This window comes from Pseudoalteromonas sp. 2CM36K, from assembly GCF_023161865.1.
Taxonomy (GTDB): Bacteria; Pseudomonadota; Gammaproteobacteria; order Enterobacterales; family Alteromonadaceae; genus Pseudoalteromonas; species Pseudoalteromonas tetraodonis.
The window spans coordinates 56,989-106,529 of sequence record NZ_JALNTK010000017.1 but is presented as its reverse complement, the minus strand read 5'-3'; the positions used below and the strand labels follow the sequence as shown (position 1 = coordinate 106,529).

The window sequence follows — 49,541 nt, the reverse complement described above, 5'->3', positions numbered from 1 at the left end:
GTATTAGCAGTCGTTTCCAACTGTTGTCCCCCACCTCAAGGCATGTTCCCAAGCATTACTCACCCGTCCGCCGCTCGTCAGCAAAGTAGCAAGCTACTCTCTGTTACCGCTCGACTTGCATGTGTTAGGCCTGCCGCCAGCGTTCAATCTGAGCCATGATCAAACTCTTCAATTAAAAAGTTTTATGTCTTTCGACAGCTCAATGAATTCTGAATTTATTTAATATCTTTCGATATTGAATTGACTGTGCTGAATAACTACCTAAGTAATTATTCTGTTGGTCACTCAGTTTCAATTGAGACTCTAAATTTGTTTGCCTCACTTAGTAAACTAAGCTTGGCTGTTAGAACTCAATCTGTACGAGTGCCCACACAGATGATTGCTTTATATTGTTAAAGAACGTTGCGATTAAAGCGTTTAACTTTATCTCGCTAGGGCTGCGCATATTACGCTTTCCTATTTTTTTGTCAACACTTAATTTTGTTAAACTTGAAAGTTCTCAAAACTAAGTTTTACTCGACTCACTGAGTAGCTCGTGCCTCGCTATGCGTTGCGCTCTGCCGTCTCAGTGGGGTCGCATTATAGGGAGATCCGAAAACAGATCAACCCTTTTTTGAAGAAAACTTGAAATAAATGACTGTTCGCTGGATATTTAGACTAAACGCTTAAAAAGGCAACTGAACCTAATCATATTTCGCCTTTAAAGCTGTAAAAACTTATTTTTTGGAAAATCTTTTCATAGTTATTATAGCAATTACCAAGAAAACAAATTGTTTAGCTTTATATGGCCATTTAGATTAGTGGCGAATAAGTACATCAGCAAGGGCTCTACTATATAAAGTTAATGAGCTATTGGTGGGTATCAACTATTACGAACTTTTTTATATTAATAACTATAAACTGTAAAAGTCGTTACATGGTCATATATTTATTAGTCTAAATAGCTTTACTTATAAATATAAAGATAGCAGTCCTAAACGCTCGCATTATGATTCGTCGATTCTAGTTAGGCTATTTTATTAGATGAAAGGAATGAGAAAAAATTTGCTATTAATAATAGAGCTAAAAGCTTTATTCATTTTGTGTGAATTTTAGATATTAAAAAGCCGAGCATAAGCTCGGCTTTTTGGTGTCTCTTTAAGACTTACTCTGCAGACTGCGCGTCTTCTTGAACTTCTTCGCTCGCCGCTGGGCGACCAACTAGTTCAATATAAGCCATTGGTGCATTATCACCAGCACGGAAGCCACACTTAAGAATACGAGTGTAACCACCTGGACGATCCGCATTACGAGGACCGATTTCACTGAATAACTTACCAACTACTTCATTATCACGCGTGCGAGCAAACGCTAAACGGCGATTTGCTACACTGTCAGTCTTAGCCAGTGTGATTAAAGGTTCAATTACACGGCGTAACTCTTTCGCTTTAGGCAAAGTAGTTTTGATGATTTCATGTTTCACCAAAGAACCTGCCATATTGCTGAACATCGCTTTACGATGGCTACTGTTACGGTTTAATTGACGACCACTCTTACGATGGCGCATGACCCTATCCTTCTAACTAAACTAATATAGTGATTTAGATTATTCAGCTAGGCTTGCAGGCGGCCAATTTTCTAGGCGCATGCCTAGAGAAAGACCACGTGAAGCTAGCACGTCTTTTATTTCAGTTAGAGACTTCTTACCTAGATTAGGCGTTTTAAGAAGCTCAACTTCAGTGCGCTGAACTAAATCACCGATATATTGAATTTGCTCGGCTTTCAAACAGTTTGCTGAACGTACTGTTAATTCAAGATCATCAACTGGACGAAGTAGAATAGGATCGAATTCTGGCTTCTCTTCTTTCTCTTCTGGCTCAGTTACATCACGTAAATCTACGAATGCATCTAATTGCTCAGCTAAGATAGTAGACGCACGGCGGATCGCTTCTTCAGGATCTAAGGTACCGTTTGTTTCCATATCAATGATTAACTTGTCTAAATCTGTACGTTGCTCAACACGGGCTGATTCAACCGAGTACGCAATACGTTCAACTGGGCTGAATGATGCATCAAGCAGCAATCGACCAATTGGACGCTCATCGTCATCAGAGGATAAACGACTAGATGCCGGCACATAACCACGACCACGCTCAACACGAATACGCATGCTGATCTCGCTGTTATTTGTTGTTAAATTACAAATAACATGATCTGGGTTAGCAATTGTTACATCGCCATCGTGCTGAATATCTGCCGCAGTCACAGGGCCTACACCAGATTTAGTCAGGGTCAGAAAAACTTCATCTTTGCCTTCTAACGTTACCGCTAGACCTTTAAGGTTTAGTAGTATTTCAATGATGTCTTCTTGTACGCCTTCTTTCGCGCTGTACTCATGCAATACACCGTCGATTTCAACTTCAGTTACTGCACATCCAGGCATAGATGATAACAGTATACGGCGTAAGGCATTACCCAAAGTGTGACCAAAGCCACGCTCGAGTGGTTCTAAAACTACTTTAGAACGCGTTGGGTTGATAGCGTCGATATCGACTAACCTTGGTTTTAGAAATTCTGTAACAGAACCCTGCATTTTATCCTCTCTTAACTCTTAACTTTACTTAGAGTAAAGTTCGACGATTAGTTGTTCATTAATGTCCGCAGACAGATCTGAACGCTCAGGTAGGCGCTTGAAGCTACCTTCCAATTTCTTACCGTCAACTTCAACCCAAGTCGGCTTTTCACGTTGCTCAGCCAACTCTAGAGCAGCGATGATACGTGCTTGTGTTTTAGACTTCTCACGGATTACAACAGTATCTTCTGGAGTAATTACGTATGAAGGAATATTCACAACACGACCATTAACTAGAATCGCTTTGTGGCTTACTAACTGACGTGCTTCAGCGCGTGTGCTAGCAAAACCCATGCGATATACAACATTGTCTAAACGTTGCTCTAAAAGCTGTAACAAGTTTTCACCTGTGTTGCCTTTAAGGCGAGCAGCTTCTTTGTAGTAGTTACGGAATTGCTTTTCTAATACACCGTAGATACGACGTACTTTTTGCTTTTCACGTAATTGTAAACCGTAATCAGATAAGCGTCCTTTACGAGCGCCGTGCTGACCAGGTGCAGTCTCAAGTTTACACTTAGAGTCGATAGCTCTTACGCCGCTCTTAAGGAACAGGTCAGTACCTTCACGACGACTCAGCTTGAGCTTAGGGCCCAAATATCTTGCCATGTTATTTCTCCTAACCTATTGTTAAACGCGACGTTTCTTCGGTGGACGACAACCATTATGTGGTATTGGCGTCACGTCAGTAATGTTGGTGATACGGTAACCAGCAGCATTCAAAGCACGTACAGCAGATTCACGACCTGGACCTGGACCTTTGATGAAAACTTCTAGATTTTTTAAACCGTATTCTTGAGCAGCAGTACCTGCACGCTCTGCAGCAACCTGAGCAGCGAATGGAGTAGATTTACGTGAACCACGGAAACCTGAACCACCGGCAGTAGCCCATGATAGTGCATTACCTTGACGGTCGGTAATCGTTACAATAGTGTTGTTGAAAGACGCATGAACATGAGCCATACCATCAGCAACTTGCTTTTTAACCTTTTTACGACGAATTGGTGTCTTAGCCATTTTACTATCCCCTTATCGCTTAATAGGCTTACGAGGACCCTTACGGGTACGCGCGTTAGTCTTTGTTCTTTGACCACGAAGTGGTAAAGAGCGACGGTGACGTAGGCCACGGAAACAACCAAGGTCCATAAGGCGCTTGATATTCAAAGTAACTTCACGACGAAGGTCACCTTCTACAGTGTACTTGCCAACTGCTTCACGCAGTACGTCAAGTGTTTCGTCTGAAAGTTCACCGATTTTTGTGGTCTCGGCGATACCAGTCGCTTCTAAGATAGCCTTAGAGCGAGTCTTACCTATGCCATAAATAGCTGTTAAACCAATAACTGCATGTTTATGATCAGGGACGTTAATGCCAGCGATACGGGCCACTAACACATCTCCTATATTTGAATTTGGTAATCATCTGTTTGAAAAGCCCGTAAGGATACTCAAACGAAGACCAAATCACAACTAAAAACACAGGCCGAGAAACCTCAGCCTGCACGACTGTTTACTTAGCCTTGCCTTTGCTTATGCTTAGGCTCACTGCAAATTACGCGTACTACACCAGCACGTTTAATAACTTTACAGTTACGGCATATTTTCTTAACGGAAGCACGTACTTTCATTGCTCAACTCCGTAAACTGACCTTATCGACCGTAGCCTTTAAGGTTCGCTTTTTTCAGCACAGAATCATACTGATGTGACATCAGATGCGTCTGTACTTGTGCCATAAAGTCCATGATTACAACAACGATAATCAAAATTGATGTACCGCCGAAATAGAATGGCGTTTGCCATGCCATAGTCATGAATTCGGGCACCAGACAGATAAAGGTTATATACAAAGCACCTGCCAATGTCAGGCGTGTCATCACTTTATCAATGTATTTAGATGTCTGCTCACCTGGACGAATACCTGGGATAAATGCGCCAGATTTTTTCAGGTTGTCTGCTGTTTCACGCGGGTTAAAAACCAACGCTGTGTAGAAAAAGCAGAAGAAGATGATAGCCGCAGCTAAAACCATTGCATACAAAGGCTGACCTGGAGTCAACGTTGTAGCAATTGCTTGTAGCACATCAGCAACCGGACCTTCACCCTGGCCGAACCAGCTTGCAATTGTACCAGGGAACAGAATTATACTGCTAGCAAAGATTGGTGGAATAACACCCGCCATATTTACTTTCAGAGGTAAATGCGTGCTTTGAGCAGCAAATACTTGACGACCTTGTTGACGTTTGGCGTAGTTAACAACGATACGTCGTTGACCACGTTCAAAGAATACAACAAGATAAGTAACAGCGAATACTATAACCGCAACCATCAACAGTACAAAAACATTCAAATCACCTTGGCGCGCCATTTCGGCTGTCGAACCAATAGCAGACGGCAGGTTAGCTACAATACCAACAAATATTAGAACTGAGATACCGTTACCGATACCACGTTCTGTTATCTGTTCGCCCAACCACATAAGGAACATAGTGCCGGTTACTAAACTCACCACAGCGGTGAAGTAGAATCCCATACCTGGGTTAACAACTAACCCGTTCATCATGCCCGGTAAGCTTGTAGCAATACCGATTGATTGGATAGTAGCAAGCACAAGCGTGCCGTAGCGTGTGTACTGGCTTATCTTTTTACGCCCTTGCTCACCTTCTTTCTTAAGCTCTATAAACGGCGGATACATATGCGTTAATAGTTGCGTAATAATCGAAGCCGAGATATACGGCATGATACCCAGTGCTAACACTGAAGCTCGCTCAAGCGCACCACCGCTAAACATGTTGAACATCTCAACAATGGTGCCCTTTTGTTGCTCGAAGAAATCGGCAAGTACAGCGGCGTCAATCCCAGGGATCGGCACAAATGAACCTAGACGGTAAATTATGATAGCACCCAATACGAAGAGTAATCGGCGCTTCAATTCCGAAAGTCCACCTTGTGCACTTTGTGTATCTTGACCTGGTTTAGCCATTAGTACTTCCTTAGTCTTCTACCTTGCCTCCGGCAGCTTCGATAGCTTCGCGTGCACCTTTAGTAGCCTTAAGACCTTTAACGGTAACAGCGCGTGAAACTTCGCCAGATTTAACAACTTTAACGAACTGAACGTTCTTTTTAACTAGACCAGCTGCTTGTAACGCGCTTAGGTCTACCACATCGCCTTCAACTTTAGCGATTTCGTATAGGTTAATTTCTGCAGATACTAATGATTTGCGAGAAGTGAAACCGAACTTAGGTAGACGACGTTGCATAGGCATTTGACCGCCTTCGAAACCAACGCGTACTTTACCGCCAGAACGTGATTTTTGACCTTTGTGACCACGGCCACCAGTCTTACCAAGACCAGAACCTATACCACGACCAACACGTTTTGGAGCAGTTTTTGAACCTGCAGCAGGTGAAAGTGTATTCAAATGCATCGAATTACCCCTCTACCTTAACCATGTAATAAACCTGGTTAATCATACCACGTACACATGCTGTGTCTTCTAACTCAACAGTGTGATTGATACGACGTAAACCAAGACCGCGTAATGTAGCTTTATGCTTCGGTAAACGACCGATAGAGCTTTTTACTTGTGTTACTTTTACAGTTTTATTAGCCATGGTTTACCCCAAAATCTCATCTACTCGAAGACCACGTTTTGCAGCGATCGACTGAGGAGAATTCATGTTCTCAAGAGCTGAGATCGTTGCACGTACAACGTTGATCGGGTTAGTAGAACCGTAACATTTAGAAAGTACGTTCTGAACACCAGTCACTTCAAGTACTGCACGCATAGCACCACCTGCAATGATACCAGTACCTTCAGATGCTGGTTTCATAAACACTTGTGAGCCAGCATGACGTCCTTTAACAGGATGCTGTAATGTGTTGCCATTTAGGTCTACGTTGATCATGTTACGACGTGCTTTTTCCATTGCTTTTTGAATAGCAGCTGGAACTTCACGTGCTTTACCATAACCGAAACCTACTTTACCTGCGCCATCACCAACTACAGTTAGTGCAGTAAAGCTAAAGATACGACCACCTTTAACTACTTTAGACACACGGTTCACCGCGATTAGCTTTTCAGCTAAATCAGGCTGTTGTTGCTTTGCTTCTACGTTAGCCATTGTCTACTCCTAGAATTGCAAACCGGCTTCACGCGCAGCATCAGCTAGCGCCTTCACACGGCCGTGATATTTAAAGCCACTGCGATCAAAAGCAAGCTTTTCGATGCCTTTGTCAGCCGCACGTTCAGCAACCGCTTTACCAACTGCTTGTGCAGCTGCAATGTTGCCTGTGCCTTTAACTGTTTCGCTAATCGCTTTCTCAACAGTAGAAGCAGCAGCCAGTACATTACCCTCAGCGTTTACAACTTGAGCGTAAATGTGACGTGGCGTGCGGTGGATAACAAGACGCGTTGTGCCTTGTTCAATATAATTTCTACGAGTGCGTTTAGCACGACGTAGACGAGCTGTTTTTTTATCCATCGTCTTACCTTACTTCTTCTTAGCCTCTTTACGGCGTACATTCTCATCTGAATAACGAACACCTTTACCTTTATAAGGCTCAGGTTTACGGTATGCACGAATGTTAGCAGCTGTTTGACCAACTAACTGCTTATCTACGCCCTTAACTAGAACTTCTGTTTGGCTTGGAGTTTCAATCGTAATTCCTTCAGGAACTGCGAAATTAACTGGGTGCGAGAAACCAAGAGTTAAGTCTAAAACTTTGCCCTTAGCTGCAGCACGGTAACCAACACCTACTAACTGAAGTTTCTTCTCGTAACCTTCATGCGTACCAACAACCATGTTGTTGATTAGAGCGCGAGCAGTACCTGCTTGTGCCCATGCATTGGCTACGCCTTCACGAGGTAAAGTTGTAATAACGTTGTCGTTAACTTGTACTTCAACTGCATCGTTGATAGTACGAGTAAGTTCACCGTTTTTGCCTTTAACTGTGATTTCCTGGCCTTTTAATGTAACTTCTACACCGGCAGGAACGTTTATTGGTGCCTTTGCTATGCGAGACATAGTTCCCCTCCGATTAAGCTACAAAACCAATGATTTCACCACCAACGCCTGCACTACGTGCTGCGCGGTCTGTCATTAGGCCTTTAGAAGTTGATACGATAGCGATACCTAAACCACCCATTACCTTTGGTAATTCGTCACGTCTCTTATAGATACGTAGACCAGGGCGACTTACACGCTGGATATTTTCAATAACAGCTTTGCCTTCGAAGTACTTTAACTCGATAGAAAGCTCAGGTTTTACATCACCACTTACTGAGAAGTCTGCGATGTAACCTTCATTTTTTAATACATTAGCTACTGCTACTTTCAGTTTCGAATTAGGCATCGTTACAGATACTTTCTTCGCTGACTGACCGTTACGGATTCGTGTAAATAAATCCGCGATAGGATCTTGCAAGCTCATAGTCTTACTCCCATGATTCTATTACCAGCTAGCCTTTTTAAGGCCAGGAATTTCACCGCGCATAGCTGCTTCGCGAACTTTAATACGGCTCATGCCGAATTTGCGAAGGAAACCATGTGGGCGGCCCGTAATGTTACAACGATTACGTTGACGTGCAGGGCTAGAATCACGAGGTAAAGCTTGTAGCTTAAGTACCGCGTCCCAACGATCATCTTCAGATGTATTAACATCACTGATGATAGCTTTTAGTGCTGCACGCTTTTCAGCGTACTGAGCAACTAGTTTAGTGCGCTTTGCTTCGCGCGCTTTCATAGAATTCTTTGCCATAACCCTACCCTTATTTCTTGAATGGGAAGTTAAACGCTTCTAACAACGCACGGCCTTCCTCATCTGATTTCGCAGATGTAGTGATTGTGATATCCATACCGCGTACACGGTCTACTTTATCATAATCAATTTCTGGGAAGATGATTTGTTCACGTACGCCCATGCTGTAGTTACCGCGTCCATCAAAAGACTTAGCACTCACACCACGGAAGTCACGGATACGTGGGATAGCGATTGAAACCAAACGCTCAAAAAAGTCCCACATACGCTCGCCGCGTAAGGTTACTTTACAACCAATCGGGTAACCTTCACGCACTTTGAAGCCAGCAACAGATTTGCGTGCTTTAGTGATTAAAGGTTTCTGACCAGAAATAGCTTCTAGATCCGCAACAGCGTTATCTAAAATCTTCTTGTCAGCTAAGGCTTCGCCCACACCCATGTTTAATGTGATCTTTTCGATCTGAGGGACTTGCATGACAGAGCTGAAACCAAACTTCTCTTGAAGTTCAGCAACTACTTTGTCTTTATATACTTCATGCAGTTTCGCCATCATTCTACTCCAACTATTAGATAGTTTTACCAGTAGATTTAAAGATACGTAATTTCTTACCATCTTCAATCTTGAAACCTACACGATCTGCTTTGCTCGTTTCCGAGTTGTAGATCGCAACGTTTGATACGTCGATAGACGCTTCTTTCTCAACAATACCGCCAGCTTGGTTCAACTGTGGAACCGGCTTTTGGTGTTTCTTGATTAAGTTAATGCCTTCGACAAATACTCGACCAGACTCGGTTACAACTGAAAGCACTTTGCCGCGCTTACCTTTGTCTTTACCTGCTAGTACGATTACTTCGTCATCACGACGGATTTTTGCTGCCATGATAGACTCCTTACAGTACTTCTGGGGCTAGTGAAACGATTTTCATGAACTTTTCATTACGAAGTTCGCGAGTCACAGGGCCGAAAATACGAGTACCAATAGGCTGCAAGTTATCATTTAAGATAACAGCCGCATTGCTGTCGAAACGGATCAATGAACCGTCTGGACGACGAACGCCTTTTTTGGTACGCACAACTACCGCGTTTTTAACATCACCTTTCTTCACTTTACCGCGAGGAATCGCTTCTTTTACAGAAACTTTAATGATATCGCCAATCGCTGCATAGCGACGGTGTGAACCACCAAGGACTTTTATACACTGCACTTTGCGAGCGCCGCTGTTATCAGCAACTTCCAGCTGAGTTTGCATTTGGATCATGTTAATGACCTCCGGTGTAGTAATTACAACTTGTCTTAAATTTGTTTAAAATCAAGACATTTCGATTGAATTCCACTCAAAAAACATACTAGATGTCTCTTAAGGGCGGGCAATTGTATCAGCATTAAGGGGGGAGTGGTAGGTTATTTTTTAATTAATTTAATAGAGGGGCAGATTAAAACTGAGTAAAAACCGCTATGTAGCTATTTTACAAGTGGTTGTAAAACAAACAAGGCGCAATTAGCGCCCTGTTTCTTTTTTTCTGGAGTAAATGGCTTTAGCCAAATAGTCCTTTTAATTTATCTTTTACTTTGTCTTTGGCTTTCTCTTTTGCCTTTTCTTTGACGTCATCGAGTTTTTGTTTTGCTTTATCTTTAAGTGCATTGCTTACATCTAGTTTAAAGCCAACGTCATGGAATGGGCCTTTTATTCGCAGTGGGATTTTAAAGCCCGTGCTATCATCTGTTGTACCTTGCCCTTCAATTGAATCAACAATACCTGTTACTAACCGATAATCAACACTGGTTTTGGGTAAATCTACATCGCCCTCACCTGTAATACGAATAAGTGGGCTCACCAGGGATAGATCATTATTATATCCCACGCCATTCGTAAAATTAAAGCTACCAGTGAGCGCAGAAAAGTCAGTTTGCTCTGATTCTTCAAAGCCCGTATCTAAGCCCTCGCTTACAGCGCCAAGATTACCGGAAATAAGCTCTTTGCCTTTACGAACCATTTCAGCGATGTTTGCGCCCTTGACTGCCCCATCAGCAAATTCAAAGCCAATCTTGCCGTTTAAAGCATCAATAAAGGTTTTTTGACTTTGGCCGGTCGTGGTTAAGTTCCAATTCAATGACCCTTTACCCATAAGTTTATCAAAGCCAGCCGCATCAGTGAGTAACGGTTGTGCGTCTATGTCGGCTAAATCAAAATTTGTGCTTATTTTATACGGCGTTTGCTGCGCATTTATATTAATGACCCCTTTACCGGTGCCCTCATAGGCTTTAAAGCTATCTAAGCTTAATTTAGCAACGCTGTTGTTTAAGTCGACTGTAAATTGATTCGCACCGAGCTTAATATCATTCGCTTTTAAACCGCTTGAACGAATAACTACGTTAGCATTAAGTGCATTTAAAGCGCTTAAATCAATTTTAGTATCGTCCCAAACAATCGGCTGTGCGGCTTTAGGTTCTTCGCTTTGCGGCGCTTGCTGCTTTGCTACTGACTCCGGTAAGTAGGGATTCAAATCAAGCATACCTAGGTCTATATCAGCATTAACCGCTAGTTTATTGCCTAAGTTTACTTCACTTTTTCCTTTAATCTCTAATTCATCTAGGGTAGCAATCAGCTCTTCTAAGTTAAACGTATCATCTATAAGGTGCATTTTACTGTTTACGCTAAACGCATTAAATGCATTTTCTTTGGCGTTTAAGTCTACTCCCTGCCAAGTTGCTAGCTCTTTAACAGAATCACCACTGAGCGCTAACTCACCTTTTATATCTTTTCCTTGTTGCGCAATACTGCCGTTAAAAGTAAGGTCGACCAAGCGAGAGTCTACGCTTTGAGTAACCTCAAACATCGCTCCTTCAATAGCCTTTGCTGGCGTATCAAGTTTTACATCTAGCTCAAAGCGCTCTTGCATATATGTAATGCCGCCTTTGATCTCTAGTGTTTTACGTAGTGAAGGAAGTAAAATAGCCAATTCCAAGTCACTAATTTGTTGTTTAGCGCCTGTTTGCCCATCTAGGTAAGTAAACGTACCACCGTAAATAGCCACTTCACCTAACTCTATATCAAAGTTTTCTGGTAGTTTGACAGCCTCACCTGATTGAGTTTGCACTTGCGGCTGTTCGGCTACAGCATCAAACAGCTGCCAGTTAGCTTTACCGTTCTTATCAGTTTCTAATAAAATATTGGGCTCGTTAATAACAAACTTATCTAGTTTGAATTCGCCGCCAAATAACGATAACCAGGGTATATGCACAGCTAATTGCTCCATACTTGCCATGTCGTCGCGCGAGCCTGTCTGCATGTTTGCAAAGTGCACATCGTTAAGCTCTAACTTTAATGCAGGAAATACACTAAGCGTTTTATCACCTTTAATAGTAAGTGTGCGCCCTGTTGTTTTTTCAACCTGCTCAGACACTTTATTAAAAATGGTATCGGTAGGAATTAAAAATGGTGCAGCAACAATTAACGCTATGCATAGCAATAAAATGACACCAATAATTTTAAATAAGGTCTTCATGATCATCCTTTCAAACGTGCAAATAATGTTCTTATCATAGCGGGAGTTAACACTAAAAGCATTGCCCAATAACTAAAAAGCTACTTTTCTACATTCTAACGTGGGTATATGAGTTGTAACTGAAACATTTTGATACCCTTAGATTACAAGAAATAATTGACAAAATGATACCCCAAGGTTACATTGATACCTAGAGGTTACAAAATATAAATTAACACTTTCACAGGATGGACTTTATGAAACAACAAGATATTAAAACTGAAGAAAAATTTATGACTCACAACGCATGGTTTTCGATATTTATGGGTATTACGTTACTAATAATCAGTGGCTACCCCATTATCGGAAACACGTCAGCGCCGTTGCTGATTTTAGGAAGCACCGCATTTCTTGGTACTTTCCTTATGTTTGTAATTAGAGGTGGCTTTACATGGAGAATGAAATACCACCTTACTTATAAAGATGAATACTTAAAGACTATAGATACAATTGCTTATAAACATGTTGTATTAGCATTGTTATTTAGTATGGGCACGGTTTATTTATTCTCTGAAGGCCTAACTTTACATATATCTCATAGCATGATGGCTACTTTTTACCTTGCTATTATGTGTTTAGTGTACGGAATTTCTACTTTTTGGCAAAGTCGTGACCAGGAGTCAAAGTGCAAAATAACATAGCAAAATTTCGTAAAGAGGCAGGGCTTTCACAGCAAGAGCTCGCTGACGCTATTAATGTATCACGCAAAACAATAAGCACTGTAGAAACAAACCGATTTACGCCATCGGTAATAATTGCGCTTAAAATAGCGAGGCACTTTAATACTTCCGTTGAAAGCTTGTTTACGCTGCAAGAGCATGATTAAACCTCGGCAATCATGGTACTTATATTAAGCATCATGATTGCATCCCTTGAATTGTTAGGTATTATGCACGGCCCTGTTGCTATTGGCGTATTTGCGCTAAAATAAAGCAGCTAAAAAATGTATCTACTCGGAGACTCTACAAGGCATGAAAAAACTGCTAATTTCACCGTCAAAAATGGCGCTAGGCGAACAAGAAAGTCAAATTTACCAAAACATCTTGAAGCAAGCTTCAGAACTAAGCCTAAACCTAATGGCCGTGAAAGTAGAAAACCACCCAGAGGATTTTTTAGGCTGGTGTTATGAGCTACTAAGTGCAAGTAAAGACCGCATAAATTACGACTTACTAGAGCCACAACAACTGCCAGTTTTAAAAAAGCTGCACGACCAGCTAACCTCAGCAATTAGCTTTTTACAGCTAAAAACATTACGGGTAGCACCTTGGCCGGTAGTGAGTATGTTTGTAGAACAACATAAAGAACTGGTGGCACTTGATGAGCAATTACGTTTAACTGCTTATATCTCAGGCCTACGTGAACAACCATTAAAAGACATGATCCCTGAAGACTTACTCGCTTTTAGCGGTAAGCACATGGCGTCACTCGACCCGAGTACTTATAACTTTGATGTAGAATGGTTTGCCTCTACAAAAAGTGCTAAAGGCTTTCACCAGATGTTGGCTGACTTGCCAGGTGCATTTGACGATGCCCTGAGCAATATCCCACTTGAGGGTGATGTAGCGCAAAGTAATTACCAACAATTTGTAACTGCTTACTTGAGTGCATTTAATGGCAGTGATGAAAAACCAACACTAGCGCCTGCAACCCGTTTATTAGCAATGCGCCGCCCTGATGTATTTACACCGATTAGTAACAGTCGCTTAGATGCACTTTGCTCCGCACTTGGTATCACCAAATTAAATAACCGTGACTTTGAGCGTTACTGGCAAGATGTAGTACAAAGCATTCACGCTATGTCATGGTTTAAAATGGCCAATGCAGGTAATGAACTAGAAACTCAGTTAGTGGATATTAAAGCGCTAATACCTTGCTTTTTTTATTATGCAGATACGAATACTGCAGATAACTCTAACTACATTAAGCTACTAAATAAACCTACACGTAGCACTTCTAGCAGCAGTAAAGCGCCACGCCGCGGCAAAGAATCGGCTGAAATATTAGTGGACCGCGCACTTGCTGCTGATGACATCCCAGAGCATATTCGTGCTAAGCGTGATTCTATTATTAGCGAAGTACAAAAAGGCCGTGGTGTAAACGAAACAATTACACTTATGCGTACCATTTTTGGATAAAACGTATATCAAACGCAATTAGCTTTAATAAACTAGCTTAACGTTAGGGTCTGTAGACCTTTCAAGGTTAAATTTTCAAAGGCCAATAGATCCTAATATAGATAGCCTGGTAGCGCTCTAATGGTGCAGCCAGGCTTTTTTTTTGCACCAGCAGTGTGTTCTTTCCTTACATACTTTTCACAAAGCGTCTTTGCGCATAATTTCAACACCTTGTTTTATAATATAAAATTTATTTTTTATTGAATAAATGGAAGCTGGCACATACAGTGCAATTCCCCCCTGCAGTAACGTAATAATACGCCGCCGTTCAAAAGGTTGTAGTCGTTTATAATAAAAAACCTTGGCGTGCAAAATCATACAATGGGAAATGAAACATGCTAAAACTACAAAAAACAATACTCATCAGTGCATTGGCATTAACAGGAATGACATCAACTACTGCATTTGCCGAAGTAACAGCCAATGCAGCCGCTACTTCTAACTACTTATGGCGCGGACAAGAGCAAACTGGGGGCGATGCAGCTGTATCTGGCGGTATTGATTACGCTAATGAATCTGGATTTTATGCGGGTACGTGGGCGTCAAATGCGTCTTGGGCCGATGAAATGACCTACGAACTAGATTTATACGCCGGTTTTGGCGGCGCTATTAATGAAAACGTAAGTTATGACGTAGGTTATATTTATTACGCTTACCCAGATGCGGCATCAGGTGCCGATGCTGATTTTTCAGAAGTTTACGGTAGCATTAGTGTGCAAGGTTTTACATTTGGTGCGGCCGTACTTGCAACATCTGCTGCCAGTGGTGATGGTACTGATTTTGGTGATTCACTGTATTTAAACGCCGATTACAGCTTCGCTGTTGGTAGCAATGGCACTGAAATGGCGCTACACATAGGGCATTACTCAGGCGATTTCATCGGTGATGAAAATATTATTGATTATGGTGTATCGGTGTCTAAAGATGGTTTTACTTTTGGCCTATCTGATAACGACATGGACGGCTCAGATGTAAAAGCTTATGTAGCCTACGCTGTCGACTTTAACCTATAAAAAGAATGTGTTACTTGCTGCAACACTAAGGGCCGAAAGGCCCTTTTTTATATATAAACCATCCAGAAAAATAATTATTTACAAAAAAAACAATAAGATAACATTTAAATTCCAAATCACGATTAAGGATTATTATGAATTTATCAAAGAAAGTTACCGCTATTTTAGCACTTACTCTAATTACAATGAGCTCATTAAGTTATGCAACCATGACATGCAGTTGCACATCAGGTAGCATGACCGTTGTGCATGATGGCAATACTGTTAGCTACTCTTGCTCTGATGGTGGTCGTGTTACTTGCATGATAAAGTAAAGTTAAGCGTTATTATAAAGGCGTATGCCTTTCTCTTCTAAGGATAGTAAAATGAAATACGTATTTTTAATTGCACTTATTATTGTCACCGCTGTGGGTATTAGTATTTTAAATACAGAGCAGCCTTCAAAACCTCCGCTAACCCACATACAATCAACTGATGAAACCGTTATTAGTAATGAAAACGCTAAGCCTCCAATTGAGCCAAATACCCTATTAAGTAAAACCCCTGAACCATCTGTCAAACAGCACAAAGTTGTAGATCAAAAAGTGGCAACGATATCTAAATCATCTACTTCAAACCCTCATGTTTTCTCTGAAGAGTTTGTTTCAACTGAGGATGGAAAAGAATTTGTTTCAAAAAAAGCATTGGACGACGTATTTAAAAATGATACTTCAATATTACTGCAGCGCATGTCTGATATTGAATACTCTGAAATAGCACAAATACGTAAAGATAAGCTAAATGAGTTTATTCTAAATGAATTAAAAGACGTGACTATTTTACAGCAAGATCTCGAGTGTGCAGGGAAGGTTTGCGCACTAGAACTTACTTATACACAAAGTAGTAATCAAGCATCTATTGAGACTCTTTCAAGTTTTTCTAAAAACTATTCTTTTCAGCAATTTACTGAAACCGAAAATGGTGATAAAAAACTCAAAGCACTATACATCGCAACAGATAACCCTAGCGGTTTAAGTTTATCTGATAGCTAATTAGATAAATGGCTGTATTTACCTCAAATACAGCCACATAACAATTGAATTTCACTCCTGATTAATCAACATATTGAAACTACCTAATAGCTATAGAGCTTAGTAATACGCACTTTACACTCTACTTTTTATAACACACCACCTTTTGTTAACAATCGGTTACAATTGAGTGAAATTAGTACCTGCTTTTTCCTATATTATTAATCTACTCATTGGTATCAATTGTTTACCAACCCACAAATAGGTTATTAAGGAATAATAATGAAGTCATCTAACGCGCTTTCTGCTTGTATCGATATTTTTATCAGCCCAAGCAAGGCTTTTAATGGGCTAAAAGAAGCTAAAGGCTGGTCTTGGCTTGCTTTTGCACTTCTCGCTCTAACCCTTGCAGCCTCTGCTTATACATTTTATACCACTGCAGACTCACAATTTATTTTAGACCAGCAGGTTGCTGCAGCGAGTGTGGATGCCACAATCGGTGAGAAAAAAATGATCCGTCAAAGTATGGAGCAAAGCCTCGATAACCAAGTGTGGTTTGCAATTGGAGGGGGTATTTTCGGCCTTCTTTTTATAAATGCACTCCTATCTGGGTATTACATGTTGATATCTAAGCAAGACCCTGATGCTAATTATAGCTATGGTGCGTGGTATGGTTTTGGTGTTTGGAGCATGATGCCCATGGTTATTTCAAGTTTAGGTGTTGTTGCGCTAGTTCTTACAGCCAGTAACAATGAATTACCTATTAGTTTATTCAATTACGCGTCTATAAATCAGTTATTTCTGGGGTTAGAGCTTGGAGATAGCTTCTATAATATGATGGAGAGTTTAAGTATTTTTAGTCTTTGGAGCATAGCTTTGGTTGCTATTGGGTTAAAGTGTTGGACTAATTTCAGCTTTAATAAAGCACTTCTTTTTGCTGCGCTACCGACCATTATCATTTACAGCATCTGGACAATTATTATTGTTGCTTAAAGGAATGTAGACAAACTTTTCTGCCTACTCATAAATACGGAAATAAAAATGAAAAAAGCGATTATCATTACCCTTGCAATTGCAGCTTTTATTGCTCTTGTTGTATCAAAGCAAATTACTGACGATGAAAAAGCACCAGAGGTAAATGTTGCACAGGTTGAGCAAGGTAGTATTGCAGACTCCATTATGGCCTCTGGCAATTTAGTCTTTAATACTCAAGTGCAGTTACGTTCAGAGGTAACCGGACGAGTCGACAAGGTGTTTGTTGAAGAAGGGCAAAGTGTAAAACAAGGCGACATTTTAATGCGCTTAGATACCACTGCTTTTGAGTCAGAAGTAACACGTAATAAAGCGGTATTGCGAGCTAGCGAAATAGAAATAAAACATAGTAAAACACGCCTTTTGAATATTGAACGTCAGCTTAAACGTCAAAAAGAGCTTTATGACGTAGGCCTAGCAGGGCAAGAAGTATACGAGAACTTACAAAATGCACGCGACCTTGCCAAAATAGATATTGAAGCCAGAGTAGAGTCTTATAATCAAGCCAAAGCCTCTCTTTCAATCGCTGAAGATAGACTTAGCAAAAGTGTATTTCGTGCTCCAATGAGTGGTTTGCTCGCCTCAGTAAATATTAAAGAAGGCGAAACCGTTATTGCCGGCACCACTAATATTATTGGCTCAGATTTAATGCTGGTTGCCGACCCAAGCGCTATTTTAGCTGAGCTCAGAGTTGATGAAACTGATATTGCTGGCATTAAATTGGACCAGCATGCAGATATTTATGCTGCTGCGTACCCCAATCAACCCTTCACTGGCAAGGTCATTAACATTGGTACGTCAGCAAAAAACCAAGCAGGTTCACAAGGTTTATCATTTCGAGTGAAAGTGTTACTTGATAATACCGATAGGCAACTATATGCAGGTATGAGCTGCCGTGCAGAAATCGCAACAAGCCTTGCTGTGAATGGCTTAAAGCTCCCTATCGAAGCCGTACAAAAAGAAGATGACAAAACGTTTGTATGGCGTTTAAACGACGATAACACTGTAAGCAAAGCCTATGTAGAAGTGGGTATTTCTTCAGATATAGAGCAAGCAATTACCCAAGGTTTAAATAAAGGGGAGCGAATTGTTATTGGCCCTGCACGTCCTATCAGTAAACTAAAAGAAAATGATACGGTAAAAGTTAAGCAAACAACTGCCAAGGATGCGCAATAATGTCGGCGGTAATCAAGCTTGAGCATATTAACAAGCAATACAAAATGGGTGAGCAAATATTTAAGGCCCTAGATGATGTAAACGTGGTCATTAATGAAAACGAGTATGTCGCTATAATCGGTCCTTCAGGTTCAGGTAAGTCAACTTTAATGAACTTATTGGGTTGCTTAGATACTCCAACTACTGGGGATTATTTTTTAAAAGATAAACTTGTAAAAAGTATGACAGAAACCGAGCTCGCTCATCAGCGTAACGAAAGTGTTGGCTTTATTTTTCAGAGCTTTAACTTACTTCCGCGTGCGTCGGCACTTGAAAATGTGATGCAGCCTTTGGTTTATAGGTTTATACCCGCAAAACAACGTAAACAAAAAGCCCTCGATGCACTCAAACGTGTAGGACTCGGTGATAAAGTGGATCATCTGTCAAGCCAGTTGTCTGGTGGGCAACGCCAGCGTGTTGCCATTGCACGAGCGCTAGTGACTAAACCGCATATTTTACTCGGTGACGAACCAACCGGGAATCTAGACAGCAAAACTACCACTGAAATTATGGCGCTATTTGATGAGCTACATAATGAAGGCCACACCATTATTTTGGTAACTCACGAACAAGAAATTGCAGATCATTGCCAGCGAGTTATTCGCTTAGTTGATGGCAAGGTAGTGAGCGATGTGCGTAAAGGTGAAGGAGACAAACAGCATGTTTAAATCTGCTATTGCAATTATGGAAGGAACAAAAGCAGCACTAATGGCCATTAAAGCCAATGCCATGCGAAGCGCACTCACTTGTTTAGGGATTATAATTGGGGTTGCCGCGGTTATTACAGTGGTAGCCGTTATGCAAGGCTTTACTAAGCAAATTAACGATCAACTCGCAGATATGGCACCTGATGTAACCACAATTAAACCCTTTACCAGCATTGAACAAGAAATGGTGGGCAAAAATGCTAAACTCACTTACAACGATTTTTTAGTCTTAAAAGCCCGAGTAAAAGAGGCTGAAACACTCACTGCACTGATGTTTACTTGGCGTTTTTCTGGTGGCGCTGAATATGGAAATAAAAGCCACTCATCACGAGTAATGGGTACAGAGCAAGATTACCAAAAAGCGTATAGAACCTTTCCAGAACTTGGGCGCTTTATTCGCGCAGAGGATGATGAAAAGCGCCGTCGAGTCGCTTTTATTGGTCCATCCATTATTGAAAAGCTAAACCTGCCAAAAAACCCTGTAGGCGAATATATTAAACTTGGCGGCGAGTGGTTTAGAATTATTGGCGTGGCTGAAAAACAAGGTAGTTTATTGGGGTTCGATCAAGACGATTATATTAACATTCCAATCAGCACCATGAGCGCATTAGAGGGTGCGAGCAGCACAAGTAATGTACAAATTATGTTTAGACTCAAGGAAGGCAGTGAGGAAGAACTAGTACTTGCCAAAATCACCCGCATTTTACGGCAATTACATAAGTTAAAAGATGAGCAAGAAAACGACTTTGAGTTTGAAACCGCCGAAAAAGCACGTGCTAATGTTGACAAATTTACGGGCAGCGCTACCGCAATAACCGCAGGGATTGTTGGTATCAGTCTTGTTGTTGGCGGTATTGGCGTAATGAATATTATGTTGGTATCAGTAACTGAGCGTACCCGTGTTATCGGCACACTAAAAGCACTCGGTGCAACACCAGGGTTTATTATGTTGCAGTTTTTAGTTGAAGCTGTGGTGCTGTCATTATTTGGAGGCTTAATTGGCTTGGTCATTGGCTATGGTGCTGCCGAGCTCATTTCGCTCTCTGTACCAAGCATGCCCGACGCTTATATACCAGGCTGGGCTATTATGCTGTCGTTTGGTTTTACCTCTTTAATCGGTATTGTATTTGGTTTAGCTCCCGCAATAAAAGCAGCTAGGCTTAATCCCATTGATGCCTTACGTTATGAATAACCACTCAAAATAGCGACCTGTTTGCTTAAAATAGTATCCTAAAATAGCTGACTTTTACTGTTTTAGGATACCTAATAGGCTCTTATCTATTGGCTAAGCTTTGTAATATGATATAAATATTTTATGCGTAGCGCGGGTTTTATAAACCTTAGCAGATAAAGCCTTTGCTGCTCTTTTAAACCAAACACTCTAAAAATAAGAAGCGAACAGCCATGCAAAATCATAAAAGCCAACCATTAGCCGATTTTATAGAACACCCTCAAGAGGAAATGCTGACGCGTGCGAATGAGTTTTTACAAACGAGTCAACGCCTCATAGTATTCGCAGCTTTAGTAACCGCTCAGTGCCAAAAAAATCATCGAAACCTGTATAAAAGCGGCAGATACAGCGCCTAGTGGCGCAAACCACCAGCCTTGGTATTTTGTAGCAATTAATAGTAGTGATGTTAAAAAGAAAATTCGTGAAGCAGCCGAGAAATTAGAACGCTCTTCTTATGAAGGCAGAGCGGGTGAAGAATGGTTAGATGCACTAAAACCCTTAGGCACCGATGCTAACAAACCCTATTTAGAGCACGCGCCATGGTTGATTGCGGTGTTTAGTCAAAAAAAGGGCGGCGTTGAGTGGCGATGATAAAAACACGAATTACTATGTGCATGAATCGGTAGGCCTTGCCACTGGCTTTTTAATTCAAGCCTTGCACCGCGCAGGCCTTGCAACACTTACCCACACACCAGAACCGATGAGTTTTCTAACCGATATTTGTGGACGTGATAAAAACAACGAACGCCCTTATATGTTACTTATTACTGATTACCCAGATGAGCATGCAACAGTGCCGCTGCACGCCCCAGATAAAAAGTCGATTGATGAAATTGCGAGTTTTATTTAATCGCTTTGACTTGGTATGTAATCAACAGCAAGTACATCACCCTCTTTTAGGCCTGCTATTACGTGTTGCTGGTTATTTATAATACTGCCTAAACGCACGAAACGTTTAACCAGCGTTTCGTTTTCAAGTACATACACCATATTGAGCTGGCCAAACTCATGCACCCAACGTGGATCAATTAATACGCCTTGGGTACTTTTTATTGGTAACTGTAGTTGAGCATAAAGGCCTGGCATTAGACCAAGTTGCGCATCGGCTTCTAAACGAATAAGCAAGCTGCGCGCCGCGTTATCTGCCACTGGTACAATTTCGCTCACCGTTGCGGGTGTTGTTATATCAAGAGAAGGTAGTACCACATTTAAACTGTCCCCTACTCTTAATTTTACTGCTTGTTGTTCACGTACATTAAATTCAAGCTGTAACTGTAATGGGTTATACAAAGTAATCAGCGGTTTACCGGGTGTTGCAGTATCGCCAGGTTCAGTTAGGCGCTCAACGACCACGCCCGAAATAGGGGCAGTAATGCGCGTATAATTAAGCGATACCTGAGCTTGCGTTTGCTGTTGCTTAGCAACCGCTAAATTAGCGGTTAAGTTTTCAAACTTTGCTTTGGCGTCATCTAATTCACTAACAGATACTAATCCTTGCGCATTTAAATCAATCATTCTGGCTAATTGCTTTTTAGCTTGCGTTAACGACGCTTGCACCGCATTAATATTTGCGCTGCTTTGCGCTAACGCCGCTTTAAAATCATCTTGCTTGAGCATAATAAGTAAATCGCCCTTAGCGACTTTATCGCCAGCACGTACTTTTAACTGCTCAACCTGCGCCATAACATGCGATGAAATTTGCGTATTTTGTTTTGCTATTACACTACCTGGTACCTGCTCAGTGCCAGCAATACTTTGCAGCGTTACCGTTACTCGCTCACCTTGATAGTTCGTTATTTGTGATTCTTTTAAGCCAGCAGCTTGCTTGTCAGAAAAGCTGCCTGCCATATAAAACACAGCTATAATAATGACAAATAACGCGGCAAATGTGCCTATAAGTTTTGATTTACCCTGCATGCGCTTCATCCTCTGTGCTTGCAAACACTAAATAATAAACAAGCGGTACTACAAATAATGAAAATAATGTAGACGCCACAATGCCAAAAATAATTGCAATCGCGAGCCCGCTAAATACCGGATCGAGTGTGATCACTAAGTTACCTAATAAAGTGGTACCTGCGGTTAGGAGCACAGGGCGCATTCGCACCGTACCCGCTGCAACAAGCGCCTCTTTAATTGCCATGCCTTGGCCGCGAGCTTGATTAATAAACTCAACCAAAATAAGTGAGTTACGCACCACGATACCTGCAAGGGCAATCATGCCTATCATCGCTGTGGCAGTAAATAATACCGGCTCTGGGGCACCTGCTATAGAGCGCTCACCAAACTGATTTAACAGCCAAAAACCTGGCATTATGCCTATCACTGTTAACGGAATAGCTGACATGATAATCAGCGATAAACTCGCCGACTGTGTTTGCACCCGTAAAATTATAAATATAGCACTGAGCGCAAACGCAAAGGCAATGCCCATATCTCTAAATACATCAATAGTTATGCGCCATTCCCCCTCGCCACTAAAGCTGACATGGGTTCCTTGTGGTAGTTGCCATGGGGCTGTTCCGCCATTATTAAAAAAGTGACGACCTACCCATGATGTTTTAACAAACTCATCGTTTGATACATTTAAATCAGCATTCACATCAGCAATCACTTCCGCTGGTGTGCGCCCATTAAGCTCAGCCATAACATAAATCACGTCGCGCTGATCTTTACGAACAATCGTTTTAGCAACATGATGTTGTGTAAATTCACCGAGTTCTGAAAGCGATACTAACGGCCTTGGCGCACTGCTTAAACCAAACTCGTTACTGGTTTTAGCTAAATCTCTGTCGCCTCTAACCTGAAGTGCAAGTAATTGCGAAAGCTGATTTCGCTCGCTGTACGGTAGCTGTAATTTAATATCAACGGGCTCTGTTTCATTGCTCACATAAAGTACACCCACGTTTTCACCTTGAGAGGCTATACTGAGTGTTTGTGAAATATTTTGAGTTGAAATCGCACTGAGTGCGGCCTTGGTTTTATTGGTAACAAAACGTTGTAATGGCGAGGGTGCCACCATTGAGGTATCGACTTCAACTACATGAGACTCTTGTTGTAAACGCGCAGCTAACTGCAAGGCAGCGTGAGAATGTGTTTGCTCATCAACAAAAGCATCTCGGTAAACCTCAGCAACTAAGGTACTCAGTACCGGCGGCCCTGGTGGTACTTCAACCACTTTTATTACAATGCCATCGGTTGCTAGCATCGCGAGCTGTTCGCGAAGGCGCATAACTACTCCATGCGATTGATGATCGCGCTCAGACTTATCCACTAACAATACCCTCAGCTCGGCGAGATTCGCTGCATCACGGCGATAATAACCGCGCACCATACCGTTAAAGTCCATACTTGAAGGTTGACCAACATAGGCCGCTATTTCACTTACTTCGTTTAATTGCCATGTGAGTGTTTGGATTTGTTTAGTAAATGCAGCTGTGCGCTCCAGATTAGTCCCCTCTGGCATATCTATCAGCACTTGCAGCTCATTTTTATTATCAAAAGGGAGTAGCTTTAAAGGCACCAAACGCATCACGGGTAACATGGCGCTAATAATAAATAATGCTAGGGTTAGCCACAAAACAAGTTTTGCTCGCCCCTTAGAAACCAATAATGGGCTTAATATTCTTTGATATGCACCAACTTTAGGAGCAAGCTCGGAGGGTTGTTCGTTATCAGGCTTGAGTAACTTCATCGCAAGCCAAGGGGTTACAAAAAATGCAACAATGGTAGAAACCATCACGCTAACCGGCACATTAAATGCCATAGGTGCCATGTACGGCCCCATCATTCCGGTGATAAACGCCAGTGGAATAAACGCCACCATTATAGTGAGCGTAGACATAAGTAAGGCATTTCGAATTTCGCTCATTGCGCCAACAATCTGCTGTTTTTTATCGCCTTTTTTATTCAAAAAGCGGCTAATATTATCAATACCTGTGATTGGGTCATCTACCAGTAAGCCTAATGATAAAATAAGCGCAAATAATGTCACCCGATTAATGGTGTAACCAAATGCAAAATCTAATGAGAGAGTAATGCCATAACAAATAGGCACAGCCAGCCCAACCACCACGGCAGGACGCCAACCTAAAAACACGCCAACAAAAATTACCACAGTAAACACTGCAAACACTAAACTTGATGTGAGGTTATTTACTTTTTCATCGGCAGTTTGGCCATAATCTCTGAGCACTGTATGGCTAACTTCTGGTGGCAGTAAAGTATTTGCAAGTTCATTCATCATGGTATGAACATCATTTGCAACAGCAACCGCATTAGTCCCTGCTTGCTTAGCTACGCTTAAAGTAACCATAGGCAACTGCTGCTGGTTTGCCGATTGAGCAAGCCATTGGTAATGCTTAGCTTCACTTGGGCCATCAATAACGTTTGCAACATCAAGCAAGTAAACACTTTTGCCATTAACAACATTCACTACCAGCTGTTCTACAGCAGATTGACTTCGTAGAACATCACCTGCTTGCAATTCAATTTGCTGCTGACCATCAACCACACTGCCTACTTGCGTTAGTTGATTAGACACGCTTAATGCATAAAAAACGTCATTTACGGTTGTTTGGTGGGCAGCCAATGCGCTGGCATTTAAATTAATGGTGAGGGTTCGTTTACGACCAGCAATGACTTTTACTTCACTGGTGTGTTCAATACGCTGTAAACTGTTGGCTATTTCGTTAGCAAAGCGGGTTAACTCGTAATCACCATAAAGTTGTGGGTCTTTACTGTAGAGGCCTAACATCACAATAGGCACGTCATCTACTTCTATTGGACGAATTTGCCAACTTTCGATCACCGATGCCATTGTATGCTGATAACTATTTAATTTTGCATAGGTATCTAAAATAGCTTGTTCGCGGTTGTGCCCTACTTCAAAACGCAGCGTAACCACTGTTCTGTTAGTTTGTGTGGTTGAGTAAATATGCTCAACTCCCACCAGCTGAGCCAGTAACTTCTCGAGTGGTTGCGTTACTAACCTAGCGACTTCAGGCGCCTCAACGTTAGGTACTGATACATAAATATCGAGCATGGGCACAGTAATTTGTGGCTCTTCTTCTCGAGGTGTTTGATTTAGTGCAAATACCCCAAGTAACAAAGACATCACAAAAATAACAATCGGAATGCGACCACTTAAACTACTTTTTACCGCATTGTCTATTAAGCTCATCGCACTTAGCCCTTACAAAATAACCCATACAAGGTACCAAGCAAAACGACTGCATTTTCATCAATGACACGATAATAAATTGTTTGGCTCTCGCGGCGCGTAGCCACAATGTTTGCTTTACGCAACGCTGCTAAGTGCTGAGATAACGCAGACTGCGCTAATGGCACAGCTTCATTGAGCTGAGATACGCTCATTTCTGAATCTTGCAAAGAACATAAAATCATCAAGCGATTTTTATTGGCTAAAATTTTTAATAGCTGCTCGGCTTGTTCTACATTGCCGGCCATGGCAGTAAAGTCAATATTCATACTATGCTCTTATTCTAAAATAGAGTCTGAGTATAAAACGTTAGATTAGAAAAGTCTAATATTAGATTTTACTAATATAGATAAATCTAATATAGTAACTGTACTGAACTAAATAACTGGCCTACTATAATGAAGCTAAATAACGCACTCAGACTAATCGCTGGCATAATGATTATTGTGTCGCTTTTATTGCAAACTTATCACGATCCTAAGTGGATTTACTTTACCGCTTTTATCGCAGTAAATTTAATTCAATCAGCTTTTACTAGCTGGTGCCCAATGATCACTCTATTACGCAAACTTGGCTTTAAGGAATAAACACCATGCTTACCCCTATTCCAGATTTACTAAAAATAATTACTCCTAATCAGCGTCGTATTGATGCCGAACAAGCAAAGAAAGAGCTTGAGCAAAATAAAGGATTGTTGATTGATGTACGAGAACCCGCTGAACATGCCACCAAAGCAGCTATAGGCGCTATAAACATTCCTCGCGGGCTACTTGAAATGAAGCTCATGGAAATAGAAAAAGACGCAGCACGCCCTATTTACTTACATTGCGCTAGTGGTGCGCGCGCAACATTAAGTGCTGAAGCCCTGACCCGAGTAGGCTACGAAAACGTCACAGTTATTACCTGTAAAGCAGAAGATGTTTGTCAGGCATTTTAAATGCTAAGAATTAAATTACTCGGCGATCAACCGATCGCTGAGCTTTGTAACATAATCCAAATTAGAGAATTACAATGCTCAATTAAAATCAAAGATTGAAATTAATAAACTTCAACGCTAGTGTATAAAAAAGGAACACTCGTCTAAGGAAGACTTTATGAAAAAAGTTGCAGCTTTATTATTTTTACTCGGCATCGCTCACTCTGTAAATGCTGATGACAGCATAACCTTAATGGTATGTGAAGATTGTAATTATGACAGAGCCTCTGAACTAGCAAAAAGCAATGCACCATTAACTCAATGCCACACTACACTCTCTAATCAAAAAGCTGCTATTGCTGATCAAACATGTGATTCAAATCCGCATAAAGTTATTATGATGGATGTCTCTGGAAACAACCACTTTGCATTTTTTGTGGGAAATCATAGTAAAAATGAGTCAGATAAATATATAGAAGCTACGATATTAAATAAAAATGATCTTATTGCTATATCTAAACAAAAAGCAATTGATGGGCATTTCTCAACATTTAAACACACACTTCAAACTGAACTAACCCTAATGCCACTTTATCAAATAAGTCAGTCTTCTCATCTAGATAGACAAAACAACTGCCCCTCCCATGTAAATAATGCAGTAAAGGCTGTATTTGAAGAATATACATCATCTCGAATTCAAAACTGGGTAAATCATAAAATTGAAAATAATATTAAAAATCCTGATAGCTTTTTTACATCAAAACCGATCATAGTTGGTGAGACCTTGTATCAGAGTCCGTGGAGTGAGGTGAGTAAGAATTTAAATTTAGAAGTTAATCTTAACAATGGAAGCGACGGGCAATACCGTGTTATTTTTTTAGCGAAGTGGATAAAAGAGTTAGGTGCGTTCAGTTTATCGGTAAACCCTTATTTAACTTATTTAGACGGTATTGCATTAAATCACTATAAAATATCAGCGCCATCAGTCTCCCAATGCTTAAAAAATGCTTTAGATAGAAATCTGTCATCATCAATGTCCTCGTATATTTCGAGCACTAATAATGGAGATACTTAGGGTTAGCATGTTGTAGGCGTCATCGGATGGCGCCTACAAATAAACAAGCCAAAAGCAATCCTTACTTAACCATATTCCCTTTAGCTCCCTATATGACCTAATCATTTTTTCTCTTCCAGAAGTGTAACTAGCATTTGCTCGATGTTTTTTACGCTGTAGGTAAGCGAGCGGATGAGCTCTACTTGGCTTTGTGGTTCATCGTTATTAGATTGGGCTGGCTGATCTGAAGTGAGGTTATCTTTTTGAGTTAAAATGGCTTCACGAAATTCACTGGCATTAACTACCCCAAGTAACGATACTAATGCACCGTGACCAGACTGCCCTGCAGTTTCAAAGCTTAAGCGGTATAAACCAAATAGTCGCATTAATGGCCCCTGACTTAATCCCACATCAGTGATTTTTTCAAGCGGAATCGATTTTTCTTCTTTAAAAAACACACCGCGTTTTACTACTAGCTTACGCTCTAATAAGTTAGCTGACATTGCTTTAAGCATACGCCCTGCCACGATCCAAATTATTAAGGCTACGATTGGAATCAATGGGATACCAACCAAACACACTAAGCAGGTAATAACCCCTAGCGTGATCCAGTAAGATTTTACTTTAGGGTTAAAACTTGCGGTTTTCAGGGCTAACTCAGACATTCATAACCTCCTTGATATTTATTCTATTAACCTAGGGAATATTGTGGCTGAATGCAACTATAATAAAAAAGCCGAGTATAAAACTCGGCTTCGGCTATCTTAGTGAAAGCTTATTGTAAGTTAACAATAATAAAAGGCGCTTCGAGATCATTTGCATTAACCACAAAGCGATATTCTCCTTCGGTTTCAATTAACAAGCTCAAGTTATTATTAGAAGCCGCTAAAGGTGTTTCACTCCCTAATATTACTTCTGAACTATCTCCACCAGCTCCTAAATTGACAGTACTCCAATCACTGGTAGCAACTTTAAACTCATATGCATCACTTTGTGCACTTAGCTGTTTGGAAAAAGTATATAAACCATCACCACTGTATGTGAATTGATCGTCTGTCCCCCACAAACTACCAGCGTCATTTAAACTGCCACGTAAATATAACGACACATTTCCAAATGGCCCTATTTTTACCACTGTCAGAGTTGGGTTTTCTTTATCTGAAGCATTAAACGAGAACAAATAGTTATCTGCGGTGTCTGCCGTAAAGCTAATATTAGCTCCATTAAAACTAAGTTGTTTTTCTACTCCCAATTGAACAACAGCCTCTTGCTCTGAATTAGCACCAAAATTCACGAGGTTCCAACTCTCTGAAGCAACTTTGAAACCAAAGCTCTCCCCAGCTGTCAGCGCCTTCATAATTTGATACTCGCCACTGCCAACATATTCAAATTGATCAGAGAGCCCCCACTCATTTAAATCACCACGAAGATACACCTCAGTGCTGCCATAAGGGACGATATCTGGCGCACCAACAGTTGCATCAGCACTCAAGCCAGCGCCTTGGCTCTCGCCTTGTGGTTTAACAAACACAGCCATAGTGTAAGCAGGCACAGTGAACGTGCCGTCGGTTTCACTGGCCGTAAAACTCACTTCCGTCATGCTACTATCTACACTGTTTTTAAGAGTTGGGTGTAATTCAAACCCAGTAGCCGTGAGTACCGTGTGTGAAAGTGCTTGCTGCGTCGCATTAATAACAACAACAACAGCATCTACTGCGATATCTAAATCAACGAGACCTTCACCATCGTCAATACTCATTACTATCAAACCATGCTGCTGGTTTTCACCTACATTATGAAAGCCCACACGGTCAATTACATCTTGTTCGGTGGTTAATCTAAATAATGGGCTGCTACTGCGAATTGCTAAAAACTCTTGGAACACATCGCCTGCATAAGCAATATCTTGTGGCATTGCCTGTGCATCAGAGTTAGCAGAAATAGGCATGATCTCAGGCCATTTTTCTTGGTTCTTCTCTGCGTTAGGTAGACCAATGTTCCAGTTATTATTCTCTTTGGTTAAATCAACAGCATTAAACCAATCACCGGCATTATAACTATCACGATCCATTGACTTAGAACGCAGTAAATCAGCACCCAGTTGCATAAACGGAATGCCTTGGCTCATAAGTGGAATAGACAACGCCATGTTGTGCGCACGCACACGTTGCTCAATACTCATGCTTGATGCATGCTTATATTGCAACTGATCCCACAGTGTTTCGTTGTCATGCTTTGATACGTAGTTAATGCTATCTGCTGGGTCTAACGCATAAGCTGTTGGTTGCGTGTTCCAGCTAAAGCTATTACCTTTTGCCGAATTACCTTTAAAATCTTTAAGAATGTAATTTTGTAAGTTGCCCGCCAGCGATAAACGTAAGGTATCTTGCTCCGCTAGATTGCCATCTGTCGGGTTATTACTAAACATTGCACCACCACGCACGGCTTCACGAATACGGTCATTGAATGTGCCCACTTCGGAGCCTGCCATATCAGCTTGCTTAGCTTGAGTGAACAAACGGTTATTAGCCACTTCACCAAAGTCCCAACCTTCACCGTAGAAGTAGTTATCTGGGTCAACCGCTTGCACCGCTTCGCGCGCAGCTAAAATGGATGACTTAGGCATATGCCCCATTACATCAAAACGGAAGCTGTCATAACCAAAGTCGCGAGCAAGAATAACCATTGAATCTGTAACGAATTTGTCCATCATCACATGTTCAGTTGCTGTGTTTTCACAGCACGTTGAGCGTTCAATCGCCCCAGATACTTCGTTGTAACGGTGGTAATAACCAGGCACTAGTTTGTCGAAGACTGATTTTTCCCAGACGCCTGATGATGTTGTGTGGTTATAGACCACATCAAGTACCACACGAAGTCCTACTTCTTGTAATGATTGCACCATGGCGCGTGTTTCAAGTACACGAGCAATACCTTCACTGCTTGATGCATATGAACCTTCAGGCGCAATAAAGTGATGAGGGTCATAACCCCAGTTAAAGCCGTCTAAATCACGCATCGCACTGGCTAGTGCTTGTGCATCATCTGAGCCAGGTAGGTAACTTTGCATAATATCAACAATGATGCTGTTTTTATCTTCGATTTTACAGGCATCTGCTTCATCGTTTATACGCTCACATAATTTACCTAAGGTGTCAGTGATTTCAACACGCTCTGAAGCATCTTCTTCAATAGTGCCAATATCAGTCACTGGGAGTAAATGAAAGTGTGTTAAGCCTTTATCAGCTAATTGCTTAAGGTGCTGCATTGGCACGCTTTCAAGTTCAGTGAATGCCAGGTATTTACCGCGATTTGCTTCGCTCACTGACTGATCGCGAACACTAAAATCACGTACATGGCCTTCATAAATAACCGCATCTTCTGGGTTAGCCACTGTTGGCACAATGCGCTCGTCCCAGCCCTCTGGTTTAGTGTCGTCATCGCTCAAGTTTATCAGCTGTGAATAAAGCCCATTACTCGATACATTGAGTGAGTAAGGGTCGGTACTCCATAAGCTTTCAATTGCTTTAGTGGTTGGGTGATAGACATCAAACGCAAAGCGATAATAATGACGGTCGTATTGGCTGTCTAAACTGACTGACCAAATACCGGTATTGTTGTCTAACGTCATGGCGGTGCTATGTACTTGTGCTTTATCAGCGTCAAATACATTGATCATCATATTGCTAGCGGTGGGTGCCCAAACTGAAACATCAATTGCATTGTTATTATAATGCACGCCTAACATGGCTTCATTCGCGTCACTTTCACCTTGGGTGTACAGTGCATCAAGGGCTTTTGCTGTTTGCACTAAACTGGCTTCAAGTAGCTTGCCGTCCGCATCGTAGCCTGCAACAACAAGCTGTTGCTTTATAAGCTGCTTTGCAGCGTCCGCATCCCAACTGCCTTGATAAGCAGTCCAATCCGTTAAGTGTGGTACTTTTGCAGCTTGCTCATCACTTAACTCGGTTGCTGTAAGCTCAACGGTTTCACCATTTAGCCCAGTGTCTAAATCAACCACCAAGTCAGCAGTTGCAGAAGAATGTAACTTAATGATTTGCGTAAGCTCATTACTTGGCTTATACAATACTGTATTTAAATCAATCCAATGTGCTGATGCGCCATCAATCGCAACCGGGCGTTCACCTAAGCTTGCAACTGGGAACTCAAATACAGATGGCTCACCGTCAAAGGTGAAATTCATACGCACAAAACGCTCGTCGTCTTGCATCAGTGGCATGGTTAAATCCACATCACCATGTGCTTTGCCTGAGCCTTCTGTGCCAATATGAATAATAAAATTAGCACACTCGGTGTAACCGTCTTTTAGTGCCACAATCCAGTAAGCACCATAGTTAGGATCAATACCGTCGTATTCGTGACCATCGGACCACTCTGTAGCATCAAACGGTGGCGCGTAAGCATCACAGCCGTCGGTATTCCATGAGTGTAATCGATAACCTTCGTACCCTTCATTTTCAGGGCGCTTATAAAATAAAATAGCCTCGCCTTCGCCTGCAAATACCACAGGGTCTGGTAAGTCGGGGTTATAGCCACTGGTACAGCTTTCATTATTTGCATCTGGAAATAACGGTGCGTCGCAAGAGATAGGCTCTGGGTCAACGCATTGAGTGCCTGCTGAGTTAGGCACTTGTGGTACATCGCAAGTCAACAAGGCTTGACCTGCTTTGACATCGCTACTGCCTGAGCCACCACAGCCAAACAGTAGTGTTAAGCTCACCGCTAATAGCAAATGAGTCAATTTAGTTATTTTATTCATTATTTATGCTCCAATTTGCTATTAGTGGCTATAGGTAAAACCTAAATAAACCTGACGACCAAAGTACTGGGTAGTACCGGTGATATTTTCACTGCCAAAGTAACTTTGGGTTGGTTCATCGGTAAGGTTATTAACCTGCAGCAACATGCCAAATGAGTCAGTAAAGTGATAAGAGGTTTGAAAGTCGACCACGGTCTCAGCATCAAAATTGACCACCTGCTCATTGATCGCCACTTGCTCTGAGACAAAGTCTGAGCGGTAACGCACATTAAGGCGGGTTTCAAAATTATCTAAGCTGTAAAATATAATGCCGTTTAACACGTTTTTAGACAAACCAGGTAAGCCTTGTGTAACCGTTTCACCACCTAAGCTAGTGATCGATTCAACTTCGCTTTCGGTGTATGAGTAGCTCCCGTTAAAACCGAGGCCATCAAACGGCGCGGGCAAAAACGAAAATACTTGCGTATAGGCAAGTTCAATACCGCGAATATAACCACCATTGGCGTTATTTACCGCCGTTGTGTAAGTGCCGTTAGTTGTGGCAACTTGCTCGCCGCTGACGGGGTTTTCTATATAGTCTGGAACGTTAAAACCGTTACCTTTAAAGTCAAACCCTTCAATGGCGATGGTATCGATAAACGAATCAATGTTTTTATAAAAACCTGCGATCACTAGCGCACCATCTGACTCATCAAAATAATGCTCGTAAGAGATATCGTATTGGTCGGCATAAAATGGTTTTAAGAATGGATTATTGGTACTTGAGCCGTTAATTTTACCGGTGGTTTCATCAGCCTGCGCACTGGCATCTCCTGCTAGGCGATTAATCGGTGGTCGCGACATCACTTTAGCCGCCGCAAAGCGTAATTGCGTGTTATCCGTTAGCTGAAAGTTTAAATTAAGGGATGGCAGATAATCGGTATAACTAGTGCCAAGTACATTAGGTAAATAATTTTGATTTATGATGCCGATGCTGTCGGTAATGTTTTGCGCACCCAGTGCCAAATCACCATTAACGTTTTCTAAAATAGTGGCCGATTGGTCGGTATCTACACGGCGAATACCAATATTACCCAGCACTGGCATAGTGCCAATTTCAGTATTAATATTGAGCATGGCGTAAGCTGAAAGCACTTCCTCGTATACCGAACCACTTTGTAACATAGTCCACGAGTAGTTAGTGGTGTAACCTTGTGGATCTACTACACCATCTGCGTTACCCCAGGTGGTCACCGGTGTAGGCGCACCTTCTGGGAACCACGCATTGAGCGCTTTATCTACATCAATCGCTAAATAGGATGGAAAGTAGCTAAACTTGCCTTCCCAATCAACAACATTTACCATGTCATTGGTTAAACGCAGTGGCGGCTCAGTTGCTGAGAAATCACCGTCATTGCCGTATTCAAACACCGAACGATTGTTGCTGTATTCGCGATCTGAATAACGCGCACCAAATTCCACAGAGCTAAACCAGCTGTTATCCAACTCGTATTTAAAATCAAGGCGATAAGCTTTTACTTCATCTTCATTTTGATAAGGGTAAATACCGTACTTACTGACCATTACCCGGTCGATATCACTAAATGCAGCGGCTTGATTAAAGCCTACATCTGGTAAATTAAGCCCATTAAGTTGGTAGTTTATAGATACGTTTTTATCTAACACCGGCTCTTGCGCTGTAGCATCTTCGGCAACTAGCGCCCACAATAAGCCATTGCGGAAATTACTTTTAGCTTGTGACAGCGATACATCAACATTAACGTTTAAGCGCTCTGTCACTTGCCAATCGGCGTTAACACCGTAGCTGTCTACTTCATCAAAATCTTGATTATCATCATTCAGAATTTCAACGCGAGTGTAGCCTTTTGAAGTACGATTAACAGAGGCGCCAACCACTGAATTACCCTCTAGCTGAGCGTTTGTATAAGTGGCCGTTGGGCCGCCTAACTTTACTCGTAAACCACGGGCAAATGACTCAGTATCAAAGCGTGATAAAAACACGTCTCCTTTTAATTTAAAATTATCCACCGGCACCCACTCAATCGCCGCCATATAACCGTTACGGGTTTCTTCACCCCCTAAATGTTGGAGCTCAAAACCTTCGCTGATATATTCGTTTTCTGGTTTTACTTCAGGGCCATTAGTATCATTAGCAACACCGTCGACATCTTTATGATCGTTATAGGCCAAGCCAATAAACTGTGTTGCTACGCTTGGTTGAAATAACCGTGCATAGCCAAGGGCGACACCTAAAGTATCGTCAAGATACTTACCTTGATAGGAAAAGCTGATGCGATCGCCAAACTCAGTGGCATCGTTCACCTCTGACGCTCGGTCGTTGTACATACCTCTGGCGTTAACCACAAACTTGTGTTGCTGATCATTATTAAGCGGGCTGGCTGTTTGCAGCTCTACCGTACCTGCCACGCCGCCTTCAATTAATGACGCCTTTGGTGATTTATACACCGCAGCTGAGCTGATCAACTCAGACGGGTATTGATCAAACTCAATACTGCGACTGCCGCTAGTTGATACTTGCTCACGACCATTCAAAGTTGAAAATACAAAGCCACCGGACATACCGCGAATATTGATTTCTGCCGCTTGGCCGCCGGTTCGTACCGCAGAGATCCCCGGCAGTCGTGTCAGCGCATCAGCCATAGATACATCAGGCAAAGCGCCTAAATCATCCGCCGACAACTGCTCTGATACCGTATCGGTAAAGCGCTTTTGATTAAGTGATTGGATTAAACTACGACTAAAGCCACGCACTTCAATGACTTCAAGGTCTTCTTCTAGTTGTGGTTTTTTTACGGTGTTTGGTGCGTCACTTTCAGCCGCAGCCAATGCATTGCAGGTTGCAAACATCGCGAGCATTAACGCACTCAGTTTGAATTTCCCCATGAGTTTCCTACCCTATTGATTTTATAATTGTGTGCTGTTTATTTTTAATTTGTGGATAAAATAAAACCAATAAAGTGTAACCAAATAGTAAATTAAGTGTGATGAATACGTATGCAACAGCAAGGGCAATAGCTAGCAAGGAGAGGAACTTAGTTTCGAAGTGTTGCGATCATGTAGATAACGTGAAATAAATTAACTGACCAATAGAGTAACTGAGTTTTACAACGTTCGCATATAGGGGAGTTAAAAATTACTAAAACAGTTTTTAAGGTAAGCGGTAAGGATTGCTAAAATTGAATAAACTACACCATAAGCACCACTCTTATTGCCAACCCTATAAAAACCACCGCTAATATTTTATCAAGCCAAGGGGATGATTTAGTAAAAGCAAAACGCTTTTTTGAAAGCTCTGTCAAGGCTGCAACAAGCAAATACCAGCCGGTATCAATCAACAACACGGTTAAACACATGATCATACCAACCTGAAAAGTTAAGTTTACAGGGTCAATAAACTGTGAGAACAAGGCTAAAAAGAATACAGCGAGTTTAGGGTTCAAAAATGCGATAGCAAAGCCATCTTGCAAAGCCTGTTGAGCGCTACCACTTTGCTGAGCCACTTGGAGCTCTTCAGCGCTTGGCTTTGCAAGTAGTATTTTAATCCCTAAATAAGCTAAATACGCGGCGCCTAAATACACCAGTACTTGATACACAGTGGGAAATTGCATCATTAATGCGCCGAGGCCAAGTAACGACGCCGCGGCATAAAAACCGACCCCCACACCATGACTCAGCGCTGCCAACATGCCGTTTTTCATACTGCCATGAATACTGTGTTTTAACACCACAGCCAAACTAGGCCCAGGTGACATTGCGCCCATCATACAAATGGCGACTAAACTAAACCACAGTGAGAGGGTCATCTACAACTCGTTATTTTCAATGAGCAACGCATAGCCATTCGCTTCGCCGAAAAACCCTGTGATTGAGCTTACATTTATGACTTTCCAGCCATCTTGGTTTAACTGATAAATCTTTTCATTAAGTGCTTTAATATCTGCGCCACCAAAAAAACGCGTCTTTTTAAATTCTATTATTTTTTGCACTGCTATAACCTTTTAAAGTTGATACTCAAAATCATAAAAATGAATACCAGCTTCGATGCGAATTGCCATTTTCCCGCTAAGGCCGGTAAGTTCATGGCTACCCGAATCTGGCACTACATTTAAAATCAATGAATCTTGCCCTTTATCCATAGTGCCAAAATGCTGCAGTACAAAACCACCTTGCAAACCATCAAGTTCGCCTATTACTTGTTCAATAGCCACATAACCGGCACTGCCTTGGGTGGGGGTCATGGCGTTGAGCATTTCACCTTGGCTAGTTGCGGTTAGGCCACCAGTAAATTGTTTATCAATCGACATACGACCTAAATTAACGCCTTGCTGCCCGTGTGCATACCCTTCTATAGGCGCTAATGTAACGGTAAACTCGCCTGTTACCTGTTTAGTTGTCATAATCTTTCCTTATTGATGATTTTTAATACTATTGATTTTTAATCTATTGATGCCATATCTATACCTTAATCATCAATAAGAATCTACTATGCCTACAGACAAGCCTGCTCCAGATAAAGCCGCCTTTAGCGCTTTATTCCCTATATTCAATTTTATTAAGCCTTATAAATGGGTAGTTTTAGGGGCTCTAGTTGCATTACTTGCCACCGCAGGAGTTAACTTATCGCTAGGGCAAGGCGTTAAATTTGTGATTGATCATGGCTTTATTGCCGGCTCGCAAGCGCAGTTACAACAAGCTGTTTTGGTATTAATTGGTTTGATCAGTTTATTGGCAGTGGGTACATTCAGCCGATTTTATTTAATGTCGTGGATTGGCGAACGAGTCAGTAACGACATTCGAAAAGCCGTATTTAATCGTATTGTTACCTTGCATCCGAGTTACTTTGAAGAAAATCGCAGCGGCGAGCTGATGTCGCGTTTAACCACCGACACCACATTACTACAATCTATTATTGGCTCGTCATTTTCTATGGCACTGCGAAGCGCGCTAATGTTAGTCGGTGGCTTAATTATGCTGCTTGTTACTAATTTAAAGCTTACCTTGGTCGTTGTGGCCTGCGTCCCTTTAGTACTGGTGCCTATGTTGGTTTTTGGAAAAAAAGTACGCAAACTAGCAAGCTCCAGCCAAGATGCTATTGCCGATATCAGCACCTACGCGGGTGAGATCATTCAAAACATAAAAGTGGTACAAAGTTATAGCCATGAACAGCAAGAGCAATCTGCTTTTGCGCTTGAAACCGAAAAGGCCTTTAATGTGGCTAAAAGCCGAATTAAACAACGTTCGTTTTTAATTGCAGCTGTTATTTTTCTTACCTTTAGTGCTATCAGTGCCATGCTCTGGGTAGGCGGTAGTGATGTGTTAGCAGGCACTATGACGGGCGGTGAACTCGGCGCGTTTGTGTTTTATGCCATTATGGTGGCCATGTCGGTAGCGACCGTTGCAGAGGTTTATGGTGAACTACAGCGCGCCGCAGGAGCCGCAGCAAGATTGCTCGAACTGCTCGCCGTTGAAAGTAAAATACAAAACCCCGAAATTCCACAAGATGATGAGTTACATGCAACAACCAGCAACAGTGCAATTTCACTTGAAGGTATTAGCTTTAATTACCCTTCTCGCCCAGATGTAAGCGCATTAAATAATATCAGCTTAAATATTGAAACAGGTAAAACTGTGGCTATTGTTGGCCCTTCCGGTGCGGGTAAAACTACCTTATTTGAACTATTGCAGCGCTTTTACGATCCAGCCAGCGGAGCGATTAAGTTTCATAATATAAATATTAAACAGTTGTCGTTAAACACCTTACGCAACAAAATGGGCATGGTGGCACAAAACCCGATTTTATTTAGCTCTGATGTCATGCATAACATTCGCTATGGCAACCCAAGCGCCAGTGACGAGCAAGTTTATGCAGCCGCTAAACACGCCCATGCCGATGAATTTATTAAGCAATTACCACAAGGCTATAACAGCTTTTTAGGTGAGCAAGGTGTTAGGCTTTCGGGTGGACAAAAGCAGCGTATTGTACTTGCCCGCGCCATTTTAAAAGACCCAGAAATACTGCTACTCGATGAAGCCACCAGTGCACTTGATGCACAAAGTGAGCATCATGTTCAGGCCGCACTTGAGCACTTAATGCAAAATAGAACAACGCTGATTATTGCCCATAGACTAGCCACGGTAAAACACGCCGATATGATTGTGGTAATGGAAAATGGCGAAATAAAAGCCACAGGCACTCATCAGCAATTAATGGCAAGCAACCCTTTGTATCAAAAGTTATGTGAATTACAGTTTAATCTAGATTGATTGCAATTTAGTCGCTACTTTTTATCAAGCCATTTATTCATTGCGGTATCGTAAGCCTCAGTTAGCTTGGTTTTATCGCACTTTGCACCAGCAATATAACTATCTGGCAAGTCATTTTTTGGCATAACTCCAGCACCAACGGATACCTTTTTAAAACAGCTATCACCTCGTCGATAAGTGGTAAATTGCATATTTTTCTGCTCTATTTTTAAAAGCGGCTTCACCTTCCCTGCATGCTCTTTTGGGACGGTAATACGCTTTTTCTGAGGGTCATTCTTTGCAGTATCCGAATAGCCAGTTTGTTGCTGTAAAATACTATTGAGCCCTTTTTTCAGGTCGATCTTTTTATAAGACGTTGCGGTTACAGGGTGGGTATTTATGGAGGTGGTACTTACCGGCTCAGTCGTCTTCTGTGTTTTTTTATTAGTCGCATTCAGTGGTTTTGATTGGGTTGCATTAACAGGCTTGGTTGGGGTTATTTCTGTATTAACATTTTTATTAGCGCTTTGCTGAGTGGCTTGTTGTGTTACTTTATTTTTGGCAGGCACATTCACCATATACGCTTTAATTGGCGTTAATTGCGGCTGTTTAATTTTAGGGGCTTTTAAGGTAGTTAAAAAAAACAAAACTAACCCATGTAAAAATACCGATAAAATAATTGCTGTACGCCACTTTGTCATAAACATGTCCCTATGAAGAACTCCTTATGACAACTAACTTATTTAAAAGTGCCCTTTAAATAAGTACACAAACCGCGCGCAAACGCGGTTTGTAACTACAAAAGCTAACCTTGAGTGTTTGGTACAATTTGAATTTCTACTCGGCGATTTTGCGCACGACCATTCGCTGTGTCGTTAGTCGCTATTGGGCGTGATTCGCCATAGCCACTCGTGCTTACTCGAGCAGCCATAATTTGTTGGTTTACCAAGTAATTTTTTACGCTTTGTGCACGCTGCTCTGAAAGAGTCATGTTGTAACTGTCTTTGCCCGTGCTGTCGGTGTGGCCTTCAACACTTAAGTAGGTTTTTTCGTATTTATTCATTACACTTGCTATCGCATTTAGAGTGTCATGAAAGCCCGATGAAATATAAGATTGATCAGTCGCAAACGTAATATTAGAGGGCATTACTAAGCGTAAGTTATCGCCTTCACGAACCACTTCAACTCCCGAACCCGCTAACTCATCACGAAAAGCAGCTTCTTGTTTATCCATGTAATCACCTACAGCAGCACCCGCTAGCGCACCAATAGCTGCACCAATAAAAATACGTTTATCTTTGTGGTTACCTGTAGCTTTACCTAAAATACCACCCGCGGCTGCACCTATAGCAGCACCTTTACCTGTGTTATTCATTTCACAGCCAGAAAGTAATACAGCAACGACAGTGACACTTAAAAGTGATTTAGTTAACGTCATGGTGATTTCCTATTCATTTAGAATTTATTATTGCAATTATGCAAATATATGTATGAACCAACAATGAAGAATAACGTATAAGCGTTGATATTGCCTATCAAATAAGGAAGTAGTGATAGCGTTTCATAATAATGTCATACTTGTTTGTGACAATTTTACGATTTATCAAAAGGCGATTGCCACTATGTTAATTGCGATTTTTAGACAGTTCTTTTTGCTTGGCTGCATGAGCTTTGGCGGCCCTGCCGCGCATTTAGGTTACTTTAAGCACCACTTTGTTGATTCGCTTCGCTGGTTAAGTACAGCGCGTTACGCGCAGCTAATTAGCTTAAGTCAAGCTCTGCCAGGCCCTGGGTCAAGTCAGGTTAGCTTTGCTATTGGCGTAGAACGTGCGGGTGTACTCGGTGGTATCGCTGCGTTTATAGGCTTTACCCTGCCTTCTTTTTTGATTATGACTCTGCTTGCTATTAGTGCTCACCAATTTAACGCCGTTTATTTCGCAGTTATTACTGGGTTAAAACTCTTTGCCGTAGTAATTGTTGCTGATGCGACCCTTAGTATGTCGAAAAGCTTTTGCACCAGTGCGGTACTTAAACTTCTGGCAATAATGAGTACTTTAGCACTGATTTTATTTCCTATGTTGGGCACTCAAATCGCCATTTTAGTAACCGCTGCCATTATCGGTGCTTTATGGCCTTTACTTAACTTAGCTAAATCTACAGAAAATGTTAGCAGAGAAAAAAACAACATCAATTGGATTGCTCTTGTCTTATTTGCACTACTACTTGCCATCAGCTTTATCCCACTTGGCGAAAACGCTGCGTTATTTGCACCTTTTTACCAAGCAGGCGCCATGGTATTTGGTGGCGGACATGTTGTGTTGCCAGTACTTCAAGCGGGTGTGCCTACGTTAAGTGATGATCAATTTTTAACGGCTTACGCCAGTGCTCAGGCTATACCTGGACCGATGTTTACTATAGCGACCTACTTAGGCGCGCAGCTAACTACCGAGCAGCCAATAATGGGCGCAATCATAGCTACATTATTGATATTTACCCCTGGTTTTTTACTGATGTTGGCATTTCAAAAAAGCTGGATAAACTTGGCCAGTAACCCTCGCTTTGCCAGCTCAATTGCAGCGCTTAATGCTGCTGTAGTTGGTTTTTTGGCTGCTGCATTGTATTCGCCCATTTGGACTTCAGCCGTAAGCAATGTTTGGCATATCGCATTAGTGATTGCTGCATTTGCATGGCTACGTATGAAAAAGCCACCTATTTGGTGGCTATTATTATTGTTTATTGGTGTTGGCCTTGGACAGCATTATTGGGCACTTTAATGCTGGGCTTACCCGCCATATTCGCCCCGTCAGCTGGGCTTAATTGCCCACTGACACTTTGATAAGCGCGCAGCCCAAACACAGGTAATACGGCCAGTAAATGGTCCATAATTTCAGCTTGTAAGTGCTCGTACGATATCCAACGTTTGTCTTCACTGAAGCAGTAAAATTCAATCGGTAAGCCATGATTAAGCGGTTGTAGTTCACGCACCATAAGTGTGAGCGAGGTATTGATTTTACTGTGTTGTTTTAAGTAACCCTCTGCATAGCGACGAAATAGCCCTAAGTTCGACACCGGATCGGGAAGTGTGCCTAGTCGAATATATTCTTGCAGTGGTATAGCCGCTTCTATTTGCGCTTTAAAGTCATCATCAACTAAAAAGATGCTGTTCATATCAATGTTTAAAGAACGTTTAATACGTCGCCCACCAGATTCTTGCATACCGCGCCAATTTTTAAACGAACCGGCCACCAGCATATAAGTGGGTATAGTCGTTATGGTATTGTCCCAATTACGCACTTTTACGGTATTAAGTCCTAAATCAATTACTTCGCCATCGGCGCCGTAGTTATCTACTTGGATCCAGTCCCCATAGGTCACTAAACGATTAGCGGCAATTTGAATGCTGGCGACAAAACCTAATATGGTGTCTTTAAATACCAATAACGTTACTGCCGCTATGGCACCAAAACCAGAGAGAATATAAGTCGGCGATTTTTCAAGCACAATACTAACAATTAATATTGAACACACAATAAAGGTGATTAGCTTCACTACTTGAATTAGCCCTTGAATAGGCACTTCGCGGGCAAAGTCTAGTTGGTTATAAATAGCGCCAGCAATGCTCACTATGCTGCTAATAATAAAACCTATATAAATAATTAATAATGCTTGGCCAATGGTTTTAAGGATCTCTTGAGCAATTGCATTAACCGGATAAACACTATCAAATGTGGCTAAAAAAAGTACACAACATAACAAGCAAGCAATTCGTTTATTCAGCTTAGTTAACATAGGTGTCAATGAACCAATACGCTCAGGAGAGAGTTTAGTCACCACCTTTTGAATACCCGGTAACATTAAGCGACGAGTAAATAAGTAAACAAATAATAATGAAAGAATGCCAATTGATGAGGCGGTGATGGCACTGAGAAAAAAAGCATCGGGGACTTTTTCAAACCAAGGAGTAATTAGCTCCTGTAGGTGTGTTTTGCTCATGGTATTTCAATTTCCTTACTGGGTGTTAATTCAGTACTAGCTTGCTGAATATGAATAGCGCTTAATTGCTTATCTTTTACAGTCCATAAGTTATTTAAGTATTGCTGAAATTGGGCCCTGAATGCCTTATCGGTTTGGTAACTGCCAATCATCTGTGTATTTATTGGCATAACCTCAATAGTAATATGAATAGACTCCAACTCGCCTTTTAAAATATTACGACACACATGATCTGACTGACCGCTATACACTAAACTGGTGTTAAGCATAGCGTCAAACTGCTCGTTTAAAACCTCTAAGGCAAAAGCAGTTCCACCAGCCTTAGGCTTTAATAAATGCTGAAAAGGGCTTTGTTGATGCAGGTGCTTTTGCGCAGTAAAACGCGTACCTTCTACAAAGTTAACTATGGTTGTAGGATGATGACGAAAGTTACGGCAACTGCGCTTAGTACGCTCGACATCTAAGCCTTTTAAATTCGGATTTTTAGCCAATTGCGCTTTGGTCACTCGTTTCATAAAGGGCATACCCATCGCCCACGCACCAGTGCCAATAAATGGCACGTATTTAAGCTCATCTTTTAAAAAAAACTTAGGAGCTGGTAATGCATTTAACGAGCTTAATACCGCAATATCAAGCCAGCTAATATGATTACTGATTAGCAAATACCAACTGTTGGCATTCACCTCCCCACTAATATTAACTTTAATATCATTACAGCCTAGCCACAGCCCTAAGCGGTTACCTTTGCACCACCCTTTATACGCACTGTGTAATAATTTACTCACTACAGGTATGGGCAGCACTAATTTAACTAACCCTAGGGTAAGCACTAATGCGCCAAATATTATTAAATTAGCAAATAAAACACAGCCAACAATTAAGCCATTTAACCAATTAGGTAACCATTTTTTTAGCATAACTGTCAGCTCATTTTGTTATTTTTGTTTGAGATTAACCAACGTCTGGTTTTTTTCTTCCCACACGCGATTTAATTCACTTTGAAAGCGTACTCTAAAGTCAGGATCATTAGTGTAATCACCAATTAAGTCGTCACTAACGCCTTTTACTTCAACATGTACATCAATGTGTTTTACTTTACCGGCTGCAAAATCCATAAAGGTAGGAATGCCCTCAGGGTAATGAATAGTGACATTTACCACTTTAGAAATTTGCTCACCCATGGCTTGCATTACAAACGCCACACCACCCGCTTTCGGTTTAAGTAAGTGAGTAAACGGGCTATTTTGACGCGCATGCTTTTGCGCTGTAAACCGCGTCCCTTCAACAAAGTTAACCACACTGACTGGCATTTCTTTAAATTTTTCACAGGCTTTACGAGTGGTTTCTAAATCTTTACCGCGCAACTTGGGGTTCTTTTTTAATTGACTTTTACTGGTGCGGGTCATAAAAGGAAAGTCAAGTGCCCACCAACATAAACCTAAAACAGGCACGTAAATTAACTCTTTTTTCAAAAAGAAGTTTAAAAAAGGTATTTTTCGGTTAAACACCCGCTGTAACACTAAAATATCCACCCAGCTTTGGTGGTTAGCAATGACTAAGTACCAATCTTTTAATTTAAGCTCTTCAAGGCCAATAACATTAAGTTTAGTTGGCGTTAATAACGTTTGATTTAACGTGTTGAAGGTCACCCAAATAGAGGCACATTGCTTGGCCGTCCAGCTCATTAATTTTTGAAGTCCCTTAATTGGGATTAACTTAACGATGCCACAAATAAAAATAGGCACAAACCAAAAAAGAGTGTTTATTGTATAAAAGAAAATACTAAATACACTGCGAATAACTGACATTACTTCTATTCCTTTAAATATCGCGCAGCCACTAGGACCGCGCTTAACTATGCAACTAAATTAATCTTCAAAATAGGTGTAGCCCTCAAGTCCTGCATTGAGCTCGGCTAGATACCCTTCTTTACAGTGTTCTGATACATCAAGTTTATTAATTTGAGTGGCAAAGTTATCAGCTAATAACTCGCTATCATAATCAACAAATTTTAATACATCCTTAACGCTGTCACCTTTAATGGCATTGGTTAATACATATCCTTGCTCATTAAGCTCAACATGGACTGAGTCGGTATCACCAAATAGGTTATGTAAGTCACCTAAAATCTCTTGGTATGCCCCCACCATAAACATGGCAATATGATACTGCTGACCTTGTGTATATTCAGGGATAGGTAAACTTGTTTCAATACCCGCACCTTCAACGTAGTCTCGTATTTGCCCGTCAGAATCACAAGTAATGTCTTGGATAATCGCGCGCTGAGTGAGCGGCTGCGTTAGGTTTTCGATGGGCATAACCGGAAATAACTGCTGAATACCCCATACATCAGGTAATGACTGAAACAATGAAAAATTCACAAACAGTTTATCGGCTAGTTTTTCGTTTAAATCATCCAGCACTTCGCGGTGAGCTCTTGCATTAGAGCTTAATGAAGCACGAACACGATGTAAAATAGTAAAGTAAAGCTGCTCTATTTTCGCCCACTCTAGCATGCTCACTAAACCATGCACGTATTGATCGTGTGCTTCGCTAAATAAGTGCATAGCATCATGATATATTTCAAGTGCCATACGTGGGTTCAAACGTTGTAAGCATTGCCACATTTCATCTAGCACTAATGCGCTGTTTTCCAATGGCGGTTTTGGGTTTAAATGATTCGGTGCTTTTTCTACATCAATGACATCGGTGATCAACACTGCATGATGAGCCGTTAATGCACGGCCAGATTCTGTAATAATCGCAGGATGCGTTAAGTTATGCTGATCGCACACATCGGCAAATGCATTCACTACATTACGTGCGTATTCTTCGACTGTGTAGTTCATTGAGCAGGCACTACGTGAGCCTGAACCTTCGTAGTCAACGCCAAGCCCGCCACCCACATCAACCGTATTTAGCGGTACACCGTATTGAGTTAATTCAGCAAAATGGCGAGCACATTCGCGCAAGGCACGATGAATATCACGAATATTGGCGATTTGAGAACCAATATGAAAATGCACCATTTGCATTAAATGCAACTTGTTATGTTGCTTAAGTACTTCCACTGCACTAAGTACTTGCCCTGCGGTTAAACCAAACTTACCTTTTTCACCACCGGTATTTTGCCATTTACCTTTACCAACCGAATTTAAGCGAATGCGAATACCAATAGCAGGCTCAATACCTAAATTATCAATTTCTTCAAGCAATGTGGTTAGCTCAGAGAGTTTTTCGACCACAATTTTAACGTTGTGCCCCATTGCTTGACCAATACAGGCTAAACGTAAAAACTCACTGTCTTTGTAGCCGTTGCATACAATTGTAATAGGCTCTTTCGCCACCCCTAAAATGGCCATTAGTTCAGGCTTAGAACCGGCTTCAAGTCCCACTAAGCCACTTGGGTGAGCTAATAACTTACTCACAACAGAGCGCTGCTGGTTTACTTTAATAGGATAAACACAGGTGTATTTGCCGTTATATTCTCGGTTAGTGCGCGCTTGAGTAAAGGCATTGGTGAGCGTATCGACACGATTTTTTAAAATATCAGTAAAGCGCACCAGTACGGGCAATGTTAACCCTTGTTGCTTAAATTGCTCAGTAAGCTGACTTAAAGAAATGGCAGGTTTTGTTTGGTCGCCATCAGGATAGGCTATCAACTCACCTTGTGCGTTAATATCAAAATAACCATCGCTCCAATGAGCAACATTGTATGTAGCACGTGCTGTTTCTAAACCCCAAGTCATGGCAACTCTTCTTTATTAAATTAGGTGTAAAGGGGCATTTTAATACGTCACTATCTGCTAAGCTAACAAAAATTGAACTTTCCCCTCTTTATAGCTAACTTTATTCGCTAAAGAGAGTAAAATTTGATTGAGCAATAGGCCAAGCACTGGCAGAATTGCCTCCTTTTTTTCATACTCAACCAAAAGTGTAACAACAACTATGGCAAATTTAGATCAAAGTAAGTGGTTTACTGAAATTAGCGACCGCGATGGCAGCGCATTTTCATTACGTATTAACAAAAAGTTAGATGAAAAACAGTCTCCTTTTCAAAAAGTAGAAATGTTTGAAACCACAGACTTTGGTAATTTAATGATCATTGATGGTTGTACTATGGTAAGCAGCCGTGAAAACTTTTTTTACCACGAAATGATCAGCCACCCAGCATTACTGGCGCATCCAAACCCAAAAAACGTCGTTATTATTGGTGGCGGCGATTGCGGTACATTACGTGAAGTGCTCAAGCACCCAAGTGTAGAAACTGTTACACAAATCGATATTGACGAAGTGGTTACCCAAATGTCGTTAAAGTACTTCCCTGAGTTATGTGAATCAAATAACGACCCACGTGCTACTGTGATGTTTGACGATGGCATTAAATACATGCGCGAAGCAGCTGGTGAGTCTATTGATGTAGTGATTGTTGATGGTACTGACCCGGTAGGCCCAGGTGAAGGTTTATTTAACCATGCGTTTTATACTAGCTGTTTAAACGCACTTCGCCCTGGTGGAATACTGGTACAACAAAGTGAATCGCCATTAATGCATATGCCACTGTTGGTTGAAATGCGCGAAGCTATGCTAAGTGTTGGTTTTAACGATTTACAAACACTCCCATTCCCACAACCTATTTACCCAAGTGGGTTATGGTCAGTGACACTAGCTCGCAAATCTGAGGCATTTAATGGCTTTAGAGAAGACGGCGCAGCAATAATTGCACAGCATAGTGAATACTACAATGGCGGCATTCATCACGGTGCACTCGCAACACCTAATTACATGAAACGCGCTTTTGATAAAAAATAATAACTTATAAATACAAAACAGGGCCGCTAGAGCCCTTTTTTATGTGTTTAATTACATTGAATACGTTTGCAGTCATCTCGTAATAACCCCACCTTCACTTTATGCTCATAGTCTACAATTTGACATAAAGGACACACAATGAGATTACCTTTACTGCTAGTTGCTTTACTTTCAAGCAGCGCTTTTGCAAAAGAAGCCATGCTGGAATCGCCTGATCAAAAAATTAAAATCATCATATCTGATCAATCTTCATCTCCTTACTATTCTATTAGCTTTAATGGTAAACCTGTTATTGCGCAGTCACATTTAGGTTTTAGATTTAAAAGCCAAGCGCCATTTGATGAAGGTTTTGTTATTAGTGAAGTAACCCACTCACAGACAGATAGCCAATGGCAACAGCCTTGGGGTGAGCGCCAAACCGTTGTCGACAAGCACAATGAAATTGCCGTTACCTTTAATAAACCCGCCCCCCACGGTGGCACATACACAGTGCGATTTAAAGCCTTTGATAGCGGTGTGGGATTTCGCTATGAAGTCCCTAAACAAGCCGATTTTGAAAAAACAGAAATTACTAAAGAGCTGACCGAGTTTGCCATCGCCGGTGCCGATAAAGCCACCGCATGGTGGATACCTGCTCGCGGTTGGAATCGTTACGAATATGTCTACAACACCACAGCCTTACAAGATGCTGCACTCGCTCACACCCCTTTTACCTTTAAAAATGGTAACGGTGTACATGTCAGCATTCATGAAGCAGCCCTAGTCGATTATGCGGGCATGGTGCTTAATCAACGTCGCCCAGGCACTTTTAGCGCCGATTTAACGCCATGGTCAGATGGTATAGCAGTCAAAAAGTACGGTGCATTTAATACGCCTTGGCGCACCATTCAAATTGGCGAACATGCGGTAGACTTAGTTAATTCAGATATTATTTTAAATCTAAATGAGCCAAATAAGCTCGGTGATGTGTCCTGGGTTAAACCAGGCAAATACGTAGGTATTTGGTGGGGCATGCACATCAATGAGAATACTTGGGGTAGTGGCGAAAAACACGGTGCTACCACAAAAAATACTAAATACTACATGGACTTTGCCGCAAAATACGGCTTTGATGGTGTATTAGTGGAAGGTTGGAACACCGGTTGGGATGGCGACTGGTTTTTTAATGGCGATGTATTTAGTTTTACCCAACCATATGATGACTTTGATATTGAGGAGCTTACCCGCTACGGTAAGCAAAAAGGGGTGCAGTTAATTGGCCACCATGAAACCTCAGGTAACGTAACAAATTATCGTAATCAAATGGAAGACGCTTTTGCGCTTTACGAGCAATCAAATGTAAGCCAAATTAAAACCGGTTATGTGGCCGATGGTGGCAATATTAAACGCATTGATGAAAACGGCATTGCCCGTTTTGAGTGGCATGACGGTCAATTTATGGTTAATGAGTACTTATACAACGTTAAGCTAGCTGCAAAACATAAAATAAGTATTAATACTCATGAGCCAATAAAAGACACCGGCCTTCGCCGTACTTACCCTAATTGGATTGCTCGTGAAGGTGCTCGCGGCCAAGAATTTAACGCATGGGGCACGCCACCCAATCCACCTGAGCACATTCCAATGCTTGCTTTTACGCGTATGCTTGCAGGCCCAATGGACTTTACGCCAGGTATTTTTGACATGAGTTTTAATGGCTTAGGTGGCGATACAAATCGCCCGCAAACAACGCTGGCAAAGCAATTAGCACTTTATGTCGTAATGTACAGCCCAATTCAAATGGCGGCTGATTTACCTAAAAATTATTTAGCTAAGCCCGATGCTTTTCAATTTATTCAAGACGTACCGACCGATTGGCAACAAAGTATTGCGCTTGATGGAGAAGTAGGCGACTTTATTGTATTTGCACGTAAAGAACGTAAACGCGATCAGTACACCGGTAATGACTGGTACTTAGGCGCTGTAACTGATGAAAACGCCCGCACCATTGAGGTTAAACTCGACTTCTTAGATAAAGATAAACAGTTTGAAGCGCAAATCTACAAAGATGGTGTTAAGGCAGAGTGGAAGAACAACCCTTACGATTTAAAAATAGAAAAACGCACTGTTACCGCAAATGATAAACTCACACTAAAATTAGCCACCAGTGGTGGTACAGCCATTCGTTTTAAAGCACTATAAAATGGTTAAAGCTATCCGCATATAACGGC

The 49,541-nt window shown here is 41.5% G+C and carries 50 protein-coding genes, 1 rRNA gene and 1 pseudogene; 18 read left to right on the top strand and 34 right to left on the bottom strand.

What is annotated here, in order from left to right; translation table 11 throughout:
- From MTN97_RS12060 to MTN97_RS11970, 19 genes are all read right to left on the bottom strand, one after another.
- A 16S ribosomal RNA gene (locus MTN97_RS12060) occupies nt 1–175 on the bottom strand; the annotation flags it as partial.
- A 969-nt stretch (nt 176–1,144) separates the two neighbouring features.
- Nucleotides 1,145–1,546, bottom strand: coding sequence for a 50S ribosomal protein L17 (gene rplQ / locus MTN97_RS12055; protein ID WP_008115370.1), 402 nt, complete (start codon nt 1,544–1,546; stop codon nt 1,145–1,147).
- A gap of 39 nt (nt 1,547–1,585) precedes the next feature.
- On the bottom strand, nt 1,586–2,572 hold the full coding sequence (locus MTN97_RS12050; RefSeq protein ID WP_008115371.1) for a DNA-directed RNA polymerase subunit alpha: 987 nt from the start codon (nt 2,570–2,572) through the stop codon (nt 1,586–1,588).
- A gap of 24 nt (nt 2,573–2,596) precedes the next feature.
- Nucleotides 2,597–3,217, bottom strand: coding sequence for a 30S ribosomal protein S4 (gene rpsD, locus MTN97_RS12045; protein WP_002959461.1), 621 nt, complete (start codon nt 3,215–3,217; stop codon nt 2,597–2,599).
- A gap of 21 nt (nt 3,218–3,238) precedes the next feature.
- A complete protein-coding gene (rpsK, locus tag MTN97_RS12040) occupies nt 3,239–3,625 on the bottom strand; it encodes a 30S ribosomal protein S11 (RefSeq protein WP_002959471.1) in 387 nt (128 codons plus the stop codon).
- 12 nt (nt 3,626–3,637) lie between these two features.
- Nucleotides 3,638–3,994: a 30S ribosomal protein S13 gene (gene rpsM / locus MTN97_RS12035; RefSeq protein WP_008115377.1), complete on the bottom strand. Its 357-nt coding sequence runs from the start codon at nt 3,992–3,994 to the stop codon at nt 3,638–3,640.
- Between the two features lie 125 nt (nt 3,995–4,119).
- A complete protein-coding gene (rpmJ, locus tag MTN97_RS12030; RefSeq protein ID WP_002959476.1) occupies nt 4,120–4,233 on the bottom strand; it encodes a 50S ribosomal protein L36 in 114 nt (37 codons plus the stop codon).
- Nucleotides 4,234–4,255: 22 nt separating this feature from the next.
- The gene (gene secY, locus MTN97_RS12025; RefSeq protein WP_008115380.1) at nt 4,256–5,584 is read right to left on the bottom strand and encodes a preprotein translocase subunit SecY; all 1,329 of its coding nucleotides are present in this window, start codon (nt 5,582–5,584) and stop codon (nt 4,256–4,258) included.
- 10 nt (nt 5,585–5,594) lie between these two features.
- A complete protein-coding gene (gene rplO, locus MTN97_RS12020; RefSeq protein WP_013466073.1) occupies nt 5,595–6,029 on the bottom strand; it encodes a 50S ribosomal protein L15 in 435 nt (144 codons plus the stop codon).
- A 4-nt stretch (nt 6,030–6,033) separates the two neighbouring features.
- Entirely contained in the window at nt 6,034–6,216 is a 183-nt protein-coding gene (gene rpmD, locus MTN97_RS12015) for a 50S ribosomal protein L30 (RefSeq protein ID WP_008115384.1), read from the bottom strand.
- Between the two features lie 3 nt (nt 6,217–6,219).
- Nucleotides 6,220–6,726: a 30S ribosomal protein S5 gene (gene rpsE / locus MTN97_RS12010; RefSeq protein ID WP_008115387.1), complete on the bottom strand. Its 507-nt coding sequence runs from the start codon at nt 6,724–6,726 to the stop codon at nt 6,220–6,222.
- 9 nt (nt 6,727–6,735) lie between these two features.
- Nucleotides 6,736–7,086 (bottom strand): 50S ribosomal protein L18, encoded by a 351-nt coding sequence (rplR, locus tag MTN97_RS12005; RefSeq protein WP_036980454.1) that lies wholly within the window; start codon nt 7,084–7,086, stop codon nt 6,736–6,738.
- A gap of 9 nt (nt 7,087–7,095) precedes the next feature.
- Complete coding sequence (rplF, locus tag MTN97_RS12000; RefSeq protein ID WP_006794247.1) at nt 7,096–7,629, bottom strand: 50S ribosomal protein L6; 534 nt, start codon at nt 7,627–7,629, stop codon at nt 7,096–7,098.
- 13 nt (nt 7,630–7,642) lie between these two features.
- Complete coding sequence (gene rpsH, locus MTN97_RS11995) at nt 7,643–8,035, bottom strand: 30S ribosomal protein S8 (protein WP_016899320.1); 393 nt, start codon at nt 8,033–8,035, stop codon at nt 7,643–7,645.
- Between the two features lie 21 nt (nt 8,036–8,056).
- Nucleotides 8,057–8,362 carry a 30S ribosomal protein S14 gene (gene rpsN, locus MTN97_RS11990; protein WP_006794245.1) on the bottom strand — a complete coding sequence of 102 codons (306 nt, stop codon included), beginning with the start codon at nt 8,360–8,362 and terminating at the stop codon, nt 8,057–8,059.
- A gap of 10 nt (nt 8,363–8,372) precedes the next feature.
- The gene (gene rplE / locus MTN97_RS11985) at nt 8,373–8,912 is read right to left on the bottom strand and encodes a 50S ribosomal protein L5 (protein WP_010392500.1); all 540 of its coding nucleotides are present in this window, start codon (nt 8,910–8,912) and stop codon (nt 8,373–8,375) included.
- 16 nt (nt 8,913–8,928) lie between these two features.
- Nucleotides 8,929–9,243, bottom strand: a complete 315-nt coding sequence (gene rplX / locus MTN97_RS11980; RefSeq protein ID WP_004589210.1) for a 50S ribosomal protein L24 — start codon at nt 9,241–9,243, stop codon at nt 8,929–8,931.
- A gap of 10 nt (nt 9,244–9,253) precedes the next feature.
- A complete protein-coding gene (rplN, locus tag MTN97_RS11975) occupies nt 9,254–9,622 on the bottom strand; it encodes a 50S ribosomal protein L14 (protein ID WP_008115397.1) in 369 nt (122 codons plus the stop codon).
- 277 nt (nt 9,623–9,899) lie between these two features.
- Nucleotides 9,900–11,870, bottom strand: coding sequence for an AsmA family protein (locus MTN97_RS11970; RefSeq protein WP_248474478.1), 1,971 nt, complete (start codon nt 11,868–11,870; stop codon nt 9,900–9,902).
- A gap of 236 nt (nt 11,871–12,106) precedes the next feature.
- Here MTN97_RS11970 and MTN97_RS11965 point away from each other — a divergent pair, with 236 nt between their 5' ends.
- From MTN97_RS11965 to MTN97_RS11915, 11 genes and pseudogenes are all read left to right on the top strand, one after another.
- Nucleotides 12,107–12,550 (top strand): hypothetical protein, encoded by a 444-nt coding sequence (locus tag MTN97_RS11965; protein ID WP_248474477.1) that lies wholly within the window; start codon nt 12,107–12,109, stop codon nt 12,548–12,550.
- Nucleotides 12,535–12,735: a helix-turn-helix transcriptional regulator gene (locus MTN97_RS11960; protein WP_036980460.1), complete on the top strand. Its 201-nt coding sequence runs from the start codon at nt 12,535–12,537 to the stop codon at nt 12,733–12,735. The genes MTN97_RS11965 and MTN97_RS11960 overlap by 16 nt, the downstream gene beginning before the upstream one ends.
- Before the next feature lie 145 nt (nt 12,736–12,880).
- On the top strand, nt 12,881–14,044 hold the full coding sequence (locus MTN97_RS11955) for a hypothetical protein (protein WP_248474476.1): 1,164 nt from the start codon (nt 12,881–12,883) through the stop codon (nt 14,042–14,044).
- Between the two features lie 374 nt (nt 14,045–14,418).
- Nucleotides 14,419–15,096 carry a TorF family putative porin gene (locus MTN97_RS11950; RefSeq protein WP_248474475.1) on the top strand — a complete coding sequence of 226 codons (678 nt, stop codon included), beginning with the start codon at nt 14,419–14,421 and terminating at the stop codon, nt 15,094–15,096.
- A gap of 134 nt (nt 15,097–15,230) precedes the next feature.
- Nucleotides 15,231–15,410 carry a hypothetical protein gene (locus MTN97_RS11945; RefSeq protein WP_214552490.1) on the top strand — a complete coding sequence of 60 codons (180 nt, stop codon included), beginning with the start codon at nt 15,231–15,233 and terminating at the stop codon, nt 15,408–15,410.
- Nucleotides 15,411–15,461: 51 nt separating this feature from the next.
- Nucleotides 15,462–16,127, top strand: a complete 666-nt coding sequence (locus MTN97_RS11940; RefSeq protein WP_248474474.1) for a hypothetical protein — start codon at nt 15,462–15,464, stop codon at nt 16,125–16,127.
- 261 nt (nt 16,128–16,388) lie between these two features.
- The gene (locus MTN97_RS11935; RefSeq protein ID WP_013466079.1) at nt 16,389–17,099 is read left to right on the top strand and encodes a YIP1 family protein; all 711 of its coding nucleotides are present in this window, start codon (nt 16,389–16,391) and stop codon (nt 17,097–17,099) included.
- A 48-nt stretch (nt 17,100–17,147) separates the two neighbouring features.
- Nucleotides 17,148–18,314, top strand: a complete 1,167-nt coding sequence (locus tag MTN97_RS11930; protein ID WP_214552488.1) for an efflux RND transporter periplasmic adaptor subunit — start codon at nt 17,148–17,150, stop codon at nt 18,312–18,314.
- The gene (locus MTN97_RS11925) at nt 18,314–19,021 is read left to right on the top strand and encodes an ABC transporter ATP-binding protein (RefSeq protein WP_008467268.1); all 708 of its coding nucleotides are present in this window, start codon (nt 18,314–18,316) and stop codon (nt 19,019–19,021) included. Before MTN97_RS11930 ends, MTN97_RS11925 begins: the two co-directional genes overlap by 1 nt.
- A complete protein-coding gene (locus MTN97_RS11920) occupies nt 19,014–20,252 on the top strand; it encodes an ABC transporter permease (RefSeq protein WP_069438597.1) in 1,239 nt (412 codons plus the stop codon). Before MTN97_RS11925 ends, MTN97_RS11920 begins: the two co-directional genes overlap by 8 nt.
- A 212-nt stretch (nt 20,253–20,464) precedes the next feature.
- A pseudogene (locus MTN97_RS11915) lies at nt 20,465–21,141 on the top strand (nitroreductase family protein).
- Here the strand turns inward: MTN97_RS11915 and MTN97_RS11910 are convergent.
- The 3 genes from MTN97_RS11910 to MTN97_RS11900 are packed head-to-tail and all read right to left on the bottom strand — an operon-like array spanning nt 21,138 to nt 25,781.
- A complete protein-coding gene (locus MTN97_RS11910) occupies nt 21,138–22,208 on the bottom strand; it encodes an efflux RND transporter periplasmic adaptor subunit (protein WP_248474473.1) in 1,071 nt (356 codons plus the stop codon). The pseudogene MTN97_RS11915 and the gene MTN97_RS11910 overlap by 4 nt on opposite strands.
- Nucleotides 22,198–25,473, bottom strand: a complete 3,276-nt coding sequence (locus tag MTN97_RS11905) for an efflux RND transporter permease subunit (RefSeq protein WP_248474472.1) — start codon at nt 25,471–25,473, stop codon at nt 22,198–22,200. Before MTN97_RS11905 ends, MTN97_RS11910 begins: the two co-directional genes overlap by 11 nt.
- A gap of 5 nt (nt 25,474–25,478) precedes the next feature.
- Nucleotides 25,479–25,781: an ArsR/SmtB family transcription factor gene (locus tag MTN97_RS11900; protein WP_010392476.1), complete on the bottom strand. Its 303-nt coding sequence runs from the start codon at nt 25,779–25,781 to the stop codon at nt 25,479–25,481.
- A 129-nt stretch (nt 25,782–25,910) separates the two neighbouring features.
- Between MTN97_RS11900 and MTN97_RS11895 the strand changes: the two genes are divergently transcribed.
- From MTN97_RS11895 to MTN97_RS11885, 3 genes are all read left to right on the top strand, one after another.
- Nucleotides 25,911–26,099 carry a DUF2892 domain-containing protein gene (locus MTN97_RS11895; RefSeq protein ID WP_010392474.1) on the top strand — a complete coding sequence of 63 codons (189 nt, stop codon included), beginning with the start codon at nt 25,911–25,913 and terminating at the stop codon, nt 26,097–26,099.
- 5 nt (nt 26,100–26,104) lie between these two features.
- Nucleotides 26,105–26,449, top strand: coding sequence for a rhodanese-like domain-containing protein (locus tag MTN97_RS11890; protein ID WP_008115421.1), 345 nt, complete (start codon nt 26,105–26,107; stop codon nt 26,447–26,449).
- Nucleotides 26,450–26,606: 157 nt separating this feature from the next.
- Nucleotides 26,607–27,503, top strand: a complete 897-nt coding sequence (locus MTN97_RS11885) for a hypothetical protein (protein WP_138626092.1) — start codon at nt 26,607–26,609, stop codon at nt 27,501–27,503.
- A 101-nt stretch (nt 27,504–27,604) separates the two neighbouring features.
- Here the strand turns inward: MTN97_RS11885 and MTN97_RS11880 are convergent, their stop codons facing one another.
- The 6 genes from MTN97_RS11880 to MTN97_RS11855 all read right to left on the bottom strand — a co-directional run bounded on the left by MTN97_RS11880 (nt 27,605) and on the right by MTN97_RS11855 (nt 36,680).
- A complete protein-coding gene (locus tag MTN97_RS11880; protein ID WP_008467282.1) occupies nt 27,605–28,147 on the bottom strand; it encodes a PH domain-containing protein in 543 nt (180 codons plus the stop codon).
- Between the two features lie 110 nt (nt 28,148–28,257).
- Entirely contained in the window at nt 28,258–32,262 is a 4,005-nt protein-coding gene (locus MTN97_RS11875) for an alpha-1,6-glucosidase domain-containing protein (protein ID WP_248474471.1), read from the bottom strand.
- Between the two features lie 21 nt (nt 32,263–32,283).
- Nucleotides 32,284–35,166, bottom strand: coding sequence for a TonB-dependent receptor (locus MTN97_RS11870; RefSeq protein WP_248474470.1), 2,883 nt, complete (start codon nt 35,164–35,166; stop codon nt 32,284–32,286).
- Nucleotides 35,167–35,468: 302 nt separating this feature from the next.
- Nucleotides 35,469–36,086 (bottom strand): LysE family translocator, encoded by a 618-nt coding sequence (locus MTN97_RS11865; RefSeq protein ID WP_089368848.1) that lies wholly within the window; start codon nt 36,084–36,086, stop codon nt 35,469–35,471.
- A complete protein-coding gene (locus tag MTN97_RS11860) occupies nt 36,087–36,269 on the bottom strand; it encodes a hypothetical protein (protein WP_064668494.1) in 183 nt (60 codons plus the stop codon).
- Nucleotides 36,270–36,281: 12 nt separating this feature from the next.
- Nucleotides 36,282–36,680 carry a DUF3224 domain-containing protein gene (locus tag MTN97_RS11855; protein WP_248474469.1) on the bottom strand — a complete coding sequence of 133 codons (399 nt, stop codon included), beginning with the start codon at nt 36,678–36,680 and terminating at the stop codon, nt 36,282–36,284.
- Nucleotides 36,681–36,768: 88 nt separating this feature from the next.
- Here MTN97_RS11855 and MTN97_RS11850 point away from each other — a divergent pair, with 88 nt between their 5' ends.
- Nucleotides 36,769–38,547: an ABC transporter transmembrane domain-containing protein gene (locus MTN97_RS11850; protein WP_248474468.1), complete on the top strand. Its 1,779-nt coding sequence runs from the start codon at nt 36,769–36,771 to the stop codon at nt 38,545–38,547.
- Nucleotides 38,548–38,561: 14 nt separating this feature from the next.
- Here MTN97_RS11850 and MTN97_RS11845 read toward each other — a convergent pair whose 3' ends face one another.
- Together MTN97_RS11845 and MTN97_RS11840 are read right to left on the bottom strand one after the other, a co-directional pair.
- Nucleotides 38,562–39,227 (bottom strand): hypothetical protein, encoded by a 666-nt coding sequence (locus MTN97_RS11845; RefSeq protein ID WP_248474467.1) that lies wholly within the window; start codon nt 39,225–39,227, stop codon nt 38,562–38,564.
- Between the two features lie 104 nt (nt 39,228–39,331).
- Nucleotides 39,332–39,964 carry an OmpA family protein gene (locus tag MTN97_RS11840; protein ID WP_013466091.1) on the bottom strand — a complete coding sequence of 211 codons (633 nt, stop codon included), beginning with the start codon at nt 39,962–39,964 and terminating at the stop codon, nt 39,332–39,334.
- Between the two features lie 184 nt (nt 39,965–40,148).
- Here MTN97_RS11840 and chrA point away from each other — a divergent pair, with 184 nt between their 5' ends.
- Nucleotides 40,149–41,300: a chromate efflux transporter gene (gene chrA / locus MTN97_RS11835; RefSeq protein ID WP_248474466.1), complete on the top strand. Its 1,152-nt coding sequence runs from the start codon at nt 40,149–40,151 to the stop codon at nt 41,298–41,300.
- On the opposite strand, the gene MTN97_RS11830 is transcribed toward chrA, so the two are convergent.
- The 4 genes from MTN97_RS11830 to speA are packed head-to-tail and all read right to left on the bottom strand — an operon-like array spanning nt 41,260 to nt 46,268.
- On the bottom strand, nt 41,260–42,519 hold the full coding sequence (locus tag MTN97_RS11830) for a mechanosensitive ion channel family protein (protein ID WP_036980491.1): 1,260 nt from the start codon (nt 42,517–42,519) through the stop codon (nt 41,260–41,262). The genes chrA and MTN97_RS11830 overlap by 41 nt on opposite strands.
- Entirely contained in the window at nt 42,516–43,436 is a 921-nt protein-coding gene (locus MTN97_RS11825; RefSeq protein WP_036980492.1) for an acetyltransferase, read from the bottom strand. Before MTN97_RS11825 ends, MTN97_RS11830 begins: the two co-directional genes overlap by 4 nt.
- A gap of 18 nt (nt 43,437–43,454) precedes the next feature.
- The gene (locus MTN97_RS11820; protein ID WP_076922746.1) at nt 43,455–44,327 is read right to left on the bottom strand and encodes an acyltransferase; all 873 of its coding nucleotides are present in this window, start codon (nt 44,325–44,327) and stop codon (nt 43,455–43,457) included.
- Between the two features lie 60 nt (nt 44,328–44,387).
- On the bottom strand, nt 44,388–46,268 hold the full coding sequence (gene speA / locus MTN97_RS11815; protein ID WP_214552471.1) for a biosynthetic arginine decarboxylase: 1,881 nt from the start codon (nt 46,266–46,268) through the stop codon (nt 44,388–44,390).
- A 199-nt stretch (nt 46,269–46,467) separates the two neighbouring features.
- On the opposite strand from speA, the gene speE reads away from it, so the two are divergent.
- Together speE and MTN97_RS11805 are read left to right on the top strand one after the other, a co-directional pair.
- The gene (gene speE / locus MTN97_RS11810) at nt 46,468–47,331 is read left to right on the top strand and encodes a polyamine aminopropyltransferase (protein WP_064662884.1); all 864 of its coding nucleotides are present in this window, start codon (nt 46,468–46,470) and stop codon (nt 47,329–47,331) included.
- 138 nt (nt 47,332–47,469) lie between these two features.
- Nucleotides 47,470–49,512, top strand: coding sequence for a glycoside hydrolase family 97 protein (locus MTN97_RS11805; protein ID WP_248474465.1), 2,043 nt, complete (start codon nt 47,470–47,472; stop codon nt 49,510–49,512).
- Nucleotides 49,513–49,541: the final 29 nt, after the last annotated feature.

What these genes read in the sequence shown, in the direction of transcription:
- rplQ (WP_008115370.1), bottom strand. Translation starts at nt 1,546, where the DNA reads ATGCGCCATCGTAAGAGTGGTCGTCAATTAAACCGTAACAGTAGCCAT.
- MTN97_RS12050 (WP_008115371.1), bottom strand. Translation starts at nt 2,572, where the DNA reads ATGCAGGGTTCTGTTACAGAATTTCTAAAACCAAGGTTAGTCGATATC.
- rpsD (WP_002959461.1), bottom strand. Translation starts at nt 3,217, where the DNA reads ATGGCAAGATATTTGGGCCCTAAGCTCAAGCTGAGTCGTCGTGAAGGT.
- rpsK (WP_002959471.1), bottom strand. Translation starts at nt 3,625, where the DNA reads ATGGCTAAGACACCAATTCGTCGTAAAAAGGTTAAAAAGCAAGTTGCT.
- rpmJ (WP_002959476.1), bottom strand. Translation starts at nt 4,233, where the DNA reads ATGAAAGTACGTGCTTCCGTTAAGAAAATATGCCGTAACTGTAAAGTT.
- secY (WP_008115380.1), bottom strand. Translation starts at nt 5,584, where the DNA reads ATGGCTAAACCAGGTCAAGATACACAAAGTGCACAAGGTGGACTTTCG.
- rplO (WP_013466073.1), bottom strand. Translation starts at nt 6,029, where the DNA reads ATGCATTTGAATACACTTTCACCTGCTGCAGGTTCAAAAACTGCTCCA.
- rpmD (WP_008115384.1), bottom strand. Translation starts at nt 6,216, where the DNA reads ATGGCTAATAAAACTGTAAAAGTAACACAAGTAAAAAGCTCTATCGGT.
- rpsE (WP_008115387.1), bottom strand. Translation starts at nt 6,726, where the DNA reads ATGGCTAACGTAGAAGCAAAGCAACAACAGCCTGATTTAGCTGAAAAG.
- rplR (WP_036980454.1), bottom strand. Translation starts at nt 7,086, where the DNA reads ATGGATAAAAAAACAGCTCGTCTACGTCGTGCTAAACGCACTCGTAGA.
- rplF (WP_006794247.1), bottom strand. Translation starts at nt 7,629, where the DNA reads ATGTCTCGCATAGCAAAGGCACCAATAAACGTTCCTGCCGGTGTAGAA.
- rpsH (WP_016899320.1), bottom strand. Translation starts at nt 8,035, where the DNA reads ATGAGCTTGCAAGATCCTATCGCGGATTTATTTACACGAATCCGTAAC.
- rpsN (WP_006794245.1), bottom strand. Translation starts at nt 8,362, where the DNA reads ATGGCAAAGAATTCTATGAAAGCGCGCGAAGCAAAGCGCACTAAACTA.
- rplE (WP_010392500.1), bottom strand. Translation starts at nt 8,912, where the DNA reads ATGGCGAAACTGCATGAAGTATATAAAGACAAAGTAGTTGCTGAACTT.
- rplX (WP_004589210.1), bottom strand. Translation starts at nt 9,243, where the DNA reads ATGGCAGCAAAAATCCGTCGTGATGACGAAGTAATCGTACTAGCAGGT.
- rplN (WP_008115397.1), bottom strand. Translation starts at nt 9,622, where the DNA reads ATGATCCAAATGCAAACTCAGCTGGAAGTTGCTGATAACAGCGGCGCT.
- MTN97_RS11970 (WP_248474478.1), bottom strand. Translation starts at nt 11,870, where the DNA reads ATGAAGACCTTATTTAAAATTATTGGTGTCATTTTATTGCTATGCATA.
- MTN97_RS11965 (WP_248474477.1), top strand. Translation starts at nt 12,107, where the DNA reads ATGAAACAACAAGATATTAAAACTGAAGAAAAATTTATGACTCACAAC.
- MTN97_RS11955 (WP_248474476.1), top strand. Translation starts at nt 12,881, where the DNA reads ATGAAAAAACTGCTAATTTCACCGTCAAAAATGGCGCTAGGCGAACAA.
- MTN97_RS11950 (WP_248474475.1), top strand. Translation starts at nt 14,419, where the DNA reads ATGCTAAAACTACAAAAAACAATACTCATCAGTGCATTGGCATTAACA.
- MTN97_RS11945 (WP_214552490.1), top strand. Translation starts at nt 15,231, where the DNA reads ATGAATTTATCAAAGAAAGTTACCGCTATTTTAGCACTTACTCTAATT.
- MTN97_RS11940 (WP_248474474.1), top strand. Translation starts at nt 15,462, where the DNA reads ATGAAATACGTATTTTTAATTGCACTTATTATTGTCACCGCTGTGGGT.
- MTN97_RS11935 (WP_013466079.1), top strand. Translation starts at nt 16,389, where the DNA reads ATGAAGTCATCTAACGCGCTTTCTGCTTGTATCGATATTTTTATCAGC.
- MTN97_RS11930 (WP_214552488.1), top strand. Translation starts at nt 17,148, where the DNA reads ATGAAAAAAGCGATTATCATTACCCTTGCAATTGCAGCTTTTATTGCT.
- MTN97_RS11925 (WP_008467268.1), top strand. Translation starts at nt 18,314, where the DNA reads ATGTCGGCGGTAATCAAGCTTGAGCATATTAACAAGCAATACAAAATG.
- MTN97_RS11920 (WP_069438597.1), top strand. Translation starts at nt 19,014, where the DNA reads ATGTTTAAATCTGCTATTGCAATTATGGAAGGAACAAAAGCAGCACTA.
- MTN97_RS11910 (WP_248474473.1), bottom strand. Translation starts at nt 22,208, where the DNA reads ATGCAGGGTAAATCAAAACTTATAGGCACATTTGCCGCGTTATTTGTC.
- MTN97_RS11905 (WP_248474472.1), bottom strand. Translation starts at nt 25,473, where the DNA reads ATGAGCTTAATAGACAATGCGGTAAAAAGTAGTTTAAGTGGTCGCATT.
- MTN97_RS11900 (WP_010392476.1), bottom strand. Translation starts at nt 25,781, where the DNA reads ATGAATATTGACTTTACTGCCATGGCCGGCAATGTAGAACAAGCCGAG.
- MTN97_RS11895 (WP_010392474.1), top strand. Translation starts at nt 25,911, where the DNA reads ATGAAGCTAAATAACGCACTCAGACTAATCGCTGGCATAATGATTATT.
- MTN97_RS11890 (WP_008115421.1), top strand. Translation starts at nt 26,105, where the DNA reads ATGCTTACCCCTATTCCAGATTTACTAAAAATAATTACTCCTAATCAG.
- MTN97_RS11885 (WP_138626092.1), top strand. Translation starts at nt 26,607, where the DNA reads ATGAAAAAAGTTGCAGCTTTATTATTTTTACTCGGCATCGCTCACTCT.
- MTN97_RS11880 (WP_008467282.1), bottom strand. Translation starts at nt 28,147, where the DNA reads ATGTCTGAGTTAGCCCTGAAAACCGCAAGTTTTAACCCTAAAGTAAAA.
- MTN97_RS11875 (WP_248474471.1), bottom strand. Translation starts at nt 32,262, where the DNA reads ATGAATAAAATAACTAAATTGACTCATTTGCTATTAGCGGTGAGCTTA.
- MTN97_RS11870 (WP_248474470.1), bottom strand. Translation starts at nt 35,166, where the DNA reads ATGGGGAAATTCAAACTGAGTGCGTTAATGCTCGCGATGTTTGCAACC.
- MTN97_RS11865 (WP_089368848.1), bottom strand. Translation starts at nt 36,086, where the DNA reads ATGACCCTCTCACTGTGGTTTAGTTTAGTCGCCATTTGTATGATGGGC.
- MTN97_RS11855 (WP_248474469.1), bottom strand. Translation starts at nt 36,680, where the DNA reads ATGACAACTAAACAGGTAACAGGCGAGTTTACCGTTACATTAGCGCCT.
- MTN97_RS11850 (WP_248474468.1), top strand. Translation starts at nt 36,769, where the DNA reads ATGCCTACAGACAAGCCTGCTCCAGATAAAGCCGCCTTTAGCGCTTTA.
- MTN97_RS11845 (WP_248474467.1), bottom strand. Translation starts at nt 39,227, where the DNA reads ATGACAAAGTGGCGTACAGCAATTATTTTATCGGTATTTTTACATGGG.
- MTN97_RS11840 (WP_013466091.1), bottom strand. Translation starts at nt 39,964, where the DNA reads ATGACGTTAACTAAATCACTTTTAAGTGTCACTGTCGTTGCTGTATTA.
- chrA (WP_248474466.1), top strand. Translation starts at nt 40,149, where the DNA reads ATGTTAATTGCGATTTTTAGACAGTTCTTTTTGCTTGGCTGCATGAGC.
- MTN97_RS11830 (WP_036980491.1), bottom strand. Translation starts at nt 42,519, where the DNA reads ATGAGCAAAACACACCTACAGGAGCTAATTACTCCTTGGTTTGAAAAA.
- MTN97_RS11825 (WP_036980492.1), bottom strand. Translation starts at nt 43,436, where the DNA reads ATGCTAAAAAAATGGTTACCTAATTGGTTAAATGGCTTAATTGTTGGC.
- MTN97_RS11820 (WP_076922746.1), bottom strand. Translation starts at nt 44,327, where the DNA reads ATGTCAGTTATTCGCAGTGTATTTAGTATTTTCTTTTATACAATAAAC.
- speA (WP_214552471.1), bottom strand. Translation starts at nt 46,268, where the DNA reads ATGACTTGGGGTTTAGAAACAGCACGTGCTACATACAATGTTGCTCAT.
- speE (WP_064662884.1), top strand. Translation starts at nt 46,468, where the DNA reads ATGGCAAATTTAGATCAAAGTAAGTGGTTTACTGAAATTAGCGACCGC.
- MTN97_RS11805 (WP_248474465.1), top strand. Translation starts at nt 47,470, where the DNA reads ATGAGATTACCTTTACTGCTAGTTGCTTTACTTTCAAGCAGCGCTTTT.